Below are 57,671 nucleotides of genomic sequence, written 5' to 3'. Positions count from 1 at the left end.
CTGCATAAATAATCTGTTTCACATAGGCTCTCGTCGAAAAATGGTGTAAAAGCGCTAATTGCTTAGAAATGCCACAAGCTTGCTGCCGAACTCTGTAGTTTGTTTGGACAGGCAACTTTCGCGGCTTAAGATCATCTCCAGCTGCCTTATCTCAACCAGCCCTTTCTGATATAGATCGGCCCATACGGTATCTAGGATTTCGCGCCGTCCCGCCAGCTCTGGCATAGCCGAATGAATGATCTGCGATAGGGAGATCGCTGTGGGGTATGGCTCGGGGAGATTGTTTTCTGCGAACCAGACGGAAGGAGCTTCAAATAGTTTTAGTAACCGGATGTGAGTAACCGTACAAACATCCACAAAACTCAGGAAAATTTGGCGGTAGTCGTCACTCGGACAGGCGGGTAATGCAGCGTTGATCGCCGCATTGCGCAGGGCTTCAAGCTTTTCTTCTTGGTGATTTCTCAGGGATATATTACAAACCTCGGCAACGGTGCTAATGAACGCGTCGTTTTCTTGAAGCCCTTCTTGCGTAACCACCCCCTGCTCGATGAGATGATTGATGGCTTCGCCGATGTCCCGCATGACATCGGTACGACGCTTATTCAAGGGAGCTTCAAGCACTGAGTTAAAGATTTCTAGGCAGACAGAGCCAACAACGGGGATCGCACCAATCGCGATCCTTCCAGCACGGTGAAACTTCTCCGCRACAGGTTCAACTGTAGGGTCCAGCCCCGCTAAATCTACTGAATCCATTCTGAAATTCCTCCACTTTGGATGATATTGCAATGAAAAGGGGGACTGATTTATTTCTCTGTCATGTCCCTGTCCCGTCCTGAACATCAGGCCAGCCACGCGTTGGCAGCCGCGGGCAGCAACTGGTCGAGGCACTACGAACGCTTGAGTCGTCGACCAGGCTATCACCCGCACGGAAGAAACGGGACGCCATGACCTATGTCTCAGGGGAGTTTTGTGTCCTGTATTGGGTCGATTGCTGCTCTTGGCGATTCAGGGCCCCTTCTACCTCACACGGATGAAAACCGCTTTCGATAATCACTCGGAGCAACCCCGAGACGCCGCATGAACGCCCTTCTGAACCCGTCCGTATTGGCATAGCCGACTGTATCGGCCAAGCGCTTGAGTGATACGTCCGAATCTTCGATTAGCCGCCTGGCTGCATCAATACGGGCAAGTTCGACAAACTCTGCCGGGGTCGAGCCGGCTTCCGCCTTGAAGGTACGAGCGAAGTTGCGCTCGCTCATGCCGGCGCGGGCGGCCAGGGTGGGTACGCTCAAGTCTGCCTTCAAATGTTCCACCACATAGTCCTGCACATCTCTGATCACGCTGCGTTCGGCCGTTTGCGCTGCCAATTGGGCGCTGAACTGCGATTGCCCGCCAGGTCGCTTGAAGAACATCACCATTTCACGAGCGACACTGAGCGCCAGCTCCCTGCCGTGATCCTCTTCGACCAGCGCCAGAGCCAGGTCCATACCCGCCGTGACCCCTGCCGAGGTGTAGATATTTCCGTCCTTGATAAAGATGCTGTCGGGCTCGACGTGGGTTTGCGGATGTTCCCTGGCGAGTTTTGCGCTGGAATTCCAGTGAGTGGTGACACGGCGCCCATCGAGCAAGCCAGCGGCGGCGAGCAAGAAAGCGCCGCTACAGACCGAGCCGATACGGCGCACGGATTTCGCCTGCCTGCGCAGCCAATCTTGCAGTGCGGGGTCAAGGGCAATTTCGTCGATGTGTGGACTGCCGGCCACAAGCAACGTGTCAATCTTGCCTTTGTAGGTTTCGAAGGTTTCGTCAATACCGAGTTTCAAACCGCTTGAACCTTTGATCATTCCCTTGTCAGTACCGATGACTTCGACCCGGTAGGCGCGCGGATTGCCGAGCTGCCGGGCCGCTTCGGCAAAGACGTCTGCCGGGCCGATGACGTCCAGCAGCTGCACGCGGGGGAATGCCAGAAGGGTTATGCGCATGATGTCTGTCCTCGTCGAATCATTGGCTGAATACGTCGCTTCAAGATCATTTCAGCCAAATGTCGTTTGGCTGAAAATATCTCCAACGGCAAATTCAGTCAAACGGGAGACTGCCATGAACACTGCATACACCCCCTCCATCGCAGTTGAGCAATCGATACCACGCAGCACGACGTCCATCAAAAACCTGCCCATCAATCTGTTCGGTTCAGTCATGGGTTTGTCCGGCCTGGGACTGGCATGGCGCTTGAGCGGTCAGTATTACGGCATCGGCGGCGTGTTGGGAGAAGCGATTGGCGCGCTGGCCGGCCTGGTATTCGTGTTGCTGACCCTGAGTTACCTGACCAAATGGGTGAAACACCCTGAAGCGGTAAGGGCCGAGTTCAACCATCCAATCGCCAGCAACTTTTTTGGCACCGTCACCATCGCATTGTTGCTGCTTTCGGCAGTCGCGGCGCCACACAGCCAGTTGCTTGGACTGGCTCTCTGGATACTGGGCAGCGTATTGACCGTGTTGCTTGCTGGCCTCGTGGTTTCCCGTCTGTTGTCGGGCAATCAGGATTCGTTGAATGCCGTACCTGCCTGGCTGATACCAGGTGTCGCCACCCTCGATATAGCGGTAACCGGTGCGCACATGCCTATGGCTTGGGCCGCAGAATTCAACCTTTTCGCCCTCGCCGTGGGTGCGGTGCTGGCACTGGTTTTCTTCACCCGGATCTTTTCGCGGCTGGTGCATCAGGCAGCTATGGCCAAAGGTATGGTGCCTTCGCTGATGGTCCTGATTGCACCGTTTGAAGTAGGTTTCCTGGCATATACCAACGTGTTCGGCGAGATCGACCGGTTTGCCAGTGTGTTGTTCTACTTCGGCCTGTTCCTGTTCGTGGTGTTGAGTTTCAAAGTGTTCCGTCGCGATGTGCCCTTTGCGCCTTCGTGGTGGGCAATCAGCTTTCCCATCGCGGCCTTGAGCAATGCGGCGCTGAAATATGCACATGTCCAGGACAACACCCTGCTGATGCTCATCGCTGCTGTGATTCTGCTGTTCCTCACTGTGGCACTGACCGTGCTGACGGTGAAAACCCTGATTAGCCTGCTCAGCGGCAAACTGTTAGCCAACTGACCGTTTATCTCCCTTTGGCGAGCCCTCACCGGCTCGCTTTTTTTTGCCCATACAGGTTTCATCGAATGACTTACAACACTTCGTGGTTACTGCTGATCATTGCCGGACTTCTGGAGATCGCCTTTGCGGTCGGGTTGAAATCTGCAAACGGTCTTGAACGGCCCTGGCTGCTGGCCGGCACCGTCGTCGTATTGGCCGGCAGTTTGTGCTTGTTGACGATGGCGTTGCGTGTCCTGCCTGTAGGAACCGCCTACGCGATCTGGACCGGCATCGGCGCTGCCGGCACAGCCATCGTCGGCATGTATTGGTTGGGCGATGGGGTTTCCTTCTGGCGGCTCGTCTGGATCGGCTTGATCCTGCTGAGTGTCGCCGGGCTACGCTGGGCAGCCTGAACAGAGCAGATACCTTACTAACCGCACATTTGATGAGTGAGAAAGCAGACAACTCAGGCGGGGGTCTGCTTTGAAATATCAGCAACTATCCATAAGGCTGGTGACTGGTCACACAGTGGATCCCCCCACCACCGGCGGCGATGGCATCGATGTTGAGCTGAACCACCACACGGTCTGGGTAGAGCTCGGACAACAGGTCAAAGGCTTGGGTATCTGCCGCCTTGTCACCGAACTCGGGGGCAATGACCGCTCCATTGATCACGAAGTAGTTGATATAGCCCGGCGCGAAGTCTGGATTGTTTTTGTTGAACCGACTTTTTCGTGGATTGAGCGGAGGCGACACGGTGTGCACGTGCAGCGTGCGGCCATCGGCATCGGAGGCCTTCCTGAGAATGTCCAAATGGGCAAGCGTCACGGCGTGGTCATAGGACTCGGGGTYGTTGTCAAGGTTGGCGATCACCACTCCCGGCTTGACGAAGCGGGCGTAGAAGTCGACATGGGCGTCGGTGATGTCCTTGCCTTTGATGCCCGGCAGCCAGATGATTTTGCGCAAGCCGAGCCTGTTCTTCAGTTCTTCCTCTACGTCTGTTTTGCTCCAGCCGGGATTGCGGTTGGTATTGATCCAGCTGCTTTCGGTCATGATCCCCGTGCCGTGGCCATCCACTTCGATAGCGCCGCCCTCGCCCACCAGCCGGCTGCGGATGTAACTGGCGCCAGCGGTCCGGGCGACCAAAGCGGCCAACTGCGCATCCTCGGTGTGCTGCTGTTTATTGCCCCAGCCGTTGAAGTTGAAATCCACCGCACCGAGCCCTCCTTCGCTATCGATAACGAAGTTGGCCCCGATATCGCGCATCCAGATATCGTCCAGCTCCGTGACAACAAAGGTGATGTTGCCCGTGCCGCATTTTTCTTCAGCCAGATCCCGCTCGCTCTCGCGGCAGAACACGGTGACCGGCTCATAGCTGGCGATGGTGCGGGCGATCCGGCCCAAGGCATCTTGCACGTCAGGCGTGAAGTCCTCGTGGAAGGCCTCCTGTGCACCAAAGGCGATAAAGGCCCGCCGATGTTTGTCGCCCTCGTCCGGCATATGCCAACTGCCCTTGATGGCTGCTTGCACCCGGGGAGCATTCAGGCCGAGTGCCATGGACGCGGCTGCGCCCAGACTGGCAAACACCGATACCTGCTTGATGAACTCTCGACGTGTCGACATGCGGATCTCTCTGTTCATTTCACGGAAGCCGTCTTGAACTTGGTCCACGCCCGCATTCGCGCACGCATATCCGCCTGGGGAATGTCTTTGCCCGGGATCAGTCGTTGGTAAGTGGCGTCATCGAGGTAGATATCCGGGTTGTTACGCATCACTGCATCGACGCTCGGACGCGCCTTGGCGTTGGAGGTGGGGTAACCGGTGAAGTTGCTGATGGCGGCCATGTTCTCCGGGCGCATGACGAAGTTGATGAACGCGTAGGCGTACTCTGGATGCCTGGCGTCGACGGGGATCGCCATGGTGTCCATCCACACCGTGGTGCCCTCGCGCGGGATGTGATACTGGAACGTAGCTTTCTTGCCGGCGGCATCTGCCGCCCGTTGCGCCTGGGTCATATCGCCGCTGTAACCGAGCGACAGGCACAGGTTGCCGTTCACCAGATCGGTCACCGGTTGCGACTGGAACTTGCGGATGTACGGCCGCAGTTTCAGCAACAGTTCGCTGGCCGCTGCCAAGTCCTCCGGCTTGGCGCTGCGCGGCTCACGGCCGAGGTAATTGAGCGCGACCGCCAGCACTTCGTCCGGCGAATCGATCAGGGAGATACCGCAGTCCGCAAACCTGGCGGCCAGTTCCGGCTTGAACAGCATGTCCAGGCTATTCACCGGCGCATCCGGCATGCGCTTTTTGATCTGTTCGGCGTTGTAGGTCAGGCCGATGGTGCCCCACGTGTAGGGAACGGTGGCCTTGCTCGAGTAGAGATAATGCGTCCGTAGTTTCTGCAAACCCGGCTCGATGTCATCCAGGGCGGTGAGCTTTGACTTGTCCAGTGGCTGCAAACTGCCGGCGTGCATCAGACGCTCGCCAACAGTGTCGCCCGGAAAGATCAGGTCATAACCACTGCCGCCAGCCATCAGCTTGGCCTCCAGTGTTTCACTGCCATCCATGACGTCGTAGATCACCTTGATCCCGGTTTCGGCGGTGAACCTGGACAGGGTGTCCTCGGCGAAGTAATCGGCCCAGTTGTACAACCTCAGGGTCTTCTCCTCCGCCTGCACCGACGACAAGGCACCGCTTAGCGCCAATCCCAAGGAGCAAAGCAAAAGCTTTTTGGTCACGTTCATGTCAAACCCCTTGAGTGTTCCAGCGAGCATTAATGTGACGACCATCCAGGCTTAACAGCGCCCCGTACATGTCGGGACGGCGGTCGCGGTAGATGCCCCAGGTCAGGCGCTCTTCGCGCATGGCGGACAAGTCCAGGCTGTGTACCAGCACACCCAAACTGTCGCGGTCGGCTTCGGCGAGGAGCTTGCCCTTGTGGTTGCAGATAAAGGACGAGCCGTAGAAATTCATTTGCAGCGTCGGATCGGTGGTCGCCACTTCTCGGCCGATGCGGTTGGCGGCCACCACCGGCAGGAGGTTGGCGGCGGCATGGCCGCGCATGGTCATCTGCCAGTGGTCACGTGAATCCAATGCGGCGCAACCGGGTTCAGAACCAATGGCGGTGGGAAACAACAAGACTTCGGCGCCCATCAATGCCAGGCAGCGGGCGGTCTCGGGGAACCACTGATCCCAACAGATGCCCACACCGATGCGCCCGAACGCAGTGTCCCAGACACGAAAGCCGGTATCGCCGGGGCTGAAGTATTCCTTCTCCTGATAACCGATGGCGTTAGGGATGTGCGTCTTGCGATACACCCCCAGCAACTGCCCATCGGCATCGGCCACGCTCAACGAATTGAAGTAGGCATTGCCGGCCTTCTCGAACCAGCTCAGCGGCAGCACCACCCCCAACTCCCTGGCCAGCGCGGCAAAGCGTTTTAGCACGGCGCTGTGCTGATATTCCTCAGCCAGCGCCAGGTGTTTGTGATGTTGCTCGATGCAGAAATACGGTGTGGCAAACAGCTCCTGCAACAGGATGACCTGAGCGCCGTTCGCCGCCGCATCACGTACCAATTGCTCGGCCTGATCGAGGTTGTGTTTCAGATCCCAGGTGCAGGGCATTTGGGTGGTAGCAACCGTCAAAATGGTCATGGCATTAACCCCTCAGTGGCCAGGCTGGCTGTTGCTGGGTGATGCAATGCACACCGCCGCCGCCATGGGCCAGATGATTGATCCGCACCGGCACCACCTCGCGTCCAGGGAACGCCTGAGCCAACACTTCGGCAGCCGCGTTGTCGGCATCGATGCCATAGGCCGGCATGATGATGGCGTTATTGGCGATGTAGAAGTTGGTGTAGGAAGCACAAAACACCTCAGCCACTGTGTCCACGGCATCGGTGGCTTCATACAGGTCGATCAGCTCAAACGGCCGACCGTGGGCATCGGTTGCCAGCGCCAACGCGCGACGGTTTTCTCGTACCACCTCGGCGTACACCGAGTGCTTGTCGTGAGTGGCATCCACCAGCAGCACGCCAGGGCGGGCGAAAGCGCACACGCCATCGACATGACCGTCAGTCATGTCGCCGGTCACATGGTCGGGATCGCCCGGCAGCCAGACGGTCTTCTTCACCCCGAGCAGACGCGTGAAGATCTCCTCCATCTCGGCCTTGTTCATGCCCGGGTTGCGATTGGGATTGAGCAATACCGACTCGGTGGTGATCAGCGTGCCCTCGCCGTCCACATGAATGGCCCCGCCTTCGTTACTCAACGGAGTACCGAAGCACGCCGCGCCGAGGTGATTGAGTGCGCGGCGAGCCAGGCTTTCGTCCAGGTCATGGGCCGACTTGCCGCCCCACGCGTTGAAGCGCCAGCTCACACCGGCCAGCCCCTGTTGCGGGTGGCAGACGAAGCTCGGGCCGGAGTCCCGGCACCAGCTGTCGTTCACCGCCAGCTCGATCAGTTCGATGTTGGGCCCACACAACGCTTGGGCACTCGCGACAGCAGAAGGATCGACGACCAGCTTCACCGGTTCAAAACGGGCAATGGCGTTGGCCACACGAGCGAAATCCTCTTGCACCCGTGCCAATGTGACACCCCAACCCGACTCCCAGAGCGCCTGGTTGTGCGGCCAAACCATCCAGGTTGCTGCGTGCCTTACCCATTCCGCCGGCATCAACCAACCCTTGTTTTGAATTTCATTCTGCTGCATGACAAGCACCTTTAAGTTAAGTCATTGTGTTCAATGAAAACTGCCTACGTGGTCTTGTCATGCATGCTACGGCTGCAAAAACGGGCAAACAAACGATGGATTTTGTGGATAAATGATTAGAGGAACTTATCAGCATGCTCAAACACTGGCCGCCTCTCGGCACCCTTCGCGGCTTTGAAGCCGCCGCCCGGCTGGGCAGTTTCCACAAGGCCGCCGAAGAGCTGCACCTCACCCAATCGGCGATCAGCCAGCAGATTCGCAGCCTCGAAGCGTACCTGGAACAACCCTTGTTCTTTCGCAGTGGACGCAGCGTCAGCCTGACCGATGCCGGTCACGACCTGCTCAGCACCACTCAGGCGCTGTTGCAGCAACTGGCCGTCGGCATTCGTCGCCTTGGGCAGTACCAAAAACCCAACCAGCTCGTCCTCAACACCACCCCGGCGTTCGCCCGGCACTGGCTACTGCCACGCCTGGAAGACTTCCGCCGCCAGCACCCGGAAGTTGATCTGTGGATCTTCAGCACCGACGAAGTCCCGGACATGACGACCCAGACCATCGACCTCGCGGTGCGAGACGACATCAGCTCCCAGGCCGAATGCAGCTTCAAGGTGCTGCACGCCGACCGCCTTTACCCGGCGTGCCACCCCAGCCTGTTGGCGGTGCCCAGCGCACAGCGCACCACCCTCCATGGCGAGCGGGAAATGGACTGGAGTCACTGGGCGGTGGAAGCAGGTATCGATGTCGGTCAGAAGGATCAGGGGCTGAACTTCTCCGACCCCGGCCTGCTGCTGGACGCCGCGTGTGCGGGGCTCGGCATCGCCCTGGTCAGCCAATTATTGAGTCAGCCAGCGCGTGCCAATGGGTTGTTGCAACCGTTGGTTGAGGAGACGATTCGCGGCCCCAACTGGGCGTTGTTGACTCATCGTGATAGTGAGAATAATCCGATGGCGCGGAGTTTTAGTGGGTGGTTGTTGAGTAAGCTGGCAGTGGGGAGTCAGGTGATGTAGAGGTTTTGGGTCAGTCGTAACAGGCGAAAATCGGCTAAAAGTGGTCATTGAGTACCAACAAAAGTAGGAGCTATTTACAGCGTAAAGATTCCGAATTACTCAGTGCGATGTGATTTCGCAAATGCTTTATTGGCAATGATCCGAACGGTCGACGCATCTCTAAACAAAGACTTGCATGCTGTCAGCAGCATCAAATGGCCATTACATCAGAGCGTGATTTGTCTGATACTGCGCGCCATAACTCGGCCTTAATCAGGGACTTTCTTCCATGGACGATTTTTTGCAAACCGTTGCTCTGCTGCGCGCGAGGTATCAGCGCCCGGCAGGCTTCAACCTCTTCTCCGTACTCCGCAGCTCAAGTGACGAGGTTCGACTTCACTCGCGCTTCCTCGCCTTCCTGCTCGACCCTAAGGCCACACACAATCAGGGGACAGCGCTGCTGAATCTCCTGTTGAAGCGACTGGGCATCGAGAACTTCGATTCAGAGAATGCGAATGTCGAGGTTGAGTACCAGAACATCGATATCTTGGTCCGCAACCAATCCAAGCAGGCAGTAATCATCGAGAACAAGATCTACGCCAGCGATCAGGACGAGCAGCTCTGGCGCTACCACCAGCGAATGCAGGCGGAAGGCTATAGCGAGATTTGGACCACGTACCTCACCCTGGATGGTGCTGAGCCCAGTGAGCAGAGTCGCAAGTCCCTGCCTGTAGTTCTTCTGAGCTACGAAGCCGAGATTATCGCTTGGTTGAAGGACTGTATCCCACTGGTTGCCCGCGAGCCCGGCGTGCGGGAAAGCGTTTTCCAATACATCGAACTACTCCAAAAGCTGACATCCAGTGACCAAGGCGAGATCTACATGAGCAAGCTAAAAGAACAGATCCTGCTGGGCGAGAATCTCTTTGTGATCGCCGACATCAACCATGCATTCAAGTCCGTACTGGCAGACTTACAGCTCGATATTTGGGAGCGCATGACGGCTTGCCAAGCGAGCCGGTATCCGCAACTCGGCAAGCCCGAAATTTCGGCCACGAAGGAGGCGGTTTCCGCCTATTACAAGAAGGCCAAAAACAGCAAATACATTGGCCTCACTTTCCCCTTCACGTTTATGAATGGTGGCGTGTACATCGAACTTAACCACCGTCTCTACGTTGGCTACTACTGTGACAGTGAGCAGTTCCCCGAAGACCGGGAGCGCCTATTTGCGCTGAGCCGAGAGATCGCACCCACCACTCGCAATTCGGGCTACCTGTTCTGGAAGTACCCTAAGTTCAATGTGAACCTCCATGCCCCTTCCAATGAGGACCTGGCTCTCCTCCGAGATCCGGAGACAAGGGAGTCGATTGCCGTCAGCCTGATCGATGACGCGCACGAACTGTGGCAGCGCGCTCACCAGCAGTTCGCCTAAGCACAGATGAACCGCAGACATCAACGAATCGGATCAATAAAAAGGGGACAAACTTATTTATTTGCCATCAGCCTCGACGCAATGAGAAATAAATCAACCCCTTTTTTTAATACCTTTAGCTAACACGACTCTTGGCAACCATGAAAATAAATTTCGATTTGAATAGTTTTTTAAGCGATAAAGCCCTGATATTCAGGCTAACCCTTTTACTTTTGCTGTTTATTATTTTCATATCACCCGGATTAATAATGATCTATTTATTCAATCCGGAGTTACTGACAACTCTGTCCGACGTCAAACTGATCATCTTCTCTGCCGGAGTATCTATCCCATTGCATCTGCTAGCCATGGTGCTCCTTATCAGTTCGCCAGCAACTCAAATAAGCATAATAAAAGACCCGTCGCAATTTAGAGTCTACTCAATTAGCATCGGAGCCATGCTCTGGGCTGTTCTTTGGGTATTTCTTCTCCTTGCATTCACGAAACTCATTGGTTTTCTCTATCCAAGTTTCAAAGAGCTGCCACAAAACCAGCAGATAATCTCGGCATACATAATCGCCCTCGCGTTCTTCTTCGGCGTAAGCATTTTAAGCTTCCTGAAAATCACCACAAGGCATATGCAAAAGTAAGTGCTCACAGTGAAGAAGTGACAGACTTAATTCTCTGTCACCTGCCTCGGCAGCAATGTAAAATAAATCCACCCCCTTTTCACTTGGGGGTAGGGATTTCAGTTAGTTGAGACGGGCAAGAATCGGCCAAGAGCTACCGTGCCCAGAACTACCTGCCCATGGCAAAGCCGCTTCGGATAAACTAAAGCCAGCTCAGCAGAGACGCCCTCTAGCATTCACGGACGAGACAAAACCCACATGTTAATGAAAACATCATTCATCGCTTCGCTAGTAACTTTATCGCTAATTCAAACACCACTATCCTTCGCGGATAATGCCAATGGGAAAAACCTCTATTTACAGAGGTGTGTCATGTGCCACGGAATAGATATCAAAGGAACAGGACCATTGGCTAATAAAAGCAATCCTCCTACACCTGACCTTACAACATCCGCTTTCAAAAAAAGACTAAATGATTATCCGGGCGTTATTGTGTCATCGATAATACTTCGCCCCAATGGAGACTTGATTCCAAAAACATTGCAAGAGAACGGTGTAAAGATTCCGCCACACGCTTGGAGCGTTAAGGATTTTCGCGATTTGAATCAATACATGAGTGGTGTGATTTCAAAAACTCGATGATTTTGAGAAAAAGGGGACGGCGCGCTCAACCAGTCAACGTAACGTCATGGTGAATCTGTTGTTACTATTTCCACCTCGTTAATAAAAGGTATCCGGAGGCTCGGCGCATGAAAACCACCCTTGACCACCTCGCCATCGTCGCCCCCGACCTCGACACCGGCTGTGCCTTCGTCACCAACGCACTCGGCGTGGAGCTTCAACCGGGCGGGGTGCATCCGCGCATGGGCACTCATAATCGGTTGCTGCGCCTTGGCCCGGAGACTTATCTGGAAGTGATTGCCGTGGACCCGTCCGCCAATCGCCCGGACCGGCCACGCTGGTTCGGCATGGACCAATTGCCCGCTGATACGCCGCAATGCCTGGCGACCTGGGTCGCACGCACCGACGACATCCACGCAATGAGCGAAGCCTGCCGCGCCATTATCGGGGAACCCGAACCCATGACCCGAGGCACGTTGTCCTGGCAGATCACCATTCCTGCCGATGGGCACCTGCCGCTGAATGGATCAGCGCCGACATTGATTCAATGGGAACAAGCGCAACATCCCGCCAGCGCGATGCGGGATCAGGGGTGTTCGCTGGTGGCGCTGGATGTGTTTGATCCTGAGCCTGAGAAAGTCCAGGCGTTGCTCAGCGCAATCAACTTTTCCGGGCCGGTTCGTCTTCATGGGTTGGGAGCACATTCAAAGCCCTATTTGGTGGCGCACATTCAAACCCCCACTGGTTTGAAAACATTGCCGATTGCTCATGGTTAGGACCATAAGACCGCAAGCTTCGCCAGCCCCTGCGTTGAAACGCATCGCCCACAAAGTGACCAAGCCGGGATCAGTTTTTGTCTAGTCCTGAAACAGGTGTAAACCTATTTCAGGACTAGACAGACACCGGCGCCAGCGTCAGCGCTCTGCTGGCCGCACATAGGGCTCGATAAAGCCGCAACCAAGGATCTCGTTCAGGCGTTGCGCATCGTTCATTCGGCGAAACAGTCCAAGAGTCTTCCACGGCGCGTGACCATCGACATTGGGCGCTCCCAATCCCGCCAACAGGTCGGCGATCAGTATTGATCGGGTCTCGAAAGAGATGCGTGTCAGCCCGCTGCTATTGCCGACGCCGGCATGGGCATGAGCCCCGGAAAAGGCGATCAGGCTCCCCGGAGCGATATCGACGGCAATCCCCTCCTGCGGGTCGATCGCTTCCAGCAGATGCGGAATGGCTTCGTCGGCATCCACCGCATTGCGGCCGTCTCGATGGGATCGCTGCAAAATGGCGCGCATATCGAAATCTGCACTCGAATTACCCAGCGGCCGCTGCCAGAGGTCTGGATACAAGGCGAAGGTACGCCCTGCCGCGATGGGATAGATGGGCGCCCACCAGTTGGTTTGTGCATAGATATTCGACCCCCAGGTATCGCGGTGAAACGCGATGGTGGCCGTCGTGCGGGCACGCTGCGTCGACTGCCCTGGCTCGCGATGCGGCTGAAAACGCAAATGCAGGCGATCGCACGCCAGGGTATCGGGGGCGATGCCAAGGCTTTGCACAACGTCCTGCCAGCGCTGCTGGACCTCAGCCGAGCCTGCGAAGTCGTTCTGAATTTTCGCAAAGCGTTCAGTCTGCTCAGGGTGGCTCAAATGGCGATGGATCTCTTGCGGCGACCAGGGATGCAGCGCGTCTTCGAGCAGCGCACGCGTATATTCCACCAGCGCCGTCATGGGCTGCAGGTCAATGAAGCGAATGATCTCGCCAGCATAGATCCGGTCATGCAATTGGCGAGCGGTGCTCGGTATGGAAAGCGAGCTGTACATGACTGGAAGTCCCCTGAAGGTGCGCCCCTGACTTTAGATCCACGCCGATTGTGGCGAAAGTGGCAGGTGAGGCGAAAAAGCGCGGATCAGGCCCTGGGGACGTGAGCAACAGGCGACCTTCAAGCTATGAATGGGGCGCTTATGGCAGTTCCTGGCAGGCAGCTAACGGCCAGAAGCGGACGTTCGCGCGTGCATGCTTTGAGCCGATAGCGACCCCGCTCACCGATATCCAAATCTAGCGGTTCGGAATTCTGTTTCGAGGGAAGAAATGTTGGCCACGAAGGTCATCCTTTCTTCCGGGCCTACTTGGTTCTGCTGATCCGTATGGGCGTGTCGCTAGGGTTTAAGCGGTTAGGCCGCCATCTATCAGGGTGACCAGTTATTCGTTTTGTTCTTGGCAGGAGCAGGCTTGCTCATGCAGTCATTTTACCGGCCAGACCATCAGCCGCGATTTGTGCAACAAAGCCTTACCCACTGAAAAATCACCGCAGATTAAAAATCAATTTGCCTGCCGCCGATTTGAGTTTCCGTATCATTCTGACCGGCCACCATAGCCGAAGCGCTAATTGCATTTTGATTCGCCCAATCACGAAGTTTTGTAAACTCGTCTTTACGCATTTTGCTCATGGGTACTAAACGCGAAATAGTAGTTTCAAAATCAACCATAGTCAGGTCGCTTACATCACCAGAGCCATTCATCCGCCGTGAAAACGCTTCAATCAGCGAGTCCCCAACCCAAGCTTCGATTTCAGCACCAGAAAGCACAATGTCTTTACCAAAATTCGACTCGCCTCCTAGAGCAGACAATCGATCCAAATCAAATTTTGCTGGGTCACGTTTCAATTTCTTCAGATGTATCTCAAGAATCTTCTTTCTTTCTAATGTCGACGGGAAGTCAACGAAAAATATTTCGTCGAATCGCCCCTTTCTCAACAACTCCGGAGGTAAGCTGTTGATGTTGTTAGCGGTAGCAAACACAAAAACAGGCGCCGTTTTTTCTTGCATCCAAGTCAACAGTGTGCCGAATACGCGTGTAGCCGTGCCACCATCAGATGCTCCTCCGGAAGAGCCGGAAAGTCCTTTTTCAATTTCATCGATCCATAGGATGCAGGGCGAAATAGCTTCGGCAGTACGTAGTGCGGAACGAATATTGGATTCTGAAGAGCCAACCACCCCTTGGAAGATTTTTCCCATGTCCAAACGCAATAAGGGCATGTTCCATGACGACGATACGCATTTCGCCGTTAGAGACTTACCGCAACCAGGAACTCCAGTTAAGAGCAAACCCTTCGGGGTTCCGACACCGAACTCCTGAGCCATCTGCCCAAAACACTGGCTACGCAAATGGAGCCACTTCTTAAGAGTTGCCAGTCCTCCAACATCCTCAAGATTTACCTTTGAGTCGATGTATTCCAAGATACCTGTTTTCCGTATAATTTGTTTTTTTTCGGAAAGCAGATCCTTTACGGTATTTTCATTTACACTCAGACTGGATACCAATGAACGAGACAAGCTATTGTCAATTTCTAATCCCGTGAGGCCCAAAGCGGCATCAATGAGTTTATCTTTGGTTTCGCTAGAAAGATCAATCTTAACGCTGCTGCTGCCTTGCCAGGAGTTAACAAAGTTATTTATCTGAGCCTTAACTTCATCTCTTGATGGCAAAGGAAAATCAATCAACGTAATTTCCTTTTGAAGATCATTGGCAATTTCAAAGCTGGGTGCCACGATAATGCAATTGCTCCGATATCCACGTGAGCGGATATTTATGGCTAAATCTCGAAGTCGACGACGATAGACAGGATTTGAGCTTGAGGTAAGGTAGTTATGAGCATCACAAAAAACAAAAATATTTTTGCTGCCCTCCTCCTTCGCCTTTTCTTCGCAAAAGTCCAAGGCCATTTTCAAATCAAAGGTTTTATCCCCAGCCACGACGCCATTTATCTGGACTCCTAGCGTCGAGTTCCAAACGAACAAACGATGGCTAAGCGCCTTGGCGATTTCAGAAACTTCATTGAGCGCACGCTCTTCCTCGAAAGTTTCAATGACCAAAATCGCATAACGCGCTTTGAGGTAATCAGTTATCTGCTTGGTACGGTTCATGCCTATTATCCCTGCGCTTGAACTGAGTTATACATGCATCGGAAGACCGGTTTTGGTAACGCCAGAATTTGAAACAACAAACTCGACAACTCTTCTAGTGCGGAAAAAGTCAATATCGACTCTGTCGCTGGTTTTGATAATCTGCTTGTGCTGATAGGGATGTTTCGCGTTATGCCGATACCGACCAGCGAGCGTCAAGTCTACGGCTTTAACAACTCGAATCATGGCTTCATTCTGGAATATCTCTTTTGGCGTATAGCCTGTATAAAGTATCCAGTTTTTCTCGCCATTAACGGCATGTATTAATTGCTCCAAGGCTGGCGCCTGGTCGAGCGGCTCCCCCCCAGAAAGGGTAATCCCAGCGATGTCCAGTGCATTTATTTTCTGTGCCAATTCATAAATAGGCATCAGCGTACTCGCTTCGCGAGCGTGGGTCCTCTGATTGAAGCACCCCTTACAATTCAGCGCACACCCCTGCACCCATAATGTCAAGCGCAACCCCGGGCCGTTAACGCTGCTCAACTCCATATGGTGTACATTGATTTCCATTTAGAAATTCGCGCTGAGAATTTGAAGGGTTTGCTCTTCATGGACTACGGTATATTCCGGCTTCCACTCAGTCACAAGCTCCGCAGTAGGGCTGGAAAGCAGAGATTCAAGCTCTTCCGTAAGTTTTGTGCAAATGTCGCCTTTCACGCCATGCACTTCCTCCATAATTTCATCGCCGGTAAAGGTGACATGAATGCTGTATTCGTAGTTAGGTCCAAATTCAATCTCGAACCCTTGAAGAGTTTCTTCCACTCTTGCTGGAACACCTGATGCGTCTATGCGCTTGATGGTTTCATCGATGGCTACGCTGATGTACGCTTTCTGAAAGCTTAAAGCCAAATCAGCCATTATCGCTTCATCGTCGGCCGAAATAGTTCCCCGTTCGATGAGGAGTTTGTAGGAGCCCTCCTCAATTTGGCAAACAAATAGATTGAATTTATCAGCCGTCTGGCCACAAATAGCTCTAAATTGCTGCTTGCCCATATAGCCTATTTTGCTCAACACTTTTTTGCTGAAGTCGCTGGCAAATACGGAAACCAGACCAGTCGTTGGGCTAAGGCCCATCTTGCCGAAAGCTTTGGCAATGGCTTCTTCATTAACATAAGAAAATTCAAACTTTGTACAATGAGACATTGTTAAAGCTCCAGCCTGCGACCGGGAACAACTTCTTCGGCGTTCTGGATAGCAATTAATACGTCAGGGGTAACCTCAATGTTGCGCATAGGTGCTATGGATGCAAGCGCAGCCTCAGGCGCAACATTTTTTGAAATCGGAGTTGAAGTTCCAGAGTTGACAACCACCCGACGTCTTTGTGCTGCCTGTGATGCACCACTACCACAAAGGAGACTTGCATCAATCGTTTCCAACAACCTTCTTATTACCAGAAGGGGATTTGATGTGAGCTTTTTATAGAGTCCAATGCGCAACAACGCATCGGCTCCATCATTGAATTGCAATTTAACGAAGTAATTTTGACTTTCATCGCCAATGATACCAATGCACGAGACCTGATTCAGGTCCCGTGACAGCTTTCTCCAAAGATACCCATCAAACGACGCTACAATTAATTTTGTCGCTGTTGCGGCAAAAGCATTGCTACCAACTTCAACCTCGTCAGCATCAAAATTTTGGTAGCTGACCAGAATTTTCTCCCCTACAGGAAATCCCAGAGCGGTTGCCAAATATTCATTTGTCGAAAAATCGACATCTGCGTGAAATTTTAAGCTTTTTGACAGAATATAAAGGCTAAAGATGCCTACTAATCCATAGCCTATTGATTTCAGCGCGTCTTCCGGTGCAAGAGCCGCAAAAACTGCGAAAATAAAAACAATGATTCCGTAACCGTAATTTATGGCCGTCTTTGTACTGAGTTTTTTATTTCTATAACCCTGAAATGTTTTGCCGGGAATATATTTTTTTGATGGTGCAAATAGCAGGGTGCACACACCAAAAAAAACCAGGCAAATAAGCCCCATTGCAGCCTGGCGCTTTTGCCCATTTTGCAACCCTTCAAGAAACGCCCACGCACCGGTAACGATGAAAACAGGTAAGAATGCCAGTACTGCAAGCCCCGTTTTCTTACCTTTGGTGGCCATCACCATTTTCCACATCGGGATAGTCTTTATCATTCACAAACCTTCTAGAGTTGGTGCAGAAGCGCGTAGCGAGGGGATGACTGTAGAACTACTCATTGGTCTATGCTACATGACAATCTTTGGTTTATCACGCGCTAGGGATGGTCTGAAGTAGCCATACGTTTCGGACTAACTTCGACCACTGCCGATTTTGAAAGTGGCGAGTCGATCCAAAACGCTCAGATCACTCACTCATTTCTGGCTTTTCAGCCGCTGCGGCCATTCCCCGCATTACAGGCGCACCTCTCCTGCGTTGCTCTGTAAATGTCGGCGGCTTATTACGTAATTTTGCAGTTGGCCGTTTGTGATCTCTGGCGACGGACTGAATTCGACTGCGGTCACTCGAAGGTATGCATTTCATTCTTACGCCTTATTCTGCGTCGGACGTCACTGGATCTGAGTCGCAGGAATGACTCAAGTATCCGAAGAGCGATTACTTCAAGAGCATGATTTGATCCATGAGAGATGACCCCTACACACTGTCCATGCGCTTTCAGACACCCGCCCCTGGCATTGCCCCACGCGAACAGGCGCCGATGCTCGCCCAGGAGCAAGCCTGGGCGCGGGAGCACGCGTTCAGGCACCGCTTCAGCTGGATCGAGGTGTTAGTGCCGCCGTTGTGCTTTGGCCCTGTTCTGCCGGGTATCGCGTTTTTACTGGGCCTGTTGCTCTATCGCTCGTTATTCGCCCCCGGCCTGGATATTGACCGGATCGTCGGAGCCTCCTTTGGCTGGCTTGCCCTCGCGACGCTGCTCTTCATGGCTGCCTGGGGGTTACGCAACTTCTTGCGCGATGCCCACGACCCGACCAAACGCTACTGGCAGTCCATGCCGGACCAAGGGTTGGCCGAGCTTGAGCACCATAGCCTGGTATCTGGCACCAGCCTGTGGTCCTCCGATTATGATCCGGACTGCAACACCCTCATGCAATGGACAAACGGCAAGCTTGAATGCGTGCAAGACAGCGGTGTGTCGCAATGGGTCCTGGCCAAGACTACTGCGGGCCACTGGCTGGTGCTCAAGGAAGAATATCCGGGCAGCTTCAACTATGGACGGGTTGGGAAAATGCCCACGCAGGACAAGCAAATGCAACCCTGCCAGGAACTGGCGATCGCCTTTGCCCCCGGCACCAACCTCCCTCTCGGCCGGCGTTTCGGCGGCGCGCCGATGCCATTGGTCGACACGCCGTATTGGGTGTCTGCCGATGAACTCAAGCGCCTTGTCGAGGTCGCCCATCACTGGACCTTTTTCCCCCCGGACCGCTACGCCGTGGTCAATAACCAGGATGCCGAGTGGGTGCAACGGCTGGTGGACAGGGCGCAAGCCAGCGTCGGCCCCCGGCCGGACGAGACAGCCAGCAATCGGCCAGAAGCAGTCAGTCGCTCAAAACACTCAAAAACCACTGATTGCTAAAGTAATCAGGAGCCGAAAATAGCTCACTCGGTCGAAGGGACGGATGCTTTGCTGCCCAAGCGGATTAGTTCATTGGAGAAACACAGGCCGAGGATGATCAGTGCCGCTCCCGCGTACAGGCTTTCGCGCGGTACTTCATTGAGCGCCACAAAAGCCAGCAGCGCGGCGAACAGTGGCTCGGTCAGCTCCAGCGCTTGCACTTGGGATGGCTTGAGATACTCGATGGCCTTGGTGGTGCAGAAGAAGCCCAGGATTGTCGGCAGCGTGGCCAGTGCCAGCAGCGCGGCGATCGCCAGCGGCGACAGCTCGCCCATCGCGAAACCATCGGCCGCAGCCGGCATCAGCAGGTACAGGCTGCCAAAGAACAACAATTGTCGGGTGAAGTGCAGCCCCCCCGACACCCCCATACGCTTCATGGCAACCGAAAAGGCCCCATAGCCGGAGCCGGCCATGCAGGCGAGCGCAGCACCTTGCAGGGTAAAGCCCTGTTGCAGGTCGCCGCCGAAGATCACCGAGATCCCGGCAATAGCCAGTGCGGCGCCAACGGTAGCGTTCGCGGTGATGGCATCCTTGAGGAAAATGCGCCCCAGAATGATCGAGGAAATTGAGGCACTGGCCATCAGCACCACCACCACACCTGCCGCAGCGTAGTGTCGATAGGCGGACGTTTCGAAATGGAACAGCACAAAGATGCCAAGGAATGCGCAAATAGCCGCCTGAGTCCATTTAGTCGACGCCGCCGGGCGCTTGAGGAAAAACAGTAAGATCGAGAGAAGCACGCAACCCAGTACGGTCTTGATGACAGCGACACTGCTAGCGGTGAAACCATCATTCATGAGCACTTTGCTGAGTACACCGATCGTTGCGTTCAGTGCCGCAGCGGAGAGTGCAAATATGACGCCTTTGCTGAAAGTAGATTGCATTGATGACGATCCCTGTCGCTGAATTGTCGTTCGATAGAATGCCGCCCTATATCGACGGCGCAAAGTTGGAGGATACGAGATCCCACCAACCCCAGTATTTATGGTGGCATAAGCTGGATCGCCCAGTAGGACGCCATTCGCCTTCTTGTCACCGCCAAGGGAGAAGTCAGAGGGCCTGGCCCTTGGCTATGCAATATGAGTTGACGAACGTTGCAGTGTGCTGCAAAGACTGACGTATATCCGGTTTGGCTATTCCATGCCTGTTGGCAAATTGCTCGACCGCCGCTGTATCAAAACGAGTGGTCTGGATAAAGTCCAAGGCTTCGGGTTTTGTATTCAAAAACCACGCGACGGGAGGAATACTCAGTAGCAACTTCAGCAATCGAAGTGAAATGTAATGCTTGGGAGACTTTAAGCCCAAAGGTTGTGCCACCTGTGCCAGGAGTTCTCGCAAGTTGGGAGTTTGCTCATCAAGCGCCAGCAGTTCCTGGCCCACCATGGCAGGATCAAAAGCACAAACCGCCACTATCTCAACCAGGTAATCCACGGTGACCAGTGGCAGCCAGTGCTCGGCGGTACCGGGCACTGCAGTCAGCTTTCCCTGCACAAGGTTGCGTATCAGCTCCACCAGCGGCTGACCATCAAGGATATGCCCCGTGCGGCTGTGGCCACAGACCGTCGCAGGATGGACAACGGTAATCTCCCCGCCCTTGGCGGACATGACCTCCAGGGTCGCAAAATGCGCCTCCAGCTTGCTCCCCTCGTAACCACCGACCTGTCGGTATACGGCAGGCCAATTCGTCAACTCCGGATAACGAGGATCAATTCCGATGCGTTGCAGATGTTCATGATTTTTCAGCATGTAGCCGCCGATCATCACTAAACGGCTTTTTTGCTCAGCCGCCAACAGCGCCACACGCTTTGCCCCTTCCACATTCACCGCACGAGAATGCTCCACTGAAAGCCCCCATGCGAAGTGGGCGCCCAGGTGGAATATGACTCTGGCGTGCTTTAGCACTTCTCGGTCAGCAAGACTCAGCCCGAGGTTGTCCCGTTCCAGATCGCCAGCTACGGCAAATACCCGGGTTGCGCACCCGCCCAAATTATCGACTTGCTCGCGCAGTGCAGCTAGTCGCTCTGGGCGACGCATCAACACCCGAATGGTGTGACCTTTTGCACTCAGGTACGCCACCAAATGTTGACCGACGAAGCCGGTACCCCCTGTGACAAAGCACTCCACGCTCATTTCCCTGTTCCTTGTTCAAGGTGAGAAATCAAGCGTAAACTATCGACCCAACTCTATAGTCAAGCGGTGTTTTCATGAAAATCGGCGAACTCGAGGCCCGCAGCGGCGCCAGCCGCCATACGCTGCGTTACTACGAGCAAATCGGCCTGATCTCATCGCTGCGGCAAACTAACAACTATCGCGTTTACACAGCGCAAACTCTGCAGGATCTGGACTTTATCCAACGCGCGCAAAGCATGGGGTTTTCCCTGGGGGAAATAGGCGAGATTCTGGATGCGCAGCGCAACAAGCTGATCGATTGTGCTGACGGCGCTAAGTTAATTGAAAAGAAGATGGCAGAAATCAAACAGAAAATCGCCAACTTCCAAAGCATTTATCGGTATCTGGATCAAGAGCGTGCAAACCTCGAAGCCAGTGCTGCCAGGCAACTTGAGCTTCAGCAGCTAAACAACGCTTCCAACTGAACGGTCAGCATCCGGGAAACGGAAGCCGCAGCCTGCTTCCAGCTTCAAGTCCATCGCTTACGCATTTTCTCAAACCTTGTGGCCAGGCCCTAGACAGTAAGCGTCCGCCCAAAAGACCTTGCGTGGTTAAACAGGCGCCATCTATTAGGCATCAGGTGCTTTAAGGTCGAACAACAGCTCATCGGTTGCGCGATCAAAATGGTCGGTCAGGAAATCCAGCAATACACGCACGCGGGGAATCCGGTAACGATTGCCGTGTAATACCGCGTAGACGCCGGCCTCTCGGACACAAAAGTCAGGTAACAGGACTTTCAGTCGTCCAGCACGGACATCGGCTGCCGCATCCCAAATGGTCTTGCGTGCGATGCCATGTCCAGCCAACGCCCATGCGCGCGCGAGGGCGCCGTCGTTGGTTTCCCATGCCTGGCTCATGGGAACGGTGTGGTTCCATTCCTGACCATCCACAACAAAGTGAAAGGTGTTCAATGGACCTGCAGAGGTCACCAGCACGATGAACTTGTGGCCAGGCAAGTCAGCAGGGGTTTGGGGTTCACCGTATCGCGCCAGATAATCAGGCGAAGCGCACAGTACTCGCCAGTTGGGCGCCAACTGCCTGGCGATCATCGAGCTGTCATGCGGCTGTCCAAACCGGATTGCCAGATCGACATCGTCCTGCATCAGATTTGACACCGAGTCCGACAACGTCAGCGCGATGCACAGTTCCGGGTGCAATGTACTGAATGTCTCAAGCCAGTCATTTAAAAGATTGCGGCCAAAATCGGCAGATGCGGATATCCGTACCTTGCCACGCACCTCTGTTTGACTGGCTTGAAGCCCCGCTTCCGCCTCATCGATAGCCCGCAATGCGACCCAGCATTGCTGCAAATAAAACCGACCTTCTTCCGTGAGGCGCAACTGACGCGTTGTGCGATCAAACAACTTGGTGCGCAGCGCCGCCTCAAGCTTGATAAGTCGCGCGCTGGCCGCGGCCGGCGACAGCGCCAGTTTGCGCCCTGCGGCAGACAAGCTGCCGAGTGCTGCCGCTTCGACAAACAAACGCATGTCGCCCAATCGGTCAGTAGCCATATTCAATTCAAATTTGATGATTCATCAAATGGTAGACCAATTATCAAATTCGAAGCAATTCATCACACTCACCTCTCCCATTCCTCTGAGCACAGGTCATGACTTCGCAATTTGAAAATGGCTCTTTCACGACATCGGGCAATACCGAATACCTCACTACCGGGCGTCTCCCATTGGCGGCCCTGTTGGCGCTGACAATGGGGAGCTTTATCGCCACCGCCAACGAAACGGTGCCAGCAGGACTTTTGCCGCAAATCGCCGAGGCATTTGGTGTGTCGCAAGCGTGGGCTGGTCAGATGGTGACCCTATGTGCACTGGGCTCAGGGTTAGCGGCTATTCCATTGACTCTCGCGTTGCAGGGCTGGCGTCGGCGCTTGGTGCTATTACTGGCTGTCGGGGTGTTTTGCGCCTGTAATGCGGTGACCGCCCTGTCCCCCTGGTTTTCATTGACGCTGGCTGCCCGCTTCATGGTGGGTATCGCAACCGGTCTGGCCTGGAGCCTGCTGGCCGGCTACGCCAGACGATTAGTCGCCCCACAGCAGCACGGTCGCGCGATGGCGCTGGCCATGCTCGGCATCCCTTTGGCACTTGCCCTAGGCGTACCGCTAAGTGCCTGGCTCGGTAAGCTGCTGGGATGGCGTTGTGTGTTCGGGACTCTCTCAGGACTCAGCCTTTTGCTGATGGCCTGGATATATCTGAAAGTGCCTGATTATCCCGGACAACGCTCCGATCGCCGCTTGCCGCTACGCAGGGTCCTGCAAACCCCAGGCGTGCGGCCCGTGCTGGCGGTGGTCATGCTCTGGATCCTGGCCCACTACACCCTCTATACCTATATTGCTGCGTTCCTGGCTTCTGTTGGATTGGCCGATCAGATAGATCGGGGCCTCCTTTCATTCGGTATTGCGGCCTTGTTCGGTCTATGGATGATCGGCACGCTGATTGATGGCAGGCTTCGGAGTCTGGTACTGCTCAGCCTGACAGCATTCATCCTGGTTTCGTTTGCCCTGGGCCTGGGTGACCTGCCCGTCAGTGCGATCTATATCGGCATCGTCCTGTGGGGGATGAGCTTCGGTGGTGCGCCAACCTTATTGCAAACCTCCTTGGCTGATGTTGCCGGCGACGGCGCTGATATTGCGCAATCAATGTTGGTGACCGTCTTCAATCTGGCGTTTGCTGGCAGTGGTGTGATCGGCGGCATTCTCCTGGAAACATGGGGGGCAGGTGCTATTCCCTGGGTAGCGCTGGCATTGTTGCTACCCGCGCTGTTGATTGTTTCGATAGCCAAGGGGCATGCTTTCGGGCGTTAACTACTGCCGAGGCGGTTTCTCTCTACCAACTGACGGATTGTTTCATGCATACCCGCATTCACGCTGCTTACCATCAAGCGGCTTTCTCCCGCAGCGCCTGCGCGTGCCTGACCATCGATGACGTGGCCATCGAGCAATGGCTGGCCTCTCACCTTAATGACCCAAATGTCGCCTTGCTCGGCCTTTCATTAATTTGGTTGCTGGATGAGGACGAAGACGTACTCGCGAAGCGTCGCTTCATTCCCGGCGAGGATGGTAGTTCCACGCTTGTACCGCTGCTGGTGTGCAGCGACGACATGGACTTCGACTGCACCGTGCTGATGGCCGAACAGGTTATTGAAGGCGACACCGTGCACTGGCGGCGTTTCGGCTGGAGCGTTTCCGGCGGACTGGAAGTGGGCATTTCCACCCGCTGGAACGCAGAAAGCCAACCAGTGAGCTTTGCCTTAGATGACTTCTGCGCGGCGCTGAAGGAGTTCGACAAATTGCTGAAAGAACAGGTGAGTCAATGACGGGCACGCCTCCTAAGCATCAGTTTTTCGAACCTGACGTTGCTGCAAAAGTGAAGCTTCGCAAGCTGCTGACTGCCGAAATGATTCTGTCAGCGCGGGTAAAGGTGACAGACTTATTTCTCTGTCACCAGCCTCGACAGCAGTGATAAATAAGTCCGTCCCCTTTTTCCGAACTGAACAACCGGCAGCACAACCCTCATATAAAAAGAATATGCACGCCAGAAATCAGCGACGTGATTGGTATTTCTCACAATACTGCCCCGCTATTTTTTGCGCTGCCGCCAGTTGGGATTTGGATAGTTTTTTAGCTACATGACTTCGATAATCTGCGGCTTTTGACTGGCCATTGGCAGCAGCAACAGAAAGCCAAACATACGCTTGGCTATTATCCTGAGCCACTCCGTTACCCTGGGAGTAGCGGACTCCGAGGTTGTTCTGGGCGGCTGCATCACCCTGCTCAGCGGCCTTGTGGAACCAGAAAGTTGCCTGCTGATCATCCTGCGCAACCCCTCGACCGGTGGCATAGCAGGCTCCGAGGTTGAACTGGCCGGTGGCATCACCCTGTTCGGCAGCCTTGCGGAACCAGAAAACCGCCTGCGGGTAGTCCTTCTCAACCCCCTGGCCGTTGATATAGCGGACGCCTAGGTTGTTCTGTGCTGCGGCCTTACCCTGCTCAGCGGCCTTACGGAACCAGGAAACCGCCTGCTGGACGTCCTGCTCAACTCCTCGGCCCTGCTCGTAGCAGAATCCGAGGTGGGTCTGGGCATCGGCATTACCCTGCTCGGCGGCCTTTCGGAACCAGTAGACCGCTTGCCGGGTATCCTGCACGACACCTTGGCCGGCGGCATAACTGACACCGAGGTTGTTCTGGGCATCGGCATCGCCCTGTTCGGCCATTCTCTGAGTCGTGGTTAGATCCTGCGAGGCATACGTATAGCTAACTGACTGTAGTAAGCAAAACGTAAAAAAGAACAAGCGTGCACAGTGCATATAAGGGGGCTCTACGATTGACTGGTTCGCGCCCCTGCTCTTACTGGGTTCCCAAAGAGCTGAGCTAAATGGATAGAAGCGGATTACGCCTGAATGATAGCGTTCTGCGATTAATCTTATCTGATGCCTGGAGCCAAGGGTGAGTAGCCAAATCTAAAGTGGCAAGCATGTAAGTGTCGACGGCTCTGGCTGTAGCTTTAAAAAATAGGCAGCGCCATCCGTTTTTGGGTCGATTTCGGTCAGTCGCGACAGGCAGAAATCGGCCAAAAGCAGCCATTTGAATGAAAAGCGGACATATTTATTTTTCATCGCGTCGAGGCTGATGGCAGATAAATAAGTCTGCCCCCTTTTCATTTTTTAGATCCGCCACCGCTCAAGCAAGCGCCATCACCCGGTTTACCCGCTTCACCAACCGCCAGTGGACGATCCACAGCGGCAACGCCAAAGCTCCTCCCAGCAAACCAAGTTCGTTGGGCAGCAACGAAACAATCTGCGCGGTACACCACCCCAGTCCTGAGAACAGACCAAAACTTTTGAACGAGCCCAGCGCTTTGTTATGCCTGGCTTCACGCCGTAGCGATCGGGCCACGTGAACGACAATGAAAAAGTCTTCAATGAAGTTGTAAGGCAGCAGAAACATCAGCCATACACTTCGAGGCGACGCCACCCTGGATGGAGGTTTGACCAAGGTCAGCGAGCGCTGAAGGTCGCGGCAATAAAAGAATACGGCGATCAGGAACACCAGCGTCAATATCGACGCCCCGATGCTGCCCAATGCCTCCAGTTCGCTGAAGATTCCCCCGGCCACCGAAGGATTTACCCAGGGCCACGCCAACGCCCAGGCCACGGGGATGGTCAGCAGAATCTTGAAGACGACGAGCAACATCGGCGAACCCTGCAATCAATGACAGTCGCCATTATGCCGCAGCGGATTTTGCCTTGAATGCGGTCACGGGTCGCAGGCGAGCCCCTGTTAGGTTGGAAGGCTTCCCGGTCCGCACCCACGAAACTATTCCTTTGGCAAATCCTCGATTACCTAGCGACGCGAGGCCGTGAAGGTGATGTTGTTTTGATATCAATTATGTCACTCTCGGAGTCAGCGCTCGGTCGCGAAAAGGTTATTGATAAACAATTCTCCGAACGGAATCTGGTATGACCACAGTAAAAGAAGAAAGCAGCTCTTCATTGATGAAGATGGTGGAGGCCATCGCCATTAGCCCGCAGGATGCCCGTGAACTGGTTGCCCAGTACGAAGACCAGGCACGCAGCTCGGCGCCGTCCGCGACGGAAGAAAAGATTCAGGACGCAGTCGTCGAAAAAATCATCAGCCGCTATTCAAAGTTAGCCGCGACGTCTGGCGCCGCCACTGCTTTGCCGGGGGTCATTCCCGGTATCGGCACTGCGGTGAGCGCTGTGGGCGGCGGGTTGGCGGATATCTCGGTCTGCATGAAGCTGCAGATCGACATGACCATGTGCTTGGCGGTAGCCATTAACGGCAAGATGTCCAACGAAGATGCCAAGCACATGTCGTACATCATCGCTCTATACGGCTCCCTGGAGCAGATGGGGTCTACCGGCGCTACCAGAATCGCCAGCAAGGCCGGCGTGCGCATGGTTCACCAATACTTGAAGGGCCCGACGCTTCAGCTCATCAAGGAACTGTTCGCGAAAATCGGTATTTCGTTCACTCAGAAAGCCGCGGCGAAAGTGATCCCGTTCGGGATTGGGGTCATCATCGGCGGAACGGCAAATTACGCGCTCACCACCTACGTAGGAAAAACCGCTCGCGACACTTTCCGTCTGAATCTGAAGGAAGAGGCGACCACGGAGTAATTGTCATCGGGAACAGGGCTGCACAAGCGGCTCATGGTGAGAAAGGGGGACGGATTGATTCTTCCGGAAATAAATCTGCCCCCTATTTTCCTCTGTTGAATGCATAAAACAAAAGGAACAGAAAGTGCAAAGAAGTGAATTTAAAAACCCTCACGTCCTGTGGCACTTTGATAGAGTGAGAGAGGCAACAAACAATTTAATGTTCATGTCTGCCACAAACACCGAACGTTCGGATAGAGAAATGAAAATTAACGAGTCGACCAGAATTTCCATGGGTTGGCCGTCGCACGTCAAGAGCATGTATGATTACAGAATGATGTTCGGCGAGGTATATGAGCGATTATTTCAGTTTTGTGTTATTTCTCTGTGCTCTGATGCCGAGGTGTTTTTTAAAGAGACCTTCGATAAACATGGTTATGCCAAAGGCAAAGGGAACGGTTTTTTCCAAAGACTGGATGATGTTATAAATAAGTTAGAAATCGCCGGATTCGATTTTYCCCCTATCCAAAGCTCTATAGAAAAAATACGCCTTGCCTTCCAGATTCGCCATATAGGAATTCATAATATGGGAGTTGTGGACGACGATTTCGCTAGTAAAACAGGGGTGGGTTCAGTCGGAAGCGTGTACCCGATAGATCAAAATAGCTATCGAGAAATGTTTGATGCTTATACGGTCCTTCTAAAGCACTTAGATAGCAAACTTCCAAGCACACCCGTACAATGAAAAGAAATTAAACATTAACCTGAATTGGAAAATAAAATTTCATGCAATAAAAGGGGGCAGATTTATTTATCTACCATCAGCCTCGATGCAATGACAAATAAATCTGTCCCATTTTTCAGCTAAACAGAGCTTTAACTTTGCCATACAAATCATATAGGTGTAGCGCCGACATATCCAAAATAGGTTCATACATAAACGAATTTAGATGAATATTTTCAGGCGTCATGAGATTAACCTGAGATAGCACCATTATCTGGTCGCTTGCGCCAGGAAACATCAAAGAAAACTTACTATATAACTCAAAGGTCTGATTACTACTGATACCATTGACAAATTCAGAATCATTAATCTTAGCAATCATAAACTCTTCAGCCCTGAGCCGAATTGCGATTGATAAAATTACCTTGGATTCCAACTCAACATCATCATCAGCCTTAACGGCCAAAGCTTCTGCCTCATCGTAAATAAGCCGCATTGCAGATGTCGTCGGATTTGGAAGTGATAGATTGGCCTGATCCAGCAGCGTAGCTTTGAATGACGCTTCTAAATCTCCGATGGTAAGCTTCGCGCTATCGGCCTTGACATGCAACAACGACGTAAGCATGAGATAGTGCGGACTCGTAACACCATGACTGAAAAGGGGACAGACTTATTTATCTATCACCAACCTCGACAGCATGTGAAAAATAAATCTGTCCCCTTTTTCCAGGCAGAAATTGGCCAATAACTGTCTTTTTCTCACTCCAGCTTGATCAGTAGGCTGGCGATTCGCCACCACTTCTGGCAGCCTTGCTTCGATTCGTATTGGAAGCGGCTTGCAGAGTGCCGACTGCTCTCACAACAACATAGGACGTGACGATGAAAAAGCTTTTATTACTTGTCCCACTTTTTCTGGTGGCCTGCGGCGAAAGCGAAACTGTTTCGGTAATTAAAAATCAGGTTATCAATCAGCTAGATCCAACAAGGACGCTGGGCAATGCGCTTGAAAAACGTGACAGATGTTCGTCTTATAAATGGGATGAAGGCACTGACGCAGCTGGAAGAAATGTTGTTACCTACACTTGCTACATGCGACCTGAGGGGTCAAATTCAATTTTGCAAAGCAGCTTCGATCAAATGATAAGCGGTACTAAGTCGTCAATTTCCACTTACGAGCAACAAATTCAGATGCTCGCTAAATCTTCGCCCTGTATCAGTGATGATGAATACAGTATTCGAGCCTGCGAGAATATGAAGAATGGAAAGTTGCACGCAATAGCGGTTAGTGAGGATGGGATTAAACGGTTCGAAGCTTTCAAGAAAAATGAAATTGATGAGGTCACTCAGATAATTTCTTGGAGCGTTATAAAAAATACACCACCTTCAGCGGTAATGCTTTCCGCGAAATATGTGGTCAAGATGGATGACGGCACTATGCACGAAATTGCTCAAGGCCGCGAAACGCTCTCGGATGTGTATGTCAATAACGAAAATTTTAACCCGGTAAAAAATTTAGCGAGACAACTTGCTCCTCCAACCTGCCTAAACTGCGGATAGATTGCCGATTGTTGCCTGTCGCTATGGGCGGCAATCGACCCGGAGGTGTCAGCAACCAGCGTCAGTACGGAAGCCGGGGCTCGCGCCCTATTCTCCACTGAGAGCCATCGCGTTCTTCCGGCTACCACACCAAGATGGGAAATATATCGCGCCGTGTACTCACGACATAAGACTCCAATCCATTTTTCTCAGGAAAGATTTTCAAGATCATTTTCGTACTGAAAGTGATGGTGAAAACCCCAAAACTATCAATTGAAAAACCTTCTACATCGAGGTTTAGAAAGTCGAAAAGTAAAGGGCTGGTAGCAGCGTCTTCACCATGCCCCCACCTGCATACCCTATTGATATCACAAACGAATGGGCACTGAATTAACACGCTAGCCATATCACCAAAAAGCAGGATCTGCGAACCGATCCCGACAGTTACACCTGTTAGCGCGGAAGGAATCATTTCGGCCAAATCTGAATCACTTATCATCATGCCGTGCTCTTTTCATACAGATGGTTATTGAAGAATCATAGGCCTGAATCGGCTCTCATTTGGTAGGCCGATCATATCTCCATTTGTTAGGGCGGCCACCCAGGCTGACCGTCCGATTCTGGCGGAAGCGGCTCGGGCGAACGTCTGCTTCTGGCCGATAGCAGTCATCGGTGAATCCACTGCGTTCTAAAAGGGGACAGACTTATTTATCTGCCAGCTTCGACGCAATGAAAAATAAATCTGTCCCCATTTTCCCATGTCCCCATTTTCCCAGCAAGGGTTGAGGTGCGGAGGAATGGGCACCCGAAGAAGGTTAAGTGAGTACCATTCAAATCTGCCCCCCTTTTCTTTGTAGAAACTCGTACAGACCTGTTATATATGACAGTTGCACAATCTGTTGCATGCGCCTTTACTCCTAATCACGTCTTCGCGTTTCAGGCAGTAATGCGAAGGTTTCACGGTGAAACCTTCCAGGGATGGAATAAACTTGAATACCAAGTTAATCTGCGACCGGAGGAAATTTCACACTCAAGGCAGTCAGTAGCCGTGCCCGCACGGCCTGCACTCTGCCGGTTCTTATTAGTTAATTTCTATTGAGGTGTGACATGAGCGACTATTCTTTCCGCGCAACGCTCTCCATCGCTGGCGAAGGTGGTGTATGTTTTCAGTATGCTAAAAAAATATCAGAAACGAGTGGAGATATTTGGGGTGGGGGGGGGATCATACGAGACGTTTAATTTTGTCTTTGGCCAGTACCTGTGCGTAAACTCTTGCCAAGGCCATGAAGTCGCGACATTTAACTTTAAGTCCATAGGCGAAGGAAAATACACCATCACCTTGGAAAATGATAACTCTAAAAATGGATACATCCTAGACACAACTAACAATAACTGGCTATATGCTTATCACCCATCGAAAAGTAATGGAACACACTTCGCCTTCCACTCCGAACGCAGTGCCGAGCGGCTAAGCACAGAAGAAATTCTTGGAAGGTCCGGGCTGAAGATATCGTGTGGATATGGTGAGATACTTCTGCACGATAAAGTCAACATCAAAACCGGCTCATACAATTATTCGGCGGCATACCTATGCACAGGCAGTAGCAATGGGGGCAAGGTTGGACATAACTTTAGTGTGCACCCTTGTTAAATAAAAAAGCGACAATAGAAATATAGAGCCACTCGCAGTAATTTCAGGACTATTGTGGTGGCTCTCGCTTATTAAACCTTCAACGCGCGACAAGTTCCCCCCTCAGAAAAATGATCAAAAATGTGAATCTGTTATTAACTAAGTCGGCTTTTTGGTTGCCGCAGGCTCAAAGACCTTTTCGCTGGCAAACCGGCGCTACAAAATCTGGAAAAAAGGGTCGCAGCCTGCCTAGGAGACGGCCCCGGAAACTCAAAATCTGTTCGCGCTGATCAACAACCCTGAAGCCGATGATTGGCAAAATTAGTCATCCAATATCGGGGAGTTCATACCGCATTGCCATCAACTCATACAGACCTGTTATATGTAGCAGTTGCACAATCTTTTGTATGCGTTTTTACTCCTATTCACGCCTTCGCGTGTCAGGCCGTAATACGAAGGTTCCACGGTGAAATTTTCCAGGGATGGAATAAACTTGAATACCAAGTTAATCCGCGTTTGTCGGAAGAGATTTCACCTCAAAGCAGCCAATAGCCTTTCCAGCACGGCCTGAGCCTGTCGGCTTTTATTACTTATTTCTGTTGAGGTGCAACATGAGCGACTATTCTTTCCGCGCAACTCTCTCCATTTCTGGCGAAGGTGATGTATGTTTTCAGTATGCAAAACAAGTATCGGAATGGAAGGAGGTTAATAATGGTCAAAAAGGGGATACCTACAGAGTGGGGGGGTCATACGAGACGTTTAATTTTGTCTTTGGCCAGTACCTGTGCGTAAACTCCTGCCAAGGCCATAAGGTCGCGATATTTAACTTTAAGTCCATAGGCGAAGGAAAATACACTATCACCTGGGATGATGACGACTATAAAAAAGGATACATTCTAGATATTACTAATAATAATTGGCTATACGCTTATCATCCATCAGAAAGTAACGGAACACACTTCGCCTTCCACTCTGAACGAAGTGCTGAACGGTTAAGTACTGCAGAAATTCTTGGAAGGTCCGGACTGAAAATATCGTGCGGATATGGCGAAGTACTTTTGCACGACAAAGTCAACATCAAAACCGGCTCATACAATTATTCGGCGGCATACCTATGCACAGGTAGTAGCAATGGGGGCAAGGTTGGACATAACTTTAGTGTGCACCCTTGTTAAATAAACAGGCGACAACAGAAAATACAGGGCCACTCGCAGTCATTTCAGGACTGTCATGGTGGCTCTCGCTTATTACATCTTGTCTAGTCCTGAAATAGGTTTACACCTGTTTCAGCCTCAAAACGCCCGATGCACCGCATCGGGCGTTTTGTATTTCAGCGATAGATGAGGCCGCTCGTTGTTATAGATCTGCACCGACTCGTCCACCATCCGGATGGCCTCTGCAAAATTTTTGGGGCGATGCAGCAATAACTCGTTTTTCAAAATCCCGTTCACACGCTCAGCCAACGCGTTTTGGTAGCAGTCGTAGCCATAAAGTGAAAAGGGGACAAAGTAAAATGAAAAGGGGGACAGATTTATTTATCTGCCATCTGCCTCAGGGCCTTAAAGGATAGCTAAGCGTTTTTGCAATCCGGTTCAGGGTGGTCCTGCATTCCGGTGAAATGTTTAGTGGCGGTTCGTTGATCATGTACAGCAGATGTTCAAACGCAATTCCGGCTTCATTGTGCTCCAAGTAGTCCAAGACGATAGAGGCACCCTGTTCCAATCCGGCTTGAGCCAGAGGGTGGTTCGCATCGATGGTGCCGGCGTTTGTATAAGCCATGAGCATTAGCTGTGAGACTTCGTCCAGCACGTCGTAAAACCAAGTTTCCAGCTCAGTTAACGCACGGCTGGTTTGACGTCGATGCTCAACAAGATATGCCCTCAGTGACTGACGCACTGCAGTTTGTAGTCTATCTGGGGTCATCAGGTCTTGATCTGGAGGCGGTAGGAGGACGCTGATGCCCAGAAAGTGTTCGAGATGAAGCGTGATGACCCGCCCCTCTACGGCCAAGTCCCAGTAACGCTGATCGATTCCGTCAACTTTCTCAATCCATGTCCCCCTGAGCTCTTGCTCAAGAGCGCGAGCGACGTTTTCGAAAAGCTGCCAGTCAGAGGACTCGGAAATTTTTATTTCTGTGGGGCGAATGGGTGGTTGGTCATTTTGCATTTCGAATGATGTTTCTGGTCCGTAGGATGGGAAATTCGGAGTCCACGTTCGACTCGCTACACTGTGAGGTTGAGACGGATTTGTGCACCGTCGGGCAAGTCGTCGATTTCCTTGGCGAGGTGGCCTGAAACTGCCACCAGCTCGTGTAGTGAGATCGTTGCCAGATTGCCCCCTTCATACTCCCCACCCAACACGGCAGGTAGTTTTAGGCAGTACTTGTACCCAGGACGAAGCAGGCCGAGCCGATCCCTTGCCTGTTCGACTAATGCTTCCATGTGCCAATCATGCAAAAAGTCTTGGCTCTGAGAGAGCACATCAAGCTCTGCGTGATCATTCGCGACACGATTGCAATAAAGATCTTCAGGGCACAGACGCCAATAGCAACCCGCTACGTCTTTGATGAGGAGGTTGCCGAAGTCGTTATCACCAACAACCTGTGAAGGTTTGATACCGGCCCAGCCCCACGCTTTTTCAATCTCTTCAATCAGCCCCATTTCGCGTAAATGCCGTCACGTTTCAGATACCACATTAATTACCCCTTTTGTTCCATAACATCCAGGGTGAGTTAAGCCTCTTTTGAATGGCCAATTCTGGCTGATAGCAGTCTTCGGTGAATGCCCGATTTGAGCCGCCTGTTGCCGTTGGTGATGGGCGCCCTTTTTCGTACAAGGACATAGTAAACCGCAGACTTTCGGTACACACAGAATAGCCAAGATCGCAGCCCACGCCAGGCTCCCACGCCGAGCAGTCAAGTCCATACGTAAATCCGGATCTGCCGCAGGCCGCAATCTTTCAAACGCTTAACAGACAGGCATCACACCTTCAAACCGCCCGCCTTCACTCACTTCCCCGCCTCCTCCCGCAAACGTCTACCAATCACATCCATCAAATCGCACCCATCGCGCAACGGAATGGCCAGCAGTTTGGCGAAGTCGGCGAGCACCACCGTGTCGCTCTCGATATCAGCACGAAAGGCGATATTTTCCAGCACCTGAGTAACCGTGCGGATGCGGTAGTCAGCCGTGGCTTGCAGCACGTCGAGTGGGGCTTGGGTGTCGATGAGCAGGGAGGCCGGGATCAGGTCGATTCCGGTGAGGGGCATGTATCGATTCATTTTGAAGATCTCTGTTTGATTGGCTCGAGGCCGTCACACAGTCGTCGCCAAACGAATGGGTGGCAGCTGTGCGCAGGTTGGCGAACCGGCACAGAGAGACCGGCAGACCCGAAGGTCTCCCGCGCACAGCCGCCATGAAAGCGGCTTTGCGGGTGCGTTGGCTCCTGCAATAAAGCGGATAGCCTTCGCATTCTCTGTGATCAAGTCGCCAAACCTGAATCGCCATGTGGGCGACGGGGCGAACTATAAGCCTCACCCCATCAAGGGGCAAGGTGACGGATTCTTGCGTTTATGTAAGACCCGTATTGATACGACCCTGAACCTTTAAACGCCTCGTCGTGCTCGACCAGCATCTTTATCAAATCTTTATTTCCCCGCCCCTAATCCTGTCAACAACTTTCCAAGCATCCATTTAGCCTTTCCTCATTCCCGGAGGAAACGCCATGGACTTCTTCTATCTGCTACTCGGTGCACTGTTTCTCATCATTTTGCTCGGTCTGACCTACGGCTGCGCGGCGCTCAACAGGAGGCGGTCATGACCGGTTTCTATCTTTTCGGCGGCATCATTGCGGCCGGTTTGCTGGTTTACCTCGTCGCCGCGCTGCTGTTTCCGGAGGACTTCCTGTGACTATTCAAGCCTGGGTTTTACTCGGAGCCTTTCTCCTGGCGCTGGGGCTTCTGGCCTGGCCACTGGGGCGTTGGCTGACCACGGTGATGGAGGGCCGATTTGCCTTCGGCTCGCGCATCGAGTCGCCGCTGTATCGTCTGGCGGGCGTCAACCCTGAAACGCAGATGGGGTGGCTCCAGTACGCGCTGGCATTGATTCTGTTCAACGTGTTGGGGGTGCTGGCGGTTTATGCCTTGCAACGGTTGCAAGGCGTGCTGCCGTTCAACCCGCAGGGGTTTGCGGCCGTCACTCCCGACTCCTCGTTCAACACTGCTTTCAGCTTTGTGACCAACACCAACTGGCAAGCCTACAGCGGCGAGTCGACGATGAGTTACCTGACGCAGATGCTCGCGCTGACGGTGCAGAACTTCCTGTCCGCCGCCACCGGCATTGTGGTGGCGGTGGCGCTGATCCGCGGGTTCGCACGCCACAGTGCGGACAGCATCGGCAACGCCTGGACTGACCTCACCCGCGTCACCTTGTGGGTGCTGCTGCCACTGTCGCTGATACTCGCGTTGTTCTTTGTCAGTCAGGGTGTGATTCAAAACCTTGACCCGTATAAAGACGTCTCGACACTGGAGGTCATGCAGTACCAGAACCCGGTGCTGAATGACGCCGGCCAGCCGACGCTCGATGCCCAGGGCAATCCGGTGACCAAGGCCGCCAGCACCGACAAGCAGACGATTGCCATGGGGCCGGTGGCCTCGCAAGAAGCGATCAAGATGCTCGGCACCAATGGCGGCGGTTTCTTCAACGCCAACTCGTCGCACCCTTACGAGAACCCGACCGCCATCACCAATTTCTTCCAGTTGCTCGCGATCTTCCTGATCCCGACCGCGCTGTGTTTCGTCTTCGGTCATGTCGTCGGTGACATACGCCAGGGCTGGGCGCTGCTGGCGACGATGACGATCATCTTCGTGATCGCGGTGGTGGCTGTCACCCATTACGAACAACTCGGCAATCCACAGTTTTCAGCGCTGGGCATTGATACGGCGGCGGGCAATATGGAGGGCAAGGAAGTGCGCTTCGGCATCAGCGCCTCCAGCCTGTTTGCGGCGGTGACCACAGCGGCTTCATGCGGTGCGGTCAATGCGATGCACGACTCGTTCACACCGTTGGGCGGTGCGGTGCCGCTGGTGCTGATGCAACTCGGTGAAGTGGTGTTCGGCGGCACCGGTTCCGGTCTGTACGGCATGCTGATATTCGCCATTCTCGCGGTGTTTATCGCTGGCCTGATGATCGGCCGCACGCCTGAATACCTGGGCAAGAAGATCGAAGCCTTCGAGATGAAAATGGTCGCCATTGCGATTCTGGTGACGCCGCTGCTGGTGCTGTTCGGGACCGCCATTGCGGTGATGGCCGAGGCCGGCAAGCTGGGGATCGCCAACCCTGGCGCCCATGGTTTCTCGGAGATCCTCTACGCCTTCACCTCGGCAGCCAACAACAATGGCAGCGCCTTCGCCGGTCTGTCGGCCAACACCCCGTTCTACAACATCATGCTGGCCATCGCCTTTTGGCTAGGCCGCTTCGGCGTGATCGTACCGGTGCTCGCCGTCGCCGGCAGCCTCGCCGCGAAAAAACGCCTGGCCGTCACCGGCGGCACGATGCCGACCCACGGGATGCTGTTCGTTGTACTGCTGATTGGCACGGTGTTGCTGGTCGGCTTGCTGAACTACGTACCGGCGCTCGCGCTGGGGCCCGTCGTCGAACACCTCATCATGATCAAGTGAGACCACGAACATGACACGTAAAGCGTTCTCCTTGTTCGACCCGAAACTGATAAGGCCTGCCATGGTCGAGTCGGTGCGCAAACTCAGCCCACGAATCCAGTGGCGCAACCCGGTGATGTTCGTCGTCTACATCGGCGCGATCATCACCACCGCCCTCTGGGGGCAGGCCCTCAGCGGCAAGGGTGAAGCCAGCAGCGGGTTCATCCTCGCGATTGCCTTGTGGCTGTGGTTTACCCTGCTGTTCGCCAACTTTGCCGAAGCGCTGGCTGAAGGTCGCAGCAAGGCCCAGGCGGCCTCCCTGCGCGACCTGAAAAAGCAAACCTGGGCCAAGAAACTGCGCKAGCCGCACTACGGCGCCGAGTGGCAGTTGGCTCAGTCGAGTGACTTGTGCAAAGGCGATGTGGTGGTGGTTGAAGCCGGTGACCTCGCGAACTCGGTGATCCCCGCCGACGGCGAGGTGATCGAAGGCGCGGCCTCGGTGGATGAGTCGGCGATTACCGGCGAATCGGCCCCGGTGATTCGCGAGTCCGGCGGCGACTTCTCGTCGGTGACCGGCGGTACGCGGGTGCTGTCGGACTGGATCGTCGTCCGCGTGACCGCCAACCCCGGCGAAACCTTCGTCGACCGCATGATTGCGATGGTCGAAAATGCCAAGCGGCAAAAGACCCCGAATGAAATCGCCCTGTCGATCCTGCTGGTCGCACTGACGATTGTGTTCCTCGGCGTGACGGTGACACTCCTGCCCTACTCCCTGTTTGGGGTCGCAGCCGCCAAATCCGGCTCGCCGGTGTCGATCACCGTGCTCATCTCGTTGTTGGTGTGCCTGATCCCCACGACCATCGCCGGGCTGCTGTCGGCGGTAGGTGTGGCGGGCATGAGCCGCATGATGGAAGCCAACGTGATTGCCACCTCCGGGCGGGCTGTGGAGGCTGCCGGTGATGTCGACGTGTTGCTGCTCGACAAGACCGGGACCATCACCTTGGGCAACCGCCACGCCTCGGCGTTCTTGCCGGCACCGGGCATCAAGGAAGCGGAGCTGGCGGATATCGCACAGCTGGCGTCACTGGCCGACGAAACGCCTGAAGGACGCAGCATCGTGGTCCTGGCCAAACAACGGTTCAACCTGCGCGAACGCGACATCACCGCGCTGCATGCACACTTCGTGCACTTTTCGGCGCAGACCCGCATGAGCGGCGTCAACATGGATGAGCGGCAACTGCGCAAGGGCGCCGGCGAGGCGATCCTCAAGCATGTCCAAAGCCTGGGCGGACACTTTCCGGAAGCGGTGCAAACCATCGTCGAACAAGTGGCTCAGCGCGGCAGTACGCCGCTGGTGGTCGCCGATGGGGCCAGGGTGCTGGGCGTCATCGAACTCAAGGACATCGTCAAGGGCGGCATCAAGGAGCGCTTCTCCGAGCTGCGGCGCATGGGGATCAAGACCGTGATGGTGACCGGGGACAACCGGATCACCGCTGCCGCCATCGCCGCCGAGGCCGGTGTCGATGACTTCCTCGCGGAAGCCACCCCCGAACAAAAACTCGAACTGATCCGCAGCTATCAGGCCGAAGGCCGGCTGGTGGCCATGACCGGTGACGGCACCAACGATGCCCCGGCGCTGGCGCAGGCGGATGTCGCGGTGGCGATGAACTCCGGGACTCAGGCGGCCAAGGAAGCCGGCAACATGGTCGACCTCGACAGCAACCCGACCAAGTTGATCGAGGTGGTGGAAACCGGCAAACAGATGCTGATGACCCGGGGTTCGCTGACCACCTTCTCGATCGCCAACGACATCGCCAAGTATTTCGCGATCGTGCCGGCAGCCTTTGTCAGCACTTACCCGCAGCTCGCCGCACTGAACATCATGGGCCTGACGAGCCCGAATTCGGCGGTGCTGTCGGCGGTGATTTTCAATGCGCTGATTATCATTTTCCTGATTCCCCTGGCGCTTCGAGGCGTGAAGTACCGCCCGGTCGGTGCTGCGCTGTTGTTGCGCCGCAACCTGTTGATCTACGGGTTGGGTGGGGTGATCGTTCCATTCATTGGCATAAAAGTGATCGACATGGCGCTGTCCGCTGTCGGTCTGACTTGAGGGAGTATGGCTATGTTATCTCTGCTGCGTCCGGCGTTGACCCTGCTGATTGCACTGTCACTGCTCACCGGCCTGGCCTATCCACTGGTCACGACCGGCATTGCCAGGCTGGTCTTTCCGCATCAGGCGGCGGGTAGCCTGATCGAGAGAGACGGCAAAACCGTGGGCTCGCTGTTGATCGGTCAGGGCTTCAGTGATCCGAAGTATTTCTGGAGCCGCCCTTCCGCCACCAGCCCCATGCCCTACAACCCGCTGGCCTCGGGCGGCTCGAACCTCGGTCCGCTGAACCCGGCGCTGGCGGATGCGCTCAAGGGCCGCATCGATGCCTTGCACGCTGCCGATCCCGGCAACACCGCCACGGTGCCCGCCGACCTGGTCTACAGTTCCGCCAGTGGCCTTGATCCGCATATCAGCATTGCCGCGGCGCTGTACCAGGCGGGTCGGGTTTCGCGGGTGCGCAATCTGCCCGTCGACAAGGTTCGCGAGCTGATCAACCAACACGCCGAAGGCACGCTGCTCGGGTTTCTCGGCGAGCCTCGGGTCAACGTTCTGGAACTGAACCTGGCACTCGACGCCGCACATTGAGCGTTAACACACGGTGAGCTTGATGGCCGAAGAACGTCCTGATCCGGACCAGCTACTGGCCCGGATCCGCGAAGAAGAAGCGCAGGCCAAACGCGGTCKGCTGAAGATTTTTTTCGGCGCCAGCGCCGGTGTCGGCAAGACCTACGCGATGCTTGCCGCGGCACAGACCGCGAAGCTGCAAAACATCGATGTGCTGGTCGGCGTGATCGAAACCCACGGTCGCGCCGAGACTCAGGCCCTGACAGAGGGCCTTGAACTATTGCCTCGCAAGCAGGTGGTCGACAAGAACCGTACGTTGACCGAGTTCGATCTGGACGCCGCGCTCGCGCGCAAACCGGGCCTGATCCTGATCGACGAACTGGCTCACTCCAATATCGCAGGCTCCCGCCATCCAAAGCGCTGGCAGGACGTAGAAGAACTGCTCAGCGCCGGTATCGATGTCTGGTCGACGATGAACGTTCAGCACCTCGAAAGCCTGAACGACATTGTCGGTGGCATCACCGGGATTCGTGTCTGGGAGACCGTGCCCGACCATGTCTTCGACACCGCCGATGAAGTGGTCATCGTCGACCTGCCGCCCGACGATCTGTTGCAGCGCTTGAAGGAAGGCAAGGTCTATATGGAGCAACAGGCCGAGCGCGCGGTGCAGAACTTCTTCCGCAAGGGCAACCTGATCGCCCTGCGCGAACTGGCGCTGCGCCGCACCGCCGACCGGGTCGACAGCGAGATGTTGCAGTATCGCCAAAGCGGCGCGGTGAAACCGGTGTGGGGCACCCGCGAGTCGTTGCTTGCCTGCGTCGGCCCCAATGATCAGGCCGAAAAAACCGTACGCTCGACGGCGCGCCTGGCCGCTCAGCTCAACGTGCCGTGGCACGCCGTGTATGTCGAAACCCCGACCTTGCAGCGCCTGCCCGAGGTCAAGCGGCGTCGGGTGCTGGCAACCTTGAAACTGGCTCAGGACATGGGCGCGCAAATCTCCACCCTGGCGGGCCAGGACATTGCCGAAACGCTGGTCAAGTACGCCCGGCAGCACAACCTTTCAAAAGTCGTGCTGGGCCGTGATGAACGTCCGCGCCAACGACTCTGGCGGCGGGTGCTTGCCGATCGGATTGGGGTGCTGGGCGCCGATCTCGACGTGATTCAAATCTCGCTGCCGGAGAGTCGCCGCCCACCAGCCGAGACAACCTCCACCGCCAGCGACAGCCCGATCACCTGGCGCCCCTATCTCTGGAGCGTCGCGATCTGTGCGGTGACGACCCTGCTGGCCATGCCGCTGTTCCAGGTGCTGGAACAGGCGAACATCGTCATGCTGTTCCTGCTGGCGGTCGTCGCCGTCGCGGTGCGCTTTGGGCGTGGCCCGGCGATCATGGCGGCCTTCGTCTCGGTCGGCGCCTTCGACTTTTTCTTTGTGGCGCCGCGTTTTTCATTCGCCATCGCCGATATCCAGTATCTGGTGACCTTTAGCGTCATGCTCGTGGTCGCCCTGGTAATCGGGCAAATGACCGCCAGCCTGACCTACCAGGCGCGGGTGGCGCAACGGCGCGAAGACCGCATGCGCGGGCTGTATGAGATGTCGCGCCTGTTGTCCGCCGCACTGCTGACCGAACAGGTCGCGGAAATCGGCGCGCAGTTCCTCGCGGCCGAGTTTGGCGCCCGGTCGGCACTGCTGGTGGCCGACGACAACAATAAACTGCAGGCGCCGATGGTCACGGGGGACCCACCGCAAGTCGACGTTGCGATTGCCCAGTGGTCGTACGACAAAACCGAACCGGCCGGATACGGCACCGACACCCTGCCCTCCAGCTCCACGCTCTACCTGCCCTTGTCGGCGCCCATGCGGGTGCGCGGGGTGCTGGCCGTGCAACCGCGCGATACGACCCGGCTGGCGGTGCCGGAACAGCGGCGCCTGCTCGACACCTGCGCGTCATTGCTGGCCATCTCGCTCGAACGGATTCACTACATCAACGTTGCCCAGGACACCACCGTTCAGATGGAATCCGAGCGGTTGCGCAACTCGCTGCTCTCGGCCATCTCCCACGATCTGCGCACCCCGCTGTCAGTCATGGTCGGGCTCGCCGAAGCGCTCAAGCTGACCAAACCGCCCCTGACCGGTGAAGCCGCCGAGATCGCCACGGCGGTGGGCGAATCCGCATTGCGCATGAATACGCTGGTCAATAACCTGCTGGACATGGCTCGTCTCGAATCCGGCAGCGTGGTGTTGAATCGCCAATGGCAGCCCATCGAAGACGTGGTCGGTAGCGCCCTGAGAGCTATTCATCCGATTCTGGCAGGGCGTTCGGTGCAGGTCGCACTCGAGGAGGACTTGCCACTGGTTCGCATCGATGCGGTGCTGATCGAGCGCATCCTCATCAACCTGATGGAAAACGCCATCAAGTACACCCCACCCGGCACCCCGATCAGCCTGGGCGCCAGCACCACGCCCGAGAGCATTGAATTGTGGGTCGCCGATGAGGGACCGGGCTTGCCCCGCGGACACGAAGAGGCGATCTTCAACAAATTCATGCGCGGCAAAAAGGAAAGTTCGATTCCCGGCGTCGGCCTGGGCCTGGCCATCTGCCGGGCAATCGCCCAGGCGCATGGCGGAACCATGCTCGGTGTGACCCGCCCGGAAGGCGGTGCGCGCTTCACGCTACGTCTACCCCGAGAGGAGCCGCCGAACATCGAAGCGCTTTCACCGCAAACTGACGAGGACCCATCATGAGCGAACCGGTGCTGCGCGTCCTGCTGATTGAAGACGAAAAGGACATTCGCCGTTTTGTGCGGATGGCCCTGCAAGCCGATGGCCTGGAAGTGCATGAAGCCGAGACCTTTCAGCGCGGCCTGATCGACGCGGGAACGCGCCGGCCGGACTTGATCGTGCTGGATCTCGGCCTGCCTGACGGTGATGGCGTTGACCTCATCCGGGATCTGCGCACCTGGTCGGAGGTGCCGATCATTGTCTTGTCGGCCCGTGGCGCCGAATCCGACAAGATCCTCGCCCTCGACACCGGGGCCGACGACTACCTGGTAAAACCCTTCGGCACCGGCGAACTGCTCGCACGCGTGCGTGCCCTGTTACGCAGGCGTGTGAAAGATACCGAGAACCGCTCGGTCCTGGCCTTCTCCGACATTCAAATTGATCTGGACCGACGCGTCGTGGAGCGCGCCGGTGTCCCTTTGCACCTGACGCCGCTGGAATACCGCTTGCTGGTTCATCTGTGCTCGCACCCGGACCGGGTCCTGACGCACCTGCAACTGCTCAAAGCGGTATGGGGCCCTTCGCACACCAACGATACGCCGTACCTTCGGGTGTTCATGGGCGGCCTGCGCAAGAAAATCGAAGCAGACCCGTCGCAGCCACGCCATCTCGTGACCGAAACCGGTGTCGGTTACCGCTTCATTCCTTGAACCCTGAGCGGCACGCGTTGAATTCAAACCCGGGCTTCATGCCCTGAGCCCCCCCGTGGCGACCGTTCGTCCAGGCTGAAGCGGGAGCGCCCTTTCCTCGTCTACACCTTTAGACAGGAGACCTTTTACGGTCGATTGGACACCGGGTATTTCATTCGATGGCATACGAAGCGCCATACGGAACCGCAGTAGTTCAAGCTTCGGGTTTCATTTCTCAAGGAATAGAAAAATGAGTATTAGCAGCAAAGACTGGCATGCATGGCTGAACGCAATGCCACCGAAACCGGATGACTTCCACGTTGTGGGTGATGTTGAAGTTGCCAATCCGGGAATCGAGGCTTATCTGACCATGCGAGCCCCGCAAGGCTTTAATCCGTCGATCCTCATGCTGGATCTGCACTTGATCCAACGGCCTGGAAACTGGGCACAAATGCTGTCCTGTACGCAGGCCAGGTACGACCGGGTCATGCCCCCCAGCGCGCCCCATTACACCGCCGTTGACATTTACCAGAATGGCGAGCGATTGGCGTACATCGACTACATCCCCACCGTCACCTGACCGGCCCGTAACCGGGCACTAAAGGTCGCAACAAAGGCTGTGCCGGTAACGTTCGAAAAGCGCCACGTATACAAGGTCGGGAGGGTCCGGAAAAACGCGGCGCTATCGTCTTTTGGTTACATCGGAGAGATGGTCGCAAGCGCACCGATCACAATGGTCAATGCCAGAAATCCACCCAGGAAAATCGCCATCTTCAACATTTGGCCTCCAAAATTATACGTCTGTGGTTGCAGCGTCATTGTGAGGCTCGGACTGGATTCATTACAGAAGCAGATAGCCCGGGAAAATACGGATCAGTTCAGCCCGTCGACCTTCCAGTCACTACCCCCTTGCGAGTACCCCACCTGGGTAATAGGCACCTGCGGCCGGCCTCACTAACCTGTCCACCGTCCCATGCGATCAAGCGTGTCTGCACGCGACGCTGGAACACCATCAAGAACGGCAACCGAGCCGACGTCCCCCCGGCGCATGCCCTGAGCAATGTGCGCCTTTACTGTCTAACTTGACTGAGAGTTTCAGCATGAAACCACGTGCCCGCGACCTGAACATCCAATTCGGCCAGCTGCAACCCGGCCCTCTCAACGCCATCACCGATGTGCCCGGCGTACGGGTCGGCCACAGCAATGTGCGTGGACGAACTGCCGACGGCCGCGACATTCATACCGGCGTCACGGTTATCGAACCGAGGGCCGGTTCCACCAATCAACAGCCGTGTTTTGCCGGTGTCCATGTGCTCAATGGCAATGGCGATGCGACGGGGCTTGAGTGGATTCGCGAGGCCGGCCTGCTGACCAGCCCGATCGCCTTCACCAACACCCACAGCCTGGGTGTGGTGCGTGATGCGCTGATTGAACTGGATCGCCAGAACCAACCCGATGACGGGCGACTGTACTGGAACATGCCGGTGGTGCTGGAGACCTTCGACGGCTTGCTCAGCGATATCAATGGCTTCCACGTGAAGACCGAACACGTGGCCCAGGCCCTGCGCGCTGCCGTTGGCGGCCCGGTCACCGAAGGTGCCATCGGCGGCGGCAGCGGCATGATCTGTCATGAATTCAAGGGCGGCATTGGCACCGCTTCGCGTCGCTTGAGCAGCGCTCAGGGTGGCTGGACCGTCGGCGCCATCGTCCAGGCCAACCACGGCATCCGCAACGAATTGCGCGTCGACGGTTACCCGGTCGGGCGTTATATGGAAAAGGCCGACTCGCCGTTCCTCAAAGCGTCCCTGCCCTATCCGGGCATGGGCTCGATCGTCGTTTGCCTGGCCACCGATGCGCCGTTGCTGCCGCACCAGTGCACACGCCTCGCCCAGCGTGCCAGCCTCGGCCTCGCCCGTACTGGCGGCGGCAACGAGGACCACAGCGGTGACATTTTCGTGGCCTTCGCCACCGGCAATCAACACGTGCCGCCCGCCGCCTACCAGGGCAAAGGGGCGCCGACCTGCGACAACCTGCGCATGGTCAACAACGACCACATCAGCGAGTTGTTCCTGGCCGCCACCGAAGCGGTAGAAGAAGCCATCATCAATGCCTTGCTGGCCTCCGACACTACCGAGGGCAATGGGCATTCGGTACCGGGGCTGGATGCCGGCACCTTGCTGCATGCCTTGCGCCAGGCCGGTTGGACGGGGGCTGAGCAGAACACTGCGGTCTAGCACACACGCGACACGTCATCGGCGGAGCGCTCATTCGCGGGCGTCCGCCCGTACCGATGCGTGCAAGTTACGTTTGAGTAAGCTCACTCACAGGCCGACAGAACTCAGCCCCTTACGGAGACCCTCATCAGCTTGCTCGCACCACACCTCAACACCTTGTGGAGCGGAGGTTTGTAAATCCTTGTATTGTCCTTCGCCCACTCTCACCAGGCCCTTTCGGCCATTGGCTTCACTCTTGTCTCCATCACGCTTATCTATTTCCACTGGAACACCCGATACGTATGCGACCATCTTCTTGGCATTCTCGATGCTGTCAGACTTCAGAAAACCTTTATCGACACAGTAGCTAATGAGCCCCGATGAATTGCGACTGCCGTCGTACATACCCTTCATTTCAACTGAGTCCGGCCCCTCTGCATAGGCATGGCCAAAGGAACCCAACGCACTTGCCATTACAAAGACCACAATAGCTTTTTTCATATTCACTCCTTGAACACGTTTGATATCTCAGATGTATTGCCTATCAACCAGTCTTATTCGAACAACTTCACAATGGCATCCGAATACAGTTGGGGGACGTCTTTCGCCGATTCGAGTACATGCTGACGCACCGTTTGACCTTTCACGCTCGGATCTTCTGCCACGTATTCTGCTGGGAAAGCGGGCGAATCCTGATTAGCACCAGCAGCCAGCAAGGCCTTCATGCAATCCGGATTGTGACTGATAGCATTTTCCAGCAAGGGTGTGCCAACAGGCCATGGTTGCTGCTGTGGCTGCAGTGCATCAACTGACGTTCCAGCTTTGTGCAACAGGGCGATACGTTGTGCCGCTTGCGGGTCTGGCTGGTCGTTCAGCGCATAGGCTCGCTTGCAGACAAAATGCAAAGGGGTTGAACCCACTTTGCTGACGCCATAAGGATCGGTACCTGCAGCGATCAGCAGTTTGATGACCTCAAGGCTGGAAGCCCCTCCATCCATGAGTGGCGAGAATCCCTGAGGGGTCACCAACTTGGCGTCAGCACCAAACTGCAACAGTAGTTTGACCAGTTCTGGCTGGGTGGATTTCTCGCTGTTGACGGCTGCAATGAGTGGAGTATTGGTCCCACCTTGAGCAATCACATTCGTATTGGCCCCTGCCTTGAGCAAGCTCTGCAGAATTAGCAAATCATCTCCAGATGCCTGCGGGGTGTCGACATTACCCAGCACCGACAGCAGCACTGTTTCACCGTTTTCGCTGATGGCTTCGTTTACATCCACCGGGTATGCAAGCAGACGATCGACCAGATCGGGCCGTTTGTAATAAGCGGCATGCCACAAAACCTGAATATTGGGTTTCGCCCCCTTTTTGAGCAACGTGTTGACGGTATTAAAATCTTTGCCTTCTTTGGAATAAGCGTACGCCATCACCGCCTCGTCCAGTTTTTGGGTTAGATCTTCCCTCGGTGCGGCTTGCGCTATGGTTGAGCCGCCGAGGAGGACCAGTGTCAAAGCACAAACAGTCCGGCAACGGCTAAAAACAGGTTTGAATGGCAGCATACAAAATCTCAAATAGAAACAACGGTTATAGGTAAGCTTTTGCGCCCATGTCGCAAAACTTGGGAACAATCAGGGTATTTCTGGCAATGCTTAAGTCATTGGATCTAACTAATCACAGCACTTTTTGGGTTACTGGCAATAAGAGCGGCGCCGCACGCGGTTTTCATACCGTCCAGTGCCACAGCAATTCCGCCTACCGTGTAGGTGCTGCTGCCCTCGGCTATGGGGAAAATCCCCTTGCATAGCGGGCAGCTGACTTTATGGCCGACGCCGGCTATGGGTTTGCCGTTGAGGTCGGTTTGAGAGAAGGATTCAAGTACCACTCCTCCGTGAGATGTGGAGTCACCTAGGCGGATGATTTCTTTCACTTAGTCCCACCTCGTCATTATCGCTGCAGACCTTAAATACGGCTTGCGAAATCTCGGAGTACATCCGCAATTTCTAGTGCCTCTGACTTAGACAACTCAACAGGATCGTTTTGCTCTGTTGTTGCCTTGACCTGAATAGACATACTTTGTTCGATCCAAATACGAACATTCCCATCGCTTGTTTCAAAGCAGTCTTGCGCTGGCCTACTTGACATACATATCAATATCATCAAGAGCATCTTGGGCTCTTCCAGACAAAGAGTCGTCTGTTAGTTTGTCGCGTAAAAGAGGGATAACCAACGATCTGTCAATTTCTGAGTAGATCCGAGCGACATGCCCTATGCAAGTTATAGCCAACCCCTTGATGTCGTCATTTTTCCCGCTTTCTATTGTTTCAATGCATTTTTTCTGAACCCACTCTGGATCGTTGATGTTGAAGCATAGATAAAGAAGGGCGTCTATCACCACGTCGCTATCATCAGATTGCAACATAATTTCAAGTTCTTCTTTGCTGTGTTTTTTGTCCATGGTTCTCACCTTTTAATTTTTCCCTTACCAGTTACCATGCCGGCTTTTTTGAGTGCTGATTGTTGATCATTGTGCAAATCACACCAACAGCGGACGTGACCATGAAATTCCTCATCCCCATTCGGATAGGTTCTGGTCTTGTCCATGACAACAAGCTCGTTATTGTTCGCATCAACACCGACCCGTCTTGGAGATGTTTCCTTAACCTGGACAGAGTTGTTCAGCGCAATTTGGCCGTCTGTTGGAGCACGGCTTTTTACCGCATTATCTGAGGTGCCGTGATAAGGAGCATCTTTGTATATTCGAGCCAATCCCAGTGGGTCGACCCACCCAATTGGATTCGGCGTGTATTGGTAAAGGTTCAGACCTCCATCGTAGCTTATCGGATCCTGCGATATAAACCGCCCAACCCTTGGATCATAATACCGGTATCGGTTGTAATGCAGCCCTGTCTCATGATCGTGGTACTGCCCCTGGAACCGGATCGAGTTGGTCAGTCCATGCTGCTGCGCCAACGCCGAGCGCTGTTCGCGGATTTCACCCCATGCTTTGTACTGTGCGCTCCAGGCGATGTCGCCGTTCTGGTCGGTGAGTTCTCGCGGCGTACCCAAATGGTCGCACTGATACCAGGCCAGCACATCGAACGGTTGTGCACTCGGCTTGTGGTTCCACAACGGATCGTCGTCGAGGCTGTAGTCGCCGCTGTAGTCCGGCTGAGCCATAAGGTGAATAGATTTATGCCGCAGAGCCTGGGTCAGCGGGACAAAAGTACCGGGCTCGTAAATATAGTGCACGGTGCGGCCGGCGGCACCGTCAGCCTGAGCCGGGCTGCTTTCCCACGCCAGATTGTCGCCATCCCAGCCATACAAGGTAAAGCCGCAACCGAGTTCACGTTGTCTGCGCGCATGTTCATTGCGATTCCATAGAGAACCGGCTTCCGGACGCTGTTTGTAGTGCGCGCTGGAGTTCTTGTGCAGGCGACGACCGAGGGCATCGTAGGCGTAGTCCACCGCCAGGCGAGCATCGTCGAAATGCACCAGACGGTCGAACAGGTCCCATTGCATCCGACTGTAGCTGCCGTTGTGCCAGCGCTGAATCTGGTTGCCGCGCTCGTCGTACTCGTAATGAGTGCCAGCGTATTCGCGCAAGAGGTTGTCGAGCAGTTTGCTGCGCGGCGAGTCCTGATCCAACGGTCGGCGGATTTCTGCAGTCTTGTCGTCGAGCAGGTTGCTGGCCGGGTCGAAGGCAAAGGTTTCCACGCCGAGGCGGCTGGTGGCGCTGAGCAGTCGGCCGACCGGATGATTTGCTCTAAAGCTAGAGGAGCGTCAGCTAATCACAGCCCCCTTTGGACCGCTGGCTATCAGACTGGCACCACAGGCGGTTTTCATGCCATCTAGTGCCACAGCAATTCCACCGACCGTGTAGGTGCTGCTGCCCTCAGCGATGGGAAAAATGCCTTTGCACAATGGGCAGCTGACCTGGTGGCCGACACCGGCTATGGGTTTGCCGTTGAGGTCGGTTTGAGAGAAAGCTTCAAGCACCACGCCTCCGTGAGAGGTTGAGTCGCCCATGCGGATGATATCTTTCATGTTTTGTTTCCTCCGTCGTATTTGAGCGCACTGCCAAGTGAACCTCCTCCCAGGGTAAATTCGGATTACTTCGATAAGGCAAGGACAGTCCCCCCCTAATTTAAGTACTTATGAACTCGGATGGTTTATCAACCATGACCCACTCCGCTGACTCGCCCGCAATAGAACTAAACTCGTCGAAGAAAAAATCTAGGCTGCTTGAAAAAACATCAAATGCACCATATCCGTACTCGCCTGAAATTTTCGCAATCGCCACATAATGACAGGTATTTTTTAGAAGCTCATATACGTCCAAACTTATTGAAAAGCCATCACTCAGCAAAAAGCCAGTTAGCATAGCAGGCTCGGGTTTTTCGACACCTCGATACCTCGATAGCACTGCATATCTTTTGATATCCTTTTCGTATTGCCTATGCGCACTGACTGCCTCTTCGAACTCCCCTCCCTTATCTCTAAACATAAACAGAGGCATATAATTTAGTTCTTTTGTCGAGGGCGACTGAAGCTTTCCGTCAATATCAACGTAATAGCAACTGGAAACCAGCGATTTGATCGCAGCGCAGCCTTGAGAGGTTTTATCGAACCCAACAGAACCTTTTTTATCAACAGAAGCTAACAAAGCAAAGTCATCATTATTCTCCGCAGGAATTTTATTAATGCGCTCGCTTGACGCCTTTTTAAATTCGTCGAATTTTGATCGATAACATAAAATCCTGTAGTGCTTCACGCTACATCGCTCCTGGATAAGTGAATACTTTTGCTTCTCCCTTTTTGTTCTTCGCATGAACATGAGGGGTGCTGTGATGGTCTGGGTGCCCCTCTCCAACCATATGAGGATGGCCATCCGGATGATCAAATACCTCTGATCCGTCGTAACCGCGCCGTCCCAGCGTTTTGACGCCACGCTTTTTCAGGCAAGCACAAAAACGTCCCTCGCTGTCTCCGTTCAGTTCTTGCGCGGCAATATCTTGGCCGCCTCTTCCCACTCTTGGAACCTGAGCGTGTTGCTGCGCTTTCCTCATTGCACTAGCGCGGCTATTCGTAGCAATAACAGTATCCAACCCCAATGGATCAATCCACTCCACCGGGTTCGGTGCATACCTGTAAAGGTTCAGCCCCCCTTCATAGCGTATCGGATCCTGCGAAATGAACCGCCCAACCCTTGGATCATAATACCGGTATCGGTTGTAATGCAGCCCCGTCTCATGATCGTGATACTGCCCCTGGAACCGGATCGGGTTGGTCAGGCCATGCTGCTGCGCCAACGCCGAGCGTTGTTCGCGCACTTCGCCCCAGGCCTTGTACTGCGCACTCCAGGCTATGTCGCCATTGTGGTCGGTCAGTTCCTGTGGCGTGCCCAAATGGTCGCATTGATACCAAGCCAACATATCGAACGGCTGCGCAATCGGCTTGTGATTCCACAACGGATCGTCGTCGAGGCTGTAGTCGCCGCTGTAGTCCGGCTGGCCTAACAGAATGATCGGTTTATGCCGCAAGGCCTGGGCCACCGGAACGAAGGAGCCGGGCTCGAAGACGTAGTGCACCGTTCTGCCGGCGCCACCATCGGCCTGAGCCGGGCTGCTTTCCCAGGCCAGGTTGTCGCCATCCCAGCCATACAAGGTAAAGCCGCAACCGAGTTCACGTTGTCTGCGCGCATGTTCATTGCGATTCCATAAAGAACCGGCTTCCGGACGCTGTTTGTAGTGCGCGCTGGAGTTCTTGTGCAGGCGACGACCGAGGGCATCGTAGGCGTAGTCCACCGCCAGGCGAGCATCGTCGAAATGCACCAGACGGTCGAACAGGTCCCATTGCATCCGGCTGTAGCTGCCGTTGTGCCAGCGCTGAATCTGGTTGCCGCGTTCGTCGTACTCGTAATGAGTGCCAGCGTATTCGCGCAAGAGGTTGTCGAGCAGTTTGCTGCGCGGCGAGTCCTGATCCAACGGTCGGCGGATTTCTGCAGTCTTGTCATCCAGCAGGTTGCTGGCCGGGTCAAAGGCGAAGGTTTCCACGCCGAGGCGGCTGGTGGCGCTGAGCAGTCGGCCGACCGGATCGTAACGGTAGGCCAATGGACCACGGCGGCTATCGTTGATATCGGTCAGTTGGCCAGCGGCATCGTATTTGTATTCACGTTTGAGCAGCGTGGACTTGTCGTCACTGCGTCCCAGCAGTTGCTCTTGCAGACGTCCGGCCGGGTCCCACTTCTGGGTTTGCAGCAAGCGGTTACCCTGATGGCGGGCGACTTCGCGGTGCAGATCATCGCGCTCATAACCGATCAGCTCATGCTCATCCAGACGCAGGCCGAGCAAATGGCCGCTGCCGTAGGTCAGCCAGCTGACGCGGTGGCCGTCCGGGCGCACGGTGGCAACGCGCTGATTGAGCACGTCGTACTCGTGTTGCCAGACCGCAACCAGTGGTTTTTCCAGGCCCAGGTAATGCTGATGTTCACGCAGCAGGTTGCCGGCCGGATCGTGGAACCATTGCAGACGGCTGTCGGCGTTGTTGGCCAGGATCAGGTTGCCGTTGCCATCGTAGGCGAAGGTTTCGCTTTGCGACTGCTCGCCCAGCGTGGCGCGGCGTTCGGTCAAGCGGCCCATCGGGTCGAAGCTCAAGGCGATGCTGCGTTCACCGTTGAGCGTTCTGGCCAAGCGACCGCTTTCGGGGTCGTACTGATAACGGGTGGTACGGCCATCGAAGCCGGTTTCTTCCAGCAGCCGACCCACCGGGTCGTAGAGAAAGTGTGCGCGTCGCTCGTTTTCGTTTTCCAGCGCGACCAATCGACCGAGGCGGTCCCAGCGGTAGCGCAGGGTTTGTTCGGCGGCATCGACCCGTTCGGCGATAAAGCCCGCAGCGGTGTAGCTCCAGGTGGTGCAGCGATCCAGGCCATCGACGTGGGCCAGCAAACGGCCCTCGGCATCGCGCTCGAAACGCTCCTCGGTCTTGTCCGGATGTTTGATCAGCGCCAGTTGTCCGGCCTTGTATTGGTACTCGGTACTTTGTCCCGCCGCGTCAGTGAAGCAGATCATCTGCCCCAGTTCGTTGTATTCCCAGGCGCTGGTCTTGCCCGAGCAATCGACGTACTCGACCAGTTGCCCGGCGTCGTTGTAGTCGAGAGTCTTTTCGTTGCCGTTGGCGTCCTTGATCGCGGTGGGCTGGCCGGACTTGTTGTAGGCGTATTCGGTTTTGTTACCCAGCGGGTCGAGCGCTTCGACCAGATTGCCTTGGTCGTCATAGGCGCGCTGCCACTGACCGCCCTCGGCGTCGCTGATCTTGATCAGCATGTCCTGATCGTCGTAGGCGTAATGCATCACCGTGTGATCGGCGCGGATGTGCTTAAGCAGATTGCCGCGTTCATCGTAACTGTAGCGATCCGTGCTGCCGTCGGCATGAACATGACGCACTACGTTTTTCGCGTCATCGCGGAAGAACCATTCCGAGCGTTCGTCGGCGTAGCGGATGCGGTAGGTGTAGCCAAGAATGTCGTAGTAGTGCCAAGTCTCGTTGCCGAGTGCGTCGGTGACATACGTCAGACGAATATTTTCATCCCATTCCAGACGCGTGTCGAAACTGCCGTCGTCGGCCCATTCGCGCACGGCTTTGGCTTTGGCGCCCTGGCCGTCCCACTCCAGATTCATGCCGCGACCGGTGCGATCGGTGTAACGGGTGATCAGGTGATGCTGGTAGTGATACGACCAAACTGCGCCGTTCTCGTCTTGCGCCTGAATCAGGTCGCTATACGCGTCGTACTGGTAGGCACAGAGTTGTCGCAGTGGAGCACCGTCAACGATTTGCCAGAGGCCTGTCAGTCGGCCGTGATCGTCGATCAGCGTGCCGAGGTGCAGATGGACCTTGCTGATGTCGTTTTCCTGATAGGTGATCAGGTCCGAGAGCACCGATTGTTCGCCGTGCCGATGCTCGTAATGCAGCATGATCCCGGCGCCGTTGCGCAGCGAGATGTTGGTCAGCACATAACGCTGGCCACGGCGGACGTAGGTTTCCTTGCGTTCGAAACCACGGCACAGCAATAGCTGATCTTCGCTGGCACGAACGAGGGTGATGTTTTCGATGGCGTCGTAGTGAAACAGACCGACTTTGGGCAGTGGATAGCTGTGGTCACGGCCGTCGGCGCCGTAGAAGGTCAGGCCATCATCCACGCAGTCGAAACGTGTGGTGAACTCGCTGATCCAGCGGGCGCCGAGTTCGCTCTGATCGTAGGCGTCGAGGCGTGAGTTGTAAGTGCGTGTCCATTCGATCGGGAATGGGCCGGGCAGGCTGAAATCGGTATGGCTGAGGCTTTCCGAACCCAAGGCGAAATTGATGCTGAAGTCCGTGCTGCATTCACAGGGACCTTTCTTCGGATTGGGCGCTTTTTTCGCTGGAGCTTGCTTTTGGTTAACACCCAACTGGCCCTCTGAAGCCGTGTGCGTGGCCTGACTGGTCTTCTCCGTATGGACCGCGGTGCTCTGGCCATGGGCATTGCGCTTGCGCCACAGTGTGACGGCGCTGGAGAGGATCAGCAGCAGCCAGCCGATGGAGTTCTGCACCGATTCATCGTMGAGTTTGCTCAGTTGGGTGCGTAGCTCCGGGCCCATCGCGCGCAGTTTCGCGGTTTCGGTGGCAACCTTTTTTTTGATTTCGTCGGGTAGAAGATGATCGGCTGCCCCGTTGGCGAGACCCTTGCCGGCAGCTTTATAAGCACTGGCGGCGGCCCCGAAAATGTTGCCAATCGCCGCGAGAGGATCGTTCAGTAACTGGTCACCCGCAGCGCTGATTTGTTGACTGGCAGCCTGGGCATCCCCCTTTGCGTCGAGCTTACCGTTGGCGACCGTTTCGAGGCCTTTGGCGATCTCGCTGATGACGTCTTCGCCCAGCTTGCCGGCGTCGGCGAGAATACCGGGCAACTTGCCTTTGGCCTGTTCAACGAAGTCGTCGAGGGTGCCCATGATAGAGGCGTTCAGATGCCCGACCAGCACCTCGATCACGGATGCACTGAGCAGCATTTTGCTGGTAGCCCTCATCTCTTGGCGTACCAGAAACAGGGTCGGGCGCAGGGTCATGCGCGCCGCCGCCATTGCCGGTGGCAGTGGCAACACACCGATCAGGTTGATGCCCAGACTGGCCCAGGCAAGCAAGTCACGTTTCTGCGCGTTGGACAGGGTAACGATGTCGCCCAGCGCGTCGACTAGCGCCATGATGTTGCCCACCACCGGCAACGCACCGGCGACATTCTTGATCCGGTCGAGGGTGACGACGCCACCGCTGGCGGATTGCAGCCAGGCGTCGAATACCGCCGCACTGCTGGCAACGTCCTGGATGTCGATGGCGCTCAGTGGAACGATGGCGACCTGAGGTTCACGTTTTACAATTTCAGTGGTCATGACAGCATCTCACCCGCCAACAGGCCCGGGGTTTTAAAGGAGGTCTTGGGAGGGGTTACCGCCGGCAGACTCGGCAGCTTGCCGCTCTTGCTCGCCGCACCGAGAATGCTCGACGCACTAGGCATGGCGGCGCTGGCCAGCTTGGGCAATCCGGCCGCGCCGCCCTGCAGCGCGCCTTGGACTTGCTGCGCCGTTTGCATCGCGCCCTGCGCGCTCTGCATCGCACTCATCCCGGTCTGCGCCAGATTCTTGCCCTTCTCCAGCACGTCCCAGTTCTTGCTCGGCAGTACCTGCGCGACCATCGATTGCACCTGGCTTGGAATGTCCTCGGCACTCGGCGGTGTTAACGGCCACTCCGGCTTGCCGATGTAACTGCCATCGCTCCAGGTGTTCGCCGGGTCCTTGCCGAACAGCACGCGCGCCGGCCCCGGCGCGGCGCCGGAGACCGTCGCAAAACCCTTGCCGTCGAGCGTGCCCTTGAGGCTCTTGCCCAACGCATCGATCACTTCGAAGTCGCCACCCTTGATGCCTTGGCTCCCGGCGTACTGGTTGAACAGTTCGAGGTTGCCTTTGCCCGGCTTCGGCGGTTCGGGGAACGCGCCGGCCAGACTCTTCGCTCCGGTGTAGGCAAAGTTGGCTGCATGAGCGGTATACGGCCCGGTGGTGACGTGGGTAATGCCACCGGCGTTGTAGGTGGTGGCGCTGCCGCCGCCCTGGATCACCAGTTCGGTCTTGGCGGTGATGGTGATGCGATCCGCGTTGGCGGTGATGTTGAGTTTGGCCAGCAGGTTGATGCTGTCCTTCAACGCGCGCACGTCGATGTCGCCGGAGGCCGCGACCAGACGCCAGCCCATGCTCTGCACGAACAGGCGCATGCCGCGACTGGCGCTGGCCAGCAGGCGTTTGCCGATCGACAGGCTGGTGTGACCGGTGCTGCTCAGGGCCAAGTGCTCGCCAGTGGCGATATGGCTGGAGCGCGGGGTAGTTAGCGCGATGCCGGCCGGGCTCGCGAGCACCAGATGCGGTTCGGTGAATTCCGGGAATTCGTTGGCGCTCATGTTCGCCGGACCGCTGCCAAGAATACCTTGATGCTGGCTGTGCAGGGCCTTGGCCACGTCATCCTGATCGCCCGGTTCCTGGGCTTGCAGTTCCTTGGCCTGCATCGCGAAACCGTCCTGCTGATCGGCGGCGGTGGCCAGGCGTTCGGCGGTTTCCGGGAGGTCCTTGTGGTGCTTGGATTCGTTCGGTCGCGGTTCGGTGGTCACCAGCAAACCGGCCGCCGCGCGCACCGCGCCATGACGGTCGGTGCGCAGTTCAAAACCCTCGCCGCGTGGCTGGCCGCCGGACGGGCGTGGATGGGTCAGATAGCCGAGGTTGATCGCACTCGCGCCATGGTCACTGCGCAGGGCAATGCTGATCTCGCTGGTGGTGTCGTCGATGCGCAGTTCGTTGGCGCGGCTGCCCTTGTATTCCTTGCTCTTGACCGTGGCCAGGGTCTTGAAATCCGGCAGCTTGTACGGCGGCAGGTTCACCCCGTGGTACAGGCAACCGGTGATCAGCGGCTGATCGGGATCGCCTTCGAGGAAGGTGATCAGCACTTCCATGCCGATGCGCGGCAGGTTGATCGAGCCGAAGTTCTGGCTGGCCCAGTTCGAGGCGACGCGCATCCAGCAACTGGTCTTGTCGTCGTGCTGGCCTTCGCGGTCCCAGAAGAACTGCACCTTCACCCGACCGTACTGGTCGCAGAAGATTTCCTCACCTTCAGGCCCGGTGACCACAGCGCTCTGGGTGCCGAGGACTTTGGGTTTCGGGTGCTCCAGCGGCGGACGGTATGGCACGTTCCACGGGATCGCGCTGAACTGGTTGCGGTAACCCTGGTGGAAATCGTCCTTGAGGTCGGTGACGTCGCTGGTCACCGACTCTTCCAGCACCTGCGGTTGTTTGCCTTCGTGGCGGATTTCGGTGAGCAGCCAGAGGTCGTTCCACGCCGGGTTGGCGTGGTCGGTCAGGGCCAGGAAATGCCCGCTGACCAGCAGCGGCTGATCGCTGCGACCGTCGGCCAGCCGATAGTCGCTGCGATGCCGTTCCAGGTTCCGATTGGCCAGGTGCTTGCCACGCTCGCGGTCGACGAAACGCCCCGGATAATCGTAATCCTCGAGGTCCGGTTGGGCGGCGCTCTTGGCGTCACTTTCCAGTTCGATACGCGGCTTGGTGAAGTCGTAGTCACGGCGGGTGACGCGGCTGGTGCGGGTCGCCAGACGCAGCCCGAAGCGCTTGATCATCGGCGTGTCGGCGACCAGTCCCGTGTCCTGCTGATAGGCCACCGGCGCGAGTTTCGGGAACACCGTCTGGTCGTCGCCGAATACCAACAAATGGCCTTTGGTGCTGTGCTGGAAGTGGTAGTGAATCCCCTCCTCTTCGCACAGGCGCTGGACGAATTGCAGGTCGGATTCGTCGTACTGCACGCAATAAATGCGCTCGGGATACACCGCAACCAGCTGGAACTTGTGATCGCTGGCCAGAATCCCGTGCTCTTCCAGCACCTGGGCGATGATCTGTGGCACGGTCATCTGTTGGAAGATCCGCTGATTCACCCGATGGGCCAGGTAGGCCAGTTGCGGGCGCAGGGAAATCCGATAGCGGGTCAGGCGTTTACCGGCCTCGCCCTGGGCGATGCTGTAGACCAGCCCGTGAATGCCGGTGCCATTTTGTGCAAGCTGTAGAAAAGCCAGTTTGTGCAGCAGGCTTTCGAGGTCGAGGAAGGATCGTTCGCTGACCAGCTCCAGCTCAAATTCGAATGGCGTATTCAGGGCTTCGCGGCCCTTGAAGGCCAGGACCTGAAAGTCCGCCCCTTCGAGGGTCAACGTGAAATGGGGCTGGTTGGCCGGTGAGAACATCCCTGGTTCCTCGTGCAATGCAGCGGCGTCCCTCGACATCCGAGTCGGGTATCAACGAACGCAAAAAAATCTTGAGTGATGCAAACAGCATCGACCAGCAGCGCTGGCCGATGTTTTGAAACGGTCGGCCAGACTTAGCCAGCGACCGGGGAACGCCAGTCATCGGAACCCGAAGTACCGGATACTTCGTGGGTCCAGGTGATTTTGCGGTAGGTGAACTCTACGTCTTCCA

The 57,671-nt window shown here is 55.4% G+C and carries 53 protein-coding genes and 3 pseudogenes (1 of these 56 running past the window's edge); 23 read left to right on the top strand and 33 right to left on the bottom strand.

Annotation, left to right across the window (positions count from 1 at the left end):
• From AC1DHT_RS09360 to AC1DHT_RS09350, 3 genes are all read right to left on the bottom strand, one after another.
• A protein-coding gene (locus tag AC1DHT_RS09360) for a hypothetical protein (protein ID WP_427542762.1) crosses the window boundary here: on the bottom strand, positions 1-22 show its 5' portion. Its footprint begins 518 nt before the window's first position; only the first 22 of its 540 coding nucleotides appear in the window; it begins with the start codon at positions 20-22; the stop codon falls past the left edge of the window.
• Positions 23-54: 32 nt separating this feature from the next.
• A complete protein-coding gene (locus tag AC1DHT_RS09355; RefSeq protein ID WP_427542764.1) occupies positions 55-753 on the bottom strand; it encodes a hypothetical protein in 699 nt (232 codons plus the stop codon).
• Between the two features lie 269 nt (positions 754-1,022).
• Positions 1,023-1,979, bottom strand: coding sequence for a GlxA family transcriptional regulator (locus tag AC1DHT_RS09350; RefSeq protein WP_427542767.1), 957 nt, complete (start codon positions 1,977-1,979; stop codon positions 1,023-1,025).
• 115 nt (positions 1,980-2,094) lie between these two features.
• Here AC1DHT_RS09350 and AC1DHT_RS09345 point away from each other — a divergent pair, with 115 nt between their 5' ends.
• Positions 2,095-3,096 carry an SLAC1 anion channel family protein gene (locus AC1DHT_RS09345; RefSeq protein ID WP_427542770.1) on the top strand — a complete coding sequence of 334 codons (1,002 nt, stop codon included), beginning with the start codon at positions 2,095-2,097 and terminating at the stop codon, positions 3,094-3,096.
• 65 nt (positions 3,097-3,161) lie between these two features.
• Complete coding sequence (locus AC1DHT_RS09340; RefSeq protein ID WP_427542773.1) at positions 3,162-3,488, top strand: DMT family transporter; 327 nt, start codon at positions 3,162-3,164, stop codon at positions 3,486-3,488.
• An 85-nt stretch (positions 3,489-3,573) separates the two neighbouring features.
• Here the strand turns inward: AC1DHT_RS09340 and AC1DHT_RS09335 are convergent, their stop codons facing one another.
• The 4 genes from AC1DHT_RS09335 to AC1DHT_RS09320 are packed head-to-tail and all read right to left on the bottom strand — an operon-like array spanning position 3,574 to position 7,783.
• Positions 3,574-4,698, bottom strand: a complete 1,125-nt coding sequence (locus AC1DHT_RS09335; RefSeq protein ID WP_477761346.1) for an agmatine deiminase family protein — start codon at positions 4,696-4,698, stop codon at positions 3,574-3,576.
• A gap of 14 nt (positions 4,699-4,712) precedes the next feature.
• Positions 4,713-5,816, bottom strand: coding sequence for an extracellular solute-binding protein (locus tag AC1DHT_RS09330; RefSeq protein WP_427542776.1), 1,104 nt, complete (start codon positions 5,814-5,816; stop codon positions 4,713-4,715).
• Position 5,817: 1 nt separating this feature from the next.
• Positions 5,818-6,726: an N-carbamoylputrescine amidase gene (aguB, locus tag AC1DHT_RS09325; RefSeq protein WP_427542779.1), complete on the bottom strand. Its 909-nt coding sequence runs from the start codon at positions 6,724-6,726 to the stop codon at positions 5,818-5,820.
• Between the two features lie 4 nt (positions 6,727-6,730).
• Positions 6,731-7,783 (bottom strand): agmatine deiminase family protein, encoded by a 1,053-nt coding sequence (locus tag AC1DHT_RS09320; RefSeq protein ID WP_427542782.1) that lies wholly within the window; start codon positions 7,781-7,783, stop codon positions 6,731-6,733.
• Positions 7,784-7,917: 134 nt separating this feature from the next.
• Between AC1DHT_RS09320 and AC1DHT_RS09315 the strand changes: the two genes are divergently transcribed.
• From AC1DHT_RS09315 to AC1DHT_RS09295, 5 genes are all read left to right on the top strand, one after another.
• A complete protein-coding gene (locus AC1DHT_RS09315) occupies positions 7,918-8,790 on the top strand; it encodes a LysR substrate-binding domain-containing protein (RefSeq protein ID WP_427542785.1) in 873 nt (290 codons plus the stop codon).
• Between the two features lie 268 nt (positions 8,791-9,058).
• The gene (locus tag AC1DHT_RS09310; RefSeq protein ID WP_427542788.1) at positions 9,059-10,198 is read left to right on the top strand and encodes a PDDEXK-like family protein; all 1,140 of its coding nucleotides are present in this window, start codon (positions 9,059-9,061) and stop codon (positions 10,196-10,198) included.
• Between the two features lie 248 nt (positions 10,199-10,446).
• On the top strand, positions 10,447-10,827 hold the full coding sequence (locus AC1DHT_RS09305; protein WP_427542791.1) for a hypothetical protein: 381 nt from the start codon (positions 10,447-10,449) through the stop codon (positions 10,825-10,827).
• Positions 10,828-11,070: 243 nt separating this feature from the next.
• Entirely contained in the window at positions 11,071-11,448 is a 378-nt protein-coding gene (locus AC1DHT_RS09300; RefSeq protein WP_427542959.1) for a c-type cytochrome, read from the top strand.
• 107 nt (positions 11,449-11,555) lie between these two features.
• Complete coding sequence (locus AC1DHT_RS09295) at positions 11,556-12,203, top strand: VOC family protein (protein ID WP_427542794.1); 648 nt, start codon at positions 11,556-11,558, stop codon at positions 12,201-12,203.
• A 138-nt stretch (positions 12,204-12,341) separates the two neighbouring features.
• Here AC1DHT_RS09295 and AC1DHT_RS09290 read toward each other — a convergent pair whose 3' ends face one another.
• From AC1DHT_RS09290 to AC1DHT_RS09270, 5 genes are all read right to left on the bottom strand, one after another.
• Positions 12,342-13,247, bottom strand: coding sequence for a hypothetical protein (locus AC1DHT_RS09290; protein WP_427542797.1), 906 nt, complete (start codon positions 13,245-13,247; stop codon positions 12,342-12,344).
• 492 nt (positions 13,248-13,739) lie between these two features.
• A complete protein-coding gene (locus tag AC1DHT_RS09285; RefSeq protein ID WP_427542800.1) occupies positions 13,740-15,350 on the bottom strand; it encodes an AAA family ATPase in 1,611 nt (536 codons plus the stop codon).
• Between the two features lie 27 nt (positions 15,351-15,377).
• Positions 15,378-15,878, bottom strand: a complete 501-nt coding sequence (locus tag AC1DHT_RS09280) for a 4Fe-4S single cluster domain-containing protein (RefSeq protein ID WP_442114590.1) — start codon at positions 15,876-15,878, stop codon at positions 15,378-15,380.
• 21 nt (positions 15,879-15,899) lie between these two features.
• The gene (locus AC1DHT_RS09275) at positions 15,900-16,532 is read right to left on the bottom strand and encodes a DUF2997 domain-containing protein (RefSeq protein WP_427542806.1); all 633 of its coding nucleotides are present in this window, start codon (positions 16,530-16,532) and stop codon (positions 15,900-15,902) included.
• Positions 16,533-16,534: 2 nt separating this feature from the next.
• A complete protein-coding gene (locus AC1DHT_RS09270) occupies positions 16,535-17,527 on the bottom strand; it encodes a hypothetical protein (RefSeq protein WP_427542809.1) in 993 nt (330 codons plus the stop codon).
• Positions 17,528-17,991: 464 nt separating this feature from the next.
• Between AC1DHT_RS09270 and AC1DHT_RS09265 the strand changes: the two genes are divergently transcribed.
• Positions 17,992-18,945, top strand: coding sequence for a hypothetical protein (locus AC1DHT_RS09265; protein ID WP_427542812.1), 954 nt, complete (start codon positions 17,992-17,994; stop codon positions 18,943-18,945).
• A 23-nt stretch (positions 18,946-18,968) separates the two neighbouring features.
• Here AC1DHT_RS09265 and AC1DHT_RS09260 read toward each other — a convergent pair whose 3' ends face one another.
• Positions 18,969-19,868 carry a DMT family transporter gene (locus tag AC1DHT_RS09260; protein ID WP_427542815.1) on the bottom strand — a complete coding sequence of 300 codons (900 nt, stop codon included), beginning with the start codon at positions 19,866-19,868 and terminating at the stop codon, positions 18,969-18,971.
• Positions 19,869-20,034: 166 nt separating this feature from the next.
• A complete protein-coding gene (locus AC1DHT_RS09255) occupies positions 20,035-21,114 on the bottom strand; it encodes an SDR family oxidoreductase (protein ID WP_427542818.1) in 1,080 nt (359 codons plus the stop codon).
• 74 nt (positions 21,115-21,188) lie between these two features.
• On the opposite strand from AC1DHT_RS09255, the gene AC1DHT_RS09250 reads away from it, so the two are divergent.
• Positions 21,189-21,578, top strand: a complete 390-nt coding sequence (locus AC1DHT_RS09250) for a MerR family transcriptional regulator (RefSeq protein WP_103315998.1) — start codon at positions 21,189-21,191, stop codon at positions 21,576-21,578.
• 144 nt (positions 21,579-21,722) lie between these two features.
• Here the strand turns inward: AC1DHT_RS09250 and AC1DHT_RS09245 are convergent, their stop codons facing one another.
• A complete protein-coding gene (locus AC1DHT_RS09245; RefSeq protein ID WP_427542822.1) occupies positions 21,723-22,664 on the bottom strand; it encodes a LysR family transcriptional regulator in 942 nt (313 codons plus the stop codon).
• A 98-nt stretch (positions 22,665-22,762) separates the two neighbouring features.
• Between AC1DHT_RS09245 and AC1DHT_RS09240 the strand changes: the two genes are divergently transcribed.
• Positions 22,763-23,971 carry an MFS transporter gene (locus AC1DHT_RS09240; protein ID WP_427542825.1) on the top strand — a complete coding sequence of 403 codons (1,209 nt, stop codon included), beginning with the start codon at positions 22,763-22,765 and terminating at the stop codon, positions 23,969-23,971.
• 44 nt (positions 23,972-24,015) lie between these two features.
• Positions 24,016-24,483 carry a hypothetical protein gene (locus tag AC1DHT_RS09235; RefSeq protein WP_427542828.1) on the top strand — a complete coding sequence of 156 codons (468 nt, stop codon included), beginning with the start codon at positions 24,016-24,018 and terminating at the stop codon, positions 24,481-24,483.
• Between the two features lie 225 nt (positions 24,484-24,708).
• Here the strand turns inward: AC1DHT_RS09235 and AC1DHT_RS09230 are convergent, their stop codons facing one another.
• Both AC1DHT_RS09230 and AC1DHT_RS09225 read right to left on the bottom strand, forming a co-directional pair.
• Positions 24,709-25,380, bottom strand: coding sequence for a tetratricopeptide repeat protein (locus tag AC1DHT_RS09230; RefSeq protein WP_477761337.1), 672 nt, complete (start codon positions 25,378-25,380; stop codon positions 24,709-24,711).
• Between the two features lie 466 nt (positions 25,381-25,846).
• On the bottom strand, positions 25,847-26,359 hold the full coding sequence (locus AC1DHT_RS09225) for a hypothetical protein (RefSeq protein ID WP_427542834.1): 513 nt from the start codon (positions 26,357-26,359) through the stop codon (positions 25,847-25,849).
• Positions 26,360-26,625: 266 nt separating this feature from the next.
• Between AC1DHT_RS09225 and AC1DHT_RS09220 the strand changes: the two genes are divergently transcribed.
• Both AC1DHT_RS09220 and AC1DHT_RS09215 read left to right on the top strand, forming a co-directional pair.
• Positions 26,626-27,306, top strand: a complete 681-nt coding sequence (locus AC1DHT_RS09220; protein ID WP_427542837.1) for an EcsC family protein — start codon at positions 26,626-26,628, stop codon at positions 27,304-27,306.
• Positions 27,307-27,430: 124 nt separating this feature from the next.
• A complete protein-coding gene (locus tag AC1DHT_RS09215; RefSeq protein WP_477761336.1) occupies positions 27,431-28,030 on the top strand; it encodes a hypothetical protein in 600 nt (199 codons plus the stop codon).
• A gap of 115 nt (positions 28,031-28,145) precedes the next feature.
• Here the strand turns inward: AC1DHT_RS09215 and AC1DHT_RS09210 are convergent, their stop codons facing one another.
• Complete coding sequence (locus AC1DHT_RS09210; RefSeq protein WP_427542843.1) at positions 28,146-28,634, bottom strand: hypothetical protein; 489 nt, start codon at positions 28,632-28,634, stop codon at positions 28,146-28,148.
• A 254-nt stretch (positions 28,635-28,888) separates the two neighbouring features.
• Here AC1DHT_RS09210 and AC1DHT_RS09205 point away from each other — a divergent pair, with 254 nt between their 5' ends.
• A complete protein-coding gene (locus tag AC1DHT_RS09205; protein WP_427542846.1) occupies positions 28,889-29,566 on the top strand; it encodes a hypothetical protein in 678 nt (225 codons plus the stop codon).
• 121 nt (positions 29,567-29,687) lie between these two features.
• On the opposite strand, the gene AC1DHT_RS09200 is transcribed toward AC1DHT_RS09205, so the two are convergent.
• Positions 29,688-30,047, bottom strand: coding sequence for a hypothetical protein (locus AC1DHT_RS09200; protein ID WP_427542849.1), 360 nt, complete (start codon positions 30,045-30,047; stop codon positions 29,688-29,690).
• Between the two features lie 1,739 nt (positions 30,048-31,786).
• On the opposite strand from AC1DHT_RS09200, the gene AC1DHT_RS09195 reads away from it, so the two are divergent.
• The gene (locus AC1DHT_RS09195; RefSeq protein ID WP_427542855.1) at positions 31,787-32,350 is read left to right on the top strand and encodes a hypothetical protein; all 564 of its coding nucleotides are present in this window, start codon (positions 31,787-31,789) and stop codon (positions 32,348-32,350) included.
• A 117-nt stretch (positions 32,351-32,467) separates the two neighbouring features.
• Here the strand turns inward: AC1DHT_RS09195 and AC1DHT_RS09190 are convergent.
• The 4 genes and pseudogenes from AC1DHT_RS09190 to AC1DHT_RS09175 all read right to left on the bottom strand — a co-directional run.
• Positions 32,468-32,662 (bottom strand): annotated as a pseudogene (locus tag AC1DHT_RS09190) (integrase core domain-containing protein); the annotation flags it as partial.
• A 64-nt stretch (positions 32,663-32,726) separates the two neighbouring features.
• Positions 32,727-33,341, bottom strand: coding sequence for a DUF3630 family protein (locus AC1DHT_RS09185; RefSeq protein WP_427542858.1), 615 nt, complete (start codon positions 33,339-33,341; stop codon positions 32,727-32,729).
• Between the two features lie 56 nt (positions 33,342-33,397).
• The gene (locus AC1DHT_RS09180) at positions 33,398-33,835 is read right to left on the bottom strand and encodes a T6SS immunity protein Tdi1 domain-containing protein (protein WP_427542861.1); all 438 of its coding nucleotides are present in this window, start codon (positions 33,833-33,835) and stop codon (positions 33,398-33,400) included.
• Between the two features lie 347 nt (positions 33,836-34,182).
• Entirely contained in the window at positions 34,183-34,455 is a 273-nt protein-coding gene (locus tag AC1DHT_RS09175; RefSeq protein WP_024264653.1) for a hypothetical protein, read from the bottom strand.
• Positions 34,456-34,990: 535 nt separating this feature from the next.
• Between AC1DHT_RS09175 and kdpF the strand changes: the two genes are divergently transcribed.
• From kdpF to AC1DHT_RS09135, 8 genes are all read left to right on the top strand, one after another.
• Positions 34,991-35,083, top strand: coding sequence for a K(+)-transporting ATPase subunit F (gene kdpF, locus AC1DHT_RS09170; protein ID WP_103316005.1), 93 nt, complete (start codon positions 34,991-34,993; stop codon positions 35,081-35,083).
• Positions 35,080-36,852, top strand: a complete 1,773-nt coding sequence (gene kdpA / locus AC1DHT_RS09165) for a potassium-transporting ATPase subunit KdpA (RefSeq protein ID WP_427542866.1) — start codon at positions 35,080-35,082, stop codon at positions 36,850-36,852. Before kdpF ends, kdpA begins: the two co-directional genes overlap by 4 nt.
• Before the next feature lie 10 nt (positions 36,853-36,862).
• Entirely contained in the window at positions 36,863-38,941 is a 2,079-nt protein-coding gene (gene kdpB, locus AC1DHT_RS09160; RefSeq protein ID WP_477761335.1) for a potassium-transporting ATPase subunit KdpB, read from the top strand.
• A gap of 12 nt (positions 38,942-38,953) precedes the next feature.
• Positions 38,954-39,526 (top strand): potassium-transporting ATPase subunit KdpC, encoded by a 573-nt coding sequence (gene kdpC, locus AC1DHT_RS09155; protein WP_427542869.1) that lies wholly within the window; start codon positions 38,954-38,956, stop codon positions 39,524-39,526.
• A gap of 22 nt (positions 39,527-39,548) precedes the next feature.
• Entirely contained in the window at positions 39,549-42,248 is a 2,700-nt protein-coding gene (kdpD, locus tag AC1DHT_RS09150) for a two-component system sensor histidine kinase KdpD (RefSeq protein WP_477761334.1), read from the top strand.
• On the top strand, positions 42,245-42,934 hold the full coding sequence (kdpE, locus tag AC1DHT_RS09145) for a two-component system response regulator KdpE (protein WP_054598065.1): 690 nt from the start codon (positions 42,245-42,247) through the stop codon (positions 42,932-42,934). The genes kdpD and kdpE overlap by 4 nt, the downstream gene beginning before the upstream one ends.
• Positions 42,935-43,163: 229 nt before the next feature.
• Positions 43,164-43,493 carry a hypothetical protein gene (locus AC1DHT_RS09140; protein WP_427542875.1) on the top strand — a complete coding sequence of 110 codons (330 nt, stop codon included), beginning with the start codon at positions 43,164-43,166 and terminating at the stop codon, positions 43,491-43,493.
• Positions 43,494-44,013: 520 nt separating this feature from the next.
• On the top strand, positions 44,014-45,147 hold the full coding sequence (locus AC1DHT_RS09135; protein ID WP_427542878.1) for a DmpA family aminopeptidase: 1,134 nt from the start codon (positions 44,014-44,016) through the stop codon (positions 45,145-45,147).
• Between the two features lie 87 nt (positions 45,148-45,234).
• On the opposite strand, the gene AC1DHT_RS09130 is transcribed toward AC1DHT_RS09135, so the two are convergent.
• From AC1DHT_RS09130 to AC1DHT_RS09085, 10 genes and pseudogenes are all read right to left on the bottom strand, one after another.
• On the bottom strand, positions 45,235-45,627 hold the full coding sequence (locus AC1DHT_RS09130; RefSeq protein ID WP_427542880.1) for a hypothetical protein: 393 nt from the start codon (positions 45,625-45,627) through the stop codon (positions 45,235-45,237).
• Between the two features lie 53 nt (positions 45,628-45,680).
• Complete coding sequence (locus AC1DHT_RS09125) at positions 45,681-46,682, bottom strand: ankyrin repeat domain-containing protein (RefSeq protein WP_427542883.1); 1,002 nt, start codon at positions 46,680-46,682, stop codon at positions 45,681-45,683.
• Positions 46,683-46,786: 104 nt separating this feature from the next.
• Positions 46,787-47,050, bottom strand: a complete 264-nt coding sequence (locus AC1DHT_RS09120; RefSeq protein WP_427542886.1) for a PAAR domain-containing protein — start codon at positions 47,048-47,050, stop codon at positions 46,787-46,789.
• 204 nt (positions 47,051-47,254) lie between these two features.
• The gene (locus AC1DHT_RS09115; protein ID WP_427542889.1) at positions 47,255-47,578 is read right to left on the bottom strand and encodes a hypothetical protein; all 324 of its coding nucleotides are present in this window, start codon (positions 47,576-47,578) and stop codon (positions 47,255-47,257) included.
• A gap of 302 nt (positions 47,579-47,880) precedes the next feature.
• Positions 47,881-48,876: pseudogene (locus AC1DHT_RS09110) on the bottom strand (RHS repeat-associated core domain-containing protein); the annotation flags it as partial.
• A 27-nt stretch (positions 48,877-48,903) separates the two neighbouring features.
• Positions 48,904-49,167, bottom strand: coding sequence for a PAAR domain-containing protein (locus tag AC1DHT_RS09105; protein WP_427542892.1), 264 nt, complete (start codon positions 49,165-49,167; stop codon positions 48,904-48,906).
• A 100-nt stretch (positions 49,168-49,267) separates the two neighbouring features.
• Positions 49,268-49,894, bottom strand: a complete 627-nt coding sequence (locus AC1DHT_RS09100) for a hypothetical protein (RefSeq protein WP_427542895.1) — start codon at positions 49,892-49,894, stop codon at positions 49,268-49,270.
• 1 nt (position 49,895) lies between these two features.
• Positions 49,896-54,542 (bottom strand): RHS repeat-associated core domain-containing protein, encoded by a 4,647-nt coding sequence (locus AC1DHT_RS09095; RefSeq protein WP_477761333.1) that lies wholly within the window; start codon positions 54,540-54,542, stop codon positions 49,896-49,898.
• Positions 54,539-57,439, bottom strand: a complete 2,901-nt coding sequence (locus AC1DHT_RS09090) for a type VI secretion system Vgr family protein (protein WP_427542901.1) — start codon at positions 57,437-57,439, stop codon at positions 54,539-54,541. The genes AC1DHT_RS09095 and AC1DHT_RS09090 overlap by 4 nt, the downstream gene beginning before the upstream one ends.
• A 134-nt stretch (positions 57,440-57,573) precedes the next feature.
• Positions 57,574-57,671 (bottom strand): annotated as a pseudogene (locus AC1DHT_RS09085) (Hcp family type VI secretion system effector); the annotation flags it as partial.

Source organism: Pseudomonas sp. 05N432 (genome assembly GCF_056396945.1).
The sequence above is the reverse complement of the archived record's forward strand: the minus strand, read 5'-3'. Positions and strand labels throughout refer to the sequence as shown.

Coding starts and splice junctions, on each gene's coding strand:
- AC1DHT_RS09350 (WP_427542767.1), bottom strand. CDS start 1,979: ATGCGCATAACCCTTCTGGCATTCCCCCGCGTGCAGCTGCTGGACGTC.
- AC1DHT_RS09345 (WP_427542770.1), top strand. CDS start 2,095: ATGAACACTGCATACACCCCCTCCATCGCAGTTGAGCAATCGATACCA.
- AC1DHT_RS09340 (WP_427542773.1), top strand. CDS start 3,162: ATGACTTACAACACTTCGTGGTTACTGCTGATCATTGCCGGACTTCTG.
- AC1DHT_RS09330 (WP_427542776.1), bottom strand. CDS start 5,816: ATGAACGTGACCAAAAAGCTTTTGCTTTGCTCCTTGGGATTGGCGCTA.
- aguB (WP_427542779.1), bottom strand. CDS start 6,726: ATGACCATTTTGACGGTTGCTACCACCCAAATGCCCTGCACCTGGGAT.
- AC1DHT_RS09320 (WP_427542782.1), bottom strand. CDS start 7,783: ATGCAGCAGAATGAAATTCAAAACAAGGGTTGGTTGATGCCGGCGGAA.
- AC1DHT_RS09315 (WP_427542785.1), top strand. CDS start 7,918: ATGCTCAAACACTGGCCGCCTCTCGGCACCCTTCGCGGCTTTGAAGCC.
- AC1DHT_RS09310 (WP_427542788.1), top strand. CDS start 9,059: ATGGACGATTTTTTGCAAACCGTTGCTCTGCTGCGCGCGAGGTATCAG.
- AC1DHT_RS09305 (WP_427542791.1), top strand. CDS start 10,447: ATGATCTATTTATTCAATCCGGAGTTACTGACAACTCTGTCCGACGTC.
- AC1DHT_RS09300 (WP_427542959.1), top strand. CDS start 11,071: ATGAAAACATCATTCATCGCTTCGCTAGTAACTTTATCGCTAATTCAA.
- AC1DHT_RS09295 (WP_427542794.1), top strand. CDS start 11,556: ATGAAAACCACCCTTGACCACCTCGCCATCGTCGCCCCCGACCTCGAC.
- AC1DHT_RS09290 (WP_427542797.1), bottom strand. CDS start 13,247: ATGTACAGCTCGCTTTCCATACCGAGCACCGCTCGCCAATTGCATGAC.
- AC1DHT_RS09285 (WP_427542800.1), bottom strand. CDS start 15,350: ATGAACCGTACCAAGCAGATAACTGATTACCTCAAAGCGCGTTATGCG.
- AC1DHT_RS09280 (WP_442114590.1), bottom strand. CDS start 15,878: ATGGAGTTGAGCAGCGTTAACGGCCCGGGGTTGCGCTTGACATTATGG.
- AC1DHT_RS09275 (WP_427542806.1), bottom strand. CDS start 16,532: ATGTCTCATTGTACAAAGTTTGAATTTTCTTATGTTAATGAAGAAGCC.
- AC1DHT_RS09270 (WP_427542809.1), bottom strand. CDS start 17,527: ATGATAAAGACTATCCCGATGTGGAAAATGGTGATGGCCACCAAAGGT.
- AC1DHT_RS09265 (WP_427542812.1), top strand. CDS start 17,992: ATGAGAGATGACCCCTACACACTGTCCATGCGCTTTCAGACACCCGCC.
- AC1DHT_RS09260 (WP_427542815.1), bottom strand. CDS start 19,868: ATGCAATCTACTTTCAGCAAAGGCGTCATATTTGCACTCTCCGCTGCG.
- AC1DHT_RS09255 (WP_427542818.1), bottom strand. CDS start 21,114: ATGAGCGTGGAGTGCTTTGTCACAGGGGGTACCGGCTTCGTCGGTCAA.
- AC1DHT_RS09250 (WP_103315998.1), top strand. CDS start 21,189: ATGAAAATCGGCGAACTCGAGGCCCGCAGCGGCGCCAGCCGCCATACG.
- AC1DHT_RS09245 (WP_427542822.1), bottom strand. CDS start 22,664: ATGGCTACTGACCGATTGGGCGACATGCGTTTGTTTGTCGAAGCGGCA.
- AC1DHT_RS09240 (WP_427542825.1), top strand. CDS start 22,763: ATGACTTCGCAATTTGAAAATGGCTCTTTCACGACATCGGGCAATACC.
- AC1DHT_RS09235 (WP_427542828.1), top strand. CDS start 24,016: ATGCATACCCGCATTCACGCTGCTTACCATCAAGCGGCTTTCTCCCGC.
- AC1DHT_RS09230 (WP_477761337.1), bottom strand. CDS start 25,380: ATGGCCGAACAGGGCGATGCCGATGCCCAGAACAACCTCGGTGTCAGT.
- AC1DHT_RS09225 (WP_427542834.1), bottom strand. CDS start 26,359: ATGTTGCTCGTCGTCTTCAAGATTCTGCTGACCATCCCCGTGGCCTGG.
- AC1DHT_RS09220 (WP_427542837.1), top strand. CDS start 26,626: ATGACCACAGTAAAAGAAGAAAGCAGCTCTTCATTGATGAAGATGGTG.
- AC1DHT_RS09210 (WP_427542843.1), bottom strand. CDS start 28,634: ATGCTTACGTCGTTGTTGCATGTCAAGGCCGATAGCGCGAAGCTTACC.
- AC1DHT_RS09205 (WP_427542846.1), top strand. CDS start 28,889: ATGAAAAAGCTTTTATTACTTGTCCCACTTTTTCTGGTGGCCTGCGGC.
- AC1DHT_RS09200 (WP_427542849.1), bottom strand. CDS start 30,047: ATGATGATAAGTGATTCAGATTTGGCCGAAATGATTCCTTCCGCGCTA.
- AC1DHT_RS09195 (WP_427542855.1), top strand. CDS start 31,787: ATGAGCGACTATTCTTTCCGCGCAACTCTCTCCATTTCTGGCGAAGGT.
- AC1DHT_RS09185 (WP_427542858.1), bottom strand. CDS start 33,341: ATGCAAAATGACCAACCACCCATTCGCCCCACAGAAATAAAAATTTCC.
- AC1DHT_RS09180 (WP_427542861.1), bottom strand. CDS start 33,835: ATGGGGCTGATTGAAGAGATTGAAAAAGCGTGGGGCTGGGCCGGTATC.
- AC1DHT_RS09175 (WP_024264653.1), bottom strand. CDS start 34,455: ATGAATCGATACATGCCCCTCACCGGAATCGACCTGATCCCGGCCTCC.
- kdpF (WP_103316005.1), top strand. CDS start 34,991: ATGACCGGTTTCTATCTTTTCGGCGGCATCATTGCGGCCGGTTTGCTG.
- kdpC (WP_427542869.1), top strand. CDS start 38,954: ATGTTATCTCTGCTGCGTCCGGCGTTGACCCTGCTGATTGCACTGTCA.
- kdpE (WP_054598065.1), top strand. CDS start 42,245: ATGAGCGAACCGGTGCTGCGCGTCCTGCTGATTGAAGACGAAAAGGAC.
- AC1DHT_RS09140 (WP_427542875.1), top strand. CDS start 43,164: ATGAGTATTAGCAGCAAAGACTGGCATGCATGGCTGAACGCAATGCCA.
- AC1DHT_RS09135 (WP_427542878.1), top strand. CDS start 44,014: ATGAAACCACGTGCCCGCGACCTGAACATCCAATTCGGCCAGCTGCAA.
- AC1DHT_RS09130 (WP_427542880.1), bottom strand. CDS start 45,627: ATGAAAAAAGCTATTGTGGTCTTTGTAATGGCAAGTGCGTTGGGTTCC.
- AC1DHT_RS09125 (WP_427542883.1), bottom strand. CDS start 46,682: ATGCTGCCATTCAAACCTGTTTTTAGCCGTTGCCGGACTGTTTGTGCT.
- AC1DHT_RS09115 (WP_427542889.1), bottom strand. CDS start 47,578: ATGGACAAAAAACACAGCAAAGAAGAACTTGAAATTATGTTGCAATCT.
- AC1DHT_RS09105 (WP_427542892.1), bottom strand. CDS start 49,167: ATGAAAGATATCATCCGCATGGGCGACTCAACCTCTCACGGAGGCGTG.
- AC1DHT_RS09090 (WP_427542901.1), bottom strand. CDS start 57,439: ATGTTCTCACCGGCCAACCAGCCCCATTTCACGTTGACCCTCGAAGGG.